We start from the raw sequence: 57,521 nt of genomic DNA, 5'->3' as shown, positions 1-57,521 counted from the left end.
CGCCGGAATAGCCGACGCGGCTGAAATAGGTTTCCGGCTTGATGCCGTCCTTGAGCATGAAATAACGCGGCATCAAGCTGCCGGACGTGGACGACACCGAACCGAAGGCAAACGTCTTGCCCTTGAGGTCGGCGAGGGATTTGACGGCCGGGTCGGCGGTGATGAATTTACTGGTGAACTGGGCATCCTGTTCACGCTGGACCAAAGGGATGGCATTGCCGGTTTTCAGGCGAGCCTGCACGAAGGTGAAGCCGCCGAGCCAGGCCAGGTCGATACGGTCAGTGGCCAGCGCCTCGACCACCGCCGGGTAGTCGCTCACGGGCACGAACTCGACTTTCATGCCCAACTGTTGTTCCAGATAGGCGCCCAGGGGTTTGAATTTGCGCAGCAATTCGGTGGGGGCTTCGTCGGGAATCGCGCTGACTTTCAGGGTATCGGCGGCTTGCGCCAGCAAAGTGCTGATGGACAGGGTCAAGCCGACGGCCAATGCGAGGGTACGCGTGAGCATGAAAGTTCTCCGTTTCATTCACTACAAAATAAGGCGATGCGACTCGCATGGACGATGAGAGGCATGGCGCAGTGAGAGGGTAGCCGAAACGGAGGGTCAGCATGAACTCCTGCTTTGCAGGCGAGGTGTTTATTCAGGCGCTCTGGCGGGCTGAAGAGCTCGCCAGACGCCGGTCATCAAACGGTCAGTAAACATCCCGCAGGTAGCGTTTTTGCTCGCTCATCTGCCGCCAGTAATCGGCAGCGGATTGCGCGCCAAGCCCGCCATGGCATTGCGCGACCTGCCGCAAGGCCTGGTCGACGTCTTTGGCCATGTGGCTGGCATCACCGCAGATGTACAGCTGCGCGCCTTCCTGCAGCCAGCGCCACAGTTCGGCGCCTTGTTCGCGGATGCGATCCTGCACGTAGATTTTCTGCGCCTGATCGCGAGAAAACGCCAGGCTCAACCGGGTCAGCAGGCCATCGCGTTGCATGTCCTGCCATTCATCGCGGTAGTAGAAGTCGCTCGCGGCATGTTGCTCGCCAAAGAACAGCCAGTTACGGCCCTGATCACCCTGTGCCCGACGCTCCTGCAAGAACGCGCGAAAAGGCGCCACGCCGGTGCCGGGGCCGATCATGATCATCGGCACATCACCATCGGCCGGGGCGCGGAAGTGCTTCGACGGCTGCACGAAAACCGGCACATGAGCGTTCTGCGCTCGGTCGGCAAGAAAGGTCGAAGACACGCCTTTGCGTTTGCCATAGCGAACGGCGGCGACGGTGAGATGCACTTCCTTCGGGTGCACCTTGGGGCTGGACGCGATGGAATACAGGCGCGGTTGCAGGCGTTTGAAGGTGCCCAGCAATTCGCTGGCCGAGCACTCAAGCGGAAACGCTTGCAGCACGTCCGCCAGTTGCCGGCCCCACAGCCAGTCTTTGAGTTCCGCTTTGCGCTCGCTGCCCAGCAGTTGTTTCAGTGCCGGGTTGGCGCTGCGTTCGGCAATGAATGCCAGGGTGTCGTGGCTGGGGCGGGCGATTTCCAAATGCTCGGTCAGGGCTTGGCGCAAGGGCACTTCACCGAGCTTGTCGAGATGGACGGTGGCGTCGGCGTTCATCCGCGTCAGTGAGAGCAATTCGTCGACCAGTTCAGGGCAGTTGCGCGGATAAACCCCCAGCGCGTCCCCTGCCTCGTAACGGATGCCCGAGTCCGCCAGGTCCAGGGCAAACATCCGGGTTTCCTTGTTGCTGCTCTGGCGGTTGAGGTGAAGGTTGGTCAGCAGGCGAGAGGCATGCGGTCGGGTTTTGCCGGGGGCTTCGACCGGGGCGGGCGAAGTTTTGCTGGCCGGCGCGTCTACCACCGACGGCGCTGGCTTCAGGGCCTGGTGCAATTGAGTGAGCCAGTTGTCGGCTTGCTCTTCGAACTCGGTGTCGCAATCGACCCGCTCAAGCAGGCGTGTGGCGCCCAGTTCATGCAGGCGCTGATCGAGTTGCTTGCCGTGCTGGCAGAACTGGTCGTAGTTCGGGTCACCCAAGCCCAACACTGCAAAACGCAGGGATTCCAGGCGCATGTCGGCCGTGCTCAGGGTGTGCCAGAAACCTTCGCCATTGTCCGGTGGATCGCCGTCGCCAAAGGTGCTGCTGATCAGCGCCAGGTTTTGGGTGCCCGCCAGTTTGCTGGCTGCAAAGTCAGCCATCGGACTCAGCTCCACGGCAATCCCGTCGTCACGCAAGCGCGCGGCAAAACGCTCGGCCAGCGCTTCGGCATTGCCGGTTTGCGAAGCCCACAGCAGGGTCAGCGCGGGCGTGCAGTCTGTCGCTACCGCGTTCGACGACAGGGGGCTGTCGGCCAGTTCGACGCGGCTGAACAACCCGCCCAGCACACCGTCCAGCCACAACCGGGTTTCAGCTGCCAGGGGTGCGTTGGGCGGCATCACCGGCACGCCACCGGCCTGACGGCCCGCGGTGGATTGCAGGCCCGTGATAAAACCGGCGAGGTACGTGCGTTCGTTATCGTTGAGTGGCGGGGAGGGCAGGCTGCGAATGCCCGCGAGATCGGCAAAGGTCTCGATGCTCGACATGGCGAGTTCCTCTGAGTGTGTGCAAGCGGGGAGTGGGGCGGTGGCAGGCGCGGGTGTTTCGAGAAACTGATGGTTGATCAGTTCGACTCGTTGCAGGGCGACGGCACAGCACTTGAATTCAGGCTGCTGCGAAATCGGATCCACGGCGTCGTTGGTGACGGCGTTGATGGCCAGGTTCTCGCCAAATACATCGTTCCAGTGAAAAGGCGCAAAACAGTTGCCCTCGCGCACTCGCTCGGTCACAACCGCCGGCAATACCGCACGCCCCCGCAGTGAACGTACTTCGACCGGGTCCTTGTCCTTGATGCCCAGGCGGCTGGCGTCGTCGGGGTGAATCTCGATGAACGGCCCGGGGTTGAGTTTGTTCAGGGTTTCGACCTTGCCGGTCTTGGTCAGGGTGTGCCACTGATGTTGCAAGCGACCGGTGTTGAGCACGAAGGGAAAGTGTTCATCGGGCATTTCCGCTGGCGACATGTGCGGGCGAGGGAAGAACTGGCCTTTGCCGTCCGCGCTCGGGAATACGATGGCGGGGCGGCTGCCGTCGGCTTCGACCTTGAGTGCCTGGCTCACGCCGTCATTGAGGTAGCGCACCGGGTTACGCACGTTTGCGCTGGCGGACGCGCAAGGCCATTGCAGCGGTTGTTCACGCAGGCGGGCATGACTGGCGCCGCGAATGTCGTAACCGGTTTGCGGGTTCCAGGCGCGTTTGATCTCTTCGAACACCTGGTTGGCGTCGGCGTAACTGAAGGCCTCGGCGAAGCCCATTTCGCACGCCACTCTGGCGATGATCTGCCAGTCGGGCAGGGTTTCACCGGGAGCGTCCACGGCCTTCTGCATCAGCGTCAGGTTGCGCTCGGAGTTGATCATCACTCCCTCGGCCTCGGCCCACAGTGCCCCTGGTAGGAGGATATCGGCGTAGCGATTGGTCTCGGTATCGAGAAAGGCGTCCTGGGTGATCACCAGTTCGGCGGCCTGCAAGCCTTCGATCACGGTCTGGCGATTGGGCGCGGACGCGACCGGGTTGGTGCAGATGATCCAGCAGGCCTTGATCTGGCCAGCGCGCATTTGTTCGAACATCGCCACCGTGCCGGCACCGGCTGTGCGCGGCAGGCTGTCGTGGGGGATGTTCCACAAATCCTCGACGAAAGCGCGATCCGCCTCGACGAGTACTGAGCGCTGGCCGGGCAGGCCTGGCCCCATGTAGCCCATCTCGCGGCCGCCCATGGCATTCGGTTGGCCGGTCAGGGAAAACGGCCCGCTGCCCGGACGGCAGATCGCGCCGGTGGCCAGGTGCAGGTTGCACAGGGCGTTGGTGTTCCAGGTGCCGTGGGTGCTTTGGTTGAGGCCCATGGTCCAGCAGCTCATCCACTCGGCGGATTCGCCGATCCATTGCGCGGCCTGGCGGATGTCCGCTTCAGGCAGGCCGGTGATTTCGGCGACGGCGGCTGGCTGATAATCCTCGAGGAAACCGGGCATGGCCTCCCAGCCTTCGGTGAAGGCGGCGATGAAGGCCGGGTCGGTGTGGCCGTTTTTCACCAGCAGGTGCAGCAGGCCATTGAGCAATGCCAGATCGGTGCCGGGTTTGATCGGCAGAAACAGATCGGCCTTGTCCGCCGTGGCGCTGCGCCGAGGATCGACCACGATCAGTTTCGCCCCGGCCTTGACCCGATCCATCATCCGCAGGAACAGGATTGGATGACAGTCGGCCATGTTGGCGCCGATCACGAAAAACAGGTTGGAACGATCGAAGTCCTGATAGGAGCCCGGAGGCCCGTCGGCACCGAGCGACAGCTTGTAGCCGCTGCTGGCGCTGGCCATGCACAAGCGCGAATTGGACTCGAGGTTGGCGGTGCGGACAAAGCCTTTGGCCAGTTTGTTGATCAGGTACTGGGCCTCGAGCGACATCTGCCCCGACACGTAGAACGACAGCGCATCGGGGCCGTGGTGATCAAGAATGTTGCGCAGGCGAGCCGCCGTTTCGCTGATGGCCGAATCCATCGCCATGCGCACCGGGTCGCGACTGCGTTCCTGGCGCAGGTAGGCATTTTCCATGCGGCCGGATTCGGCGATGGCCTTGCCGCACGTCGTGCCCTTGGTGCACAACCGGCCGAAGTTGGCCGGGTGAGTTTTATCACCCGTGACCTTGACCACCCGGTTGTCTTCGACCTGCATGACGATCCCGCAGCCCACGCCACAATAGGGACATACACTGCGCACGGTTTTGTTTGCCATCCTCGCCCCTCGAATCTCTGCCGGCACCTGAGCGGTGCGCAAACGCAAAAGGCGCCATGCGGCCCTCCGTAATGAAACGGGGGCTACACGGCGCCTTTGTCGTATAAATGCAATCAGCGTTGACTGCGATGCAGGTACATAGCAAACAGCGCGCCAGAATCTCTGGGGCCGCGCCGGATCAGGGGTTCAAGGGAAGAAGGGGCGGTTCAGCACGCAGGCTGCATGCACTTTTATATGGCGATGCACGCAACGGTGCACCAGCCCAAGGCGAACCTTGCGGTCAGCCCTCACTGCGGAAAGACAGGCGCAAACGCTCGATGATCTGTTCGACGCCGGGGCCCTGGATGCTCGGTGGTTCCGGGCTCTCGCCAAACTCGCGCCAGATGAACAGCGTCAGCTCGGCGCCATCGGTCAATGTGTGAGCGCTGGCACCGACACCGAAGTTCTTCAGCAGTCGGTAGCGGTCATCCTGCCAGAACAGTTCTTCGACCCAGTGGTAGACCGGGATGCAATGGAAATGAATGGGGAACGCCGGATCATGGCCGAAACGGCTGATGTAGAGCCACTTGGGCTGTAACTGCGTTTGCAGGACTCTCTGCACTTTGCCGAGCAGGCCACCGAGTTCGATCAGCGCCGCTTCGGGAAGCTCGGCCAGCGAGCTGGTGTTGTGGCGCGTCCCCAGCACCAGATAGCCAGGGAGCTTCGACGACATGTGATGGTTGAGTATCCAATGTGCCGTTTCATGGATGATGAAATGTGGAGCGATGTCCATGGATGAATGTCCGTTGTGGAAGCAGGTAAAGGCAAGGTCGTGGAGCGCATTGAGCAGCAGCAACAGGTGGCAATGCAATCCCTTGGCCGTTGTCGTGTACCTTCCTCTTCAGCAAGACTCTGCGTCACATGAACTTGCATCCGCTACTTTCGATTTTAGATCCGGCTGTACAAAGTGCGACACGTTTTTTTGGCAAGCCACGGGTCGTGGTTCTTGCCGGTGACGGTGCAGGTTTCGGGCGGCAGCAATCTAGGGATAAAACCGGGCGCTGACCACCAGACAAGGGTGTGGTCATTTAACGCCAAGGTATAAAGATCCGCGCAACCTGCCGATATAGAATGAGGCCGTCCGCCGTGCCCTCACTTGAGCCACACCACCAGGGAAGAACCATGAACGTCACTTCGTCCTCGTCGTCATCCAGCGCCTTGATCGCTGCCTACACCTCTGCCGCCAACAGCAAGACGTCAGAGGCCCAGGACAAAGTGGTGGATAGCAACACGGCCGCGGATCAAACGCAAAATGATGACGCGGTGAGCTTCTCCAGCACGGCCACCGACTACAGCGATTCGATTGCCAGCAACGCGCCGTACTTTCCGGTGCGCGCGGGGATGAACGCCGATGCGCTGATTCTCGGTGTGGCCAAGCCCGGTGCGATTTCCAGTTCCAAGGACAAAACCTTCGCTGACGTCGCCCTCGACGCCCGCAAGCGCATGGATGAGAAGTACGCGCTGATGAAGGACAGCGGCAAGCCGTATGACAACAGCATGGCCGATCGCAATGCGTTGATGGGTGACCTGGACCGGCGTTCGCTGTATGCCGTCGCCACCAACGAAGGCGGGCACTTCACCAAGGACGAGCAAGCTGCCGCGCAGGAGGTGATGCGTCAGCAGGCTCAGCTTGCCACCGGTTACTACGTCGGACCGGAAGACCAGAAGAAGAACTGGAGAGACCCGTTCGCCAACGATCCGGTCGGCCGGGCCAAGGCTGCCCTGAGCTTCATGGACAACATGAGTCCCGAGGAAAAGGCCACGCCGCAATGGCTGTCCCAGCGCAACACACTGCAAACCGCTCTGGATCAGGCAACGGCGGCCGATCCGGTGGAGCTGGCGAAGAAAAAACAGCTGTATTTCCCGATCCTTGCCGAGATTCTGCAGAACGGCACCAGTTGGTTCGACAAGAAAGAGTCGGACCAACAAAACGCCAGTGACGCGCTGGATAAGCTGAAGGCTATCGTCCAGTCGACCAAGTGAACCGCCTGGGGCCTCATTTGACCTTTTCGCGAGGCAACGCTCGGTTTGTCCTTTAGGCGACATGTACTGGCTTATTAGCGTTAGTCGGTAATTCGCCGCGGAGGTACAGTCGAGATCACGTTCCTGGCCAACCCGGATGATCCCGATGACACGCCCGCGCTTCTTACCCGATAACTTCACCCTGACGCTGATAGGTGTGGTCATTCTCGCCAGTTTGCTGCCGGCCAGCGGTCAGGTCGCCGTCGGCTTCGGCTGGTTGACCAACATCGCTATAGCCCTGCTGTTTTTCCTGCACGGGGCCAAGCTCTCGCGGGAGTCGATCATCGCCGGCGCCGGCCACTGGCGCCTGCATTTGCTGGTGTTCGGCCTGACGTTTGTGCTGTTTCCGTTGCTCGGTTTAGCGCTCAAGCCCTTGCTGTCGCCCCTGATCGGCGACAATCTTTACATGGGCATGCTTTACCTCTGTGCGCTGCCCGCCACGGTGCAGTCGGCGATTGCCTTCACCTCGTTGGCGCGCGGCAACATTCCGGCAGCGATTTGCAGCGCGGCAGCGTCGAGCCTGTTCGGGATCTTCCTCACGCCGTTGTTGGTGACGTTGCTGCTGGACGTGCACGGCGACGGCGGTTCGACACTCGATGCCATCCTGAAAATCAGCGTGCAACTGTTGCTGCCGTTCATTGCCGGGCAAATCGCCCGCCGCTGGATCGGCGCCTGGGTGGCGCGCAACAAGGGCTGGCTGAAGTTCGTCGATCAGGGGTCAATTCTGCTGGTGGTCTACGGTGCGTTCAGCCAGGCGGTGATCGAAGGCATCTGGCATCAGATCCCGTTGCGCGATCTGGCCGGGCTGGTGGTTGCCTGCTGCGTGCTGTTGGGCCTGGTGCTGGTGGCCTCCACGGTGCTCGGCAAGGCCTTCGGCTTCAGCCAGGAGGATCGCATCACCATCCTGTTCTGTGGCTCGAAGAAAAGCCTGGCCACCGGCGTGCCGATGGCTCAGGTGCTGTTCGCCGGCAGCACCATCGGCGTGCTGATTCTGCCGTTGATGCTGTTCCATCAGATCCAGTTGATGGTCTGCGCGGTACTCGCGCAGCGCTACGCCAATCGCCCGGAATCGGTGCCCGATTTGATGGGGCAAGTCGATCCTTGATGGCGTCCAGCCAAGCCATTGATTCGCTGGACGCTCACGGGCCGGTCAGTGCGAATGCCGAGGCTCGCCACCACTGCGGGCGATCACCCGCAAATGCAGGGTGGCCGGTTCCAGGCAACCGCCGGTGGAGAGCTGGCCGACCAGTTGCCGGTAGAGTTCTTGCCATGGGGTTTGCGAAGCCGGGATGTTCGGCGTCCATTCGGCGCGGCGGCGGGCCATTTCGTCTTCATCGACCAGCAGGTTGACCGACCTGGCGTTCAGATCCACACGCAGCCGGTCGTTGGTTTTGAGCAGCGCCAGGCCACCGCCCACCGCGGCTTCCGGAGACATGTTGAGAATCGACGGGCTGGCCGACGTGCCGCTTTGGCGACCGTCGCCCAGGCAGGGTAGAGAGTCGATGCCTTGCTTGATCAGCGCGGCTGGCGGGGCCATGTTCACCACTTCGGCACTGCCGGGATAGCCCACGGTGCCCGCACCACGAATCACCAGGATGCAGCGCTCGTCGATATCCAGCGCCGGGTCGTCGATCCGTGCGTGATAATCCTCGGGTCCTTCAAACACGATGGCTCGCGCTTCGAAGCTGTTTTCTGCGCCCGGTTCGGAGAGATACGTCTTGCGAAACGCCTCGCCCACCACCGACATTTTCATGATCGCGCTATCGAAGAAGTTGCCACTGAGCACGATGAAGCCGGCGCGGTGCTTGAGTGGCGTTTCGAACGGGTAGATCACTTCGGCGTTGCTGGTCAGGGTGCTGCTGACGATCTCGCCGATGGTCTTGCCGCTGACCGTGGCGCAGTTTTCGTGCAGGCGCCCGGCCTTTTGCAATTCATGCATCACCGCCGGCACACCGCCCGCACGGTGGAAGCCTTCGCCCAGATACTTGCCCGCCGGCATGCAGTTGACCAGCAGCGGCACGTCTTCGCCTATGCGTTGCCAGTCGTCGAGGCTCAGCTCGACGCCCATGTGCCGGGCGATGGCGATCAGGTGTGGCGGGCAGTTGCTCGACGCGCCCAGCGCCGAAGCCACGGCAATGGCGTTCTCGAACGCTTCGCGGGTCATGATCTGCGACGGACGCACGTCCTGCATCACCAGTTCGCAGATGCGCTTTCCGGTGGCATAGGCCATTTGTCCACGTTCACGGTATGGCGCCGGAATGCTCGCGCAACCTGGCAGCGACATGCCCAGGGCTTCGGCCAGGGCGTTCATCGACAAGGCGGTGCCCATGGTGTTGCAGTGCCCGACTGACGGCGATGCCGCCGTGGTCATTTCCATGAACCCTTCATAGTCGATCTCGCCGGCAGCCATCAGGTTGCGCGCATGCCAGAGCACTGTCCCGGAACCGATCAACTCACCCTTGTGGTGGCCGTCGAGCATCGGCCCGCCGGACAGGACGATGGCGGGCAGGTCGGTGGTGGCGGCGGCCATCAGGCAGGCCGGGGTGGTTTTGTCACAACCGGTGGTGAGCACCACGCCGTCCAGCGGGTAGCCGTGCAGGATCTCCACCAGCCCCAGATAAGCCAGGTTGCGGTCGAGCGCGGCGGTCGGGCGCCGCGATTGTTCGGCAATCGGGTGCACCGGGAATTCCATGGGAATGCCGCCGGCATCGCGGATGCCGGCCTTGACCCGTTGCGCCAGCTCCAGGTGATGACGGTTGCACGGGGTCAGGTCGCTGCCGGTCTGGGCGATGCCGATGATCGGGCGGCCCGATTGCAGTTCTTCGCGGGTCATCCCGTAGTTCATGTAGCGTTCGACGTACAGGGCAGTCATGTCCGCGTGGGCAGGGTCGTTGAACCACTGCTCACTGCGCAGGCGGCGCTTGGGGGTGTCACTCATGATTCAGGTCTCTCTTATCATTGGATGGATCGACAATCCGTTGCGGTTTCAGCGGGCGAGCAGTCCTCGGGCGGCGAGGTTGCGTAGCAGGGCGCTGACACCAAAGGTCCACGGCGCGGCCTCGCAACTGTGGGTGACCTGGTTGTGCAGGCTGCCCAGCAACGGACTGCTGATGCTGACCCGGTCACCCAGCTTGTGGGTGAATCCGCTGCCGACATGATCGCGATCTTCGGTGGGGGCGAACAGGGTACCGAGAAACAGCAGGAAACCATCGGGGTATTGGTGATTGGCATTCAACGTCTGGCCGGCCAGGTCCTGCGGGTCGCGGCTGATCTGGCTCATGGAGCTGGAACCGCGCATGCGGTAACCGTCCTCGCCCTGCACCTGAAGGTCGACCACGCAGGCACGCACGTCATCGAGGCTGAAGTGTTCATCGAACAGGCGAATGAACGGCCCGATCGAGCAGGACGCATTGTTGTCCTTGGCCTTGCTCAGCAGCAGGGCACTGCGGCCTTCGAAATCCCGCAGGTTGACGTCGTTGCCCAGGGTCGCACCCTGGATCTGCCCCCGGCTGTTCACCGCCAGCACCACTTCCGGTTCCGGGTTGTTCCACTGCGAACCTGGGTGAATGCCGATTCGGTTGCCGCTGCCGACGGCAGCCAGCACCGGGGCTTTGGTGAATATTTCTGCGTCTGGCCCGATGCCGACTTCGAGGTATTGCGACCACATGCCTTGTTCAATCAACAGGGCTTTCAAGCGCATGGCCTGCTCGGAGCCTGGAACGATCGAGCGCAGGTTGTCGCCGATCACCGCGTGTACGGTGGCCCGCACGGCTTCGGCTTTTGCGGCATCACCGCCGGCCTGCTCTTCGATCACGCGCTCGATCATGCTGGCGGCAAAGGTCACCCCGGCAGCCTTGATCACCTGCAAGTCCAGCGGTGGCAATAAGTAGGGTTTCGACGGATCGGCCTCAGGCCCGGTGTTGGCCAGTAACGCTTCGATGCTGGTGATGAAAGTCCCCGGTGTCTGCCGCACCGCTGACAATGGCGCGTCCGATTCCAGCAAGTCGCTGAGTGTCGCGAAACGTTCCGACAGGTCAAACACGCCGTCGGCGCGCAGGGCGATCGGCGACGGCCCGGCGACCTTGCCGGGGACCCAGGCGCGACCGATCAGAGTGCCGGCCACACCGTCGGCCGGCAGGGTGTTTTCGGGGGTAAGCATTAGCGACATGGCGAATCTTCCTGGTTCGTAAAGCCTTCACGCTAGGGCGGGCAGTCGATAAACTCCAATGAGATATATTCAGTATTCGATAACTTGCGGTTATTACTTCGTCGAGGCGCGCGTATGTCAGAACTGTCCTTTTCCAGCGTTTGCGGCTGGCTCAAATTCAGGCATTTGCTGCTGATCGACACCTTGGGCCGCACGCGCAACATGCATTTGGCAGCCCAGCAGATGAACCTGAGCCAGCCGGCCATCAGCAAGATGCTCAAGGAAATCGAAAGCCTGTTGGGTTTTGCCCTGTTCGAACGCCAGCCACGGAGCATGCCGCCCACGGCATTGGGCGAACATGTGCTGCGCTATGCGCAAATCGCCTTGAACGATGCGCGCTCGTTCGTCGAGCAAATCAGCAGCCTGCGTGAGGGCGGGCATGGTCACCTGAAGGTGGGCGGGATTTTCGCGGCGACGGCGGTCGCCTTGCCCGAAGCCATTTTGCAGATCAAGCAGCGCTCGCCGCTGCTGTCGATCGAAGTGGTGGAGCAAACCAGTAACCACCTGATGGAAATGCTCGAAGAAAAGAAGCTCGATCTGGCGGTCGCCCGCTTCACCGATCAAAGCCAGCAACAGCGCTACGACTTTCAGCCGCTGGCGCCCGAACCGTTCTGCATCGTGGTCAACAATCGCCATCCATTGGCCGACGCCGGCCCGACGTCGTTGCAGCAGCTGGTGGACCTGCCGTGGATTCTGTACCCGGTCGGTACGCCGATTCGCGCACGCATGGAACTGGCCTTTGCCGAAGCCGGGGTCGGGATGCCGCGCAACACCGTCGACACCATTTCCATGCAAACCTTCCTCCAGGTTTTGCAGCGCGGCCCCATGATCGGCATGTTGCCCAATGCGATGGTTAACCCGCTGCTCGACAGCGGTCAGCTCAAAACCCTCGACACGCCGCTGCACCTGGTCCCGCAGGATTACGGCATCCTCACCCGCAAGGGAGAGAAGTTGGTAGGGGCAGCCCTGGAGTTTGCCGAAATCCTCAAGGAAAACGCACGCTTGGCCGGCGAAACAGCCAGTTGAAATGCACCGTAACCTGTAGGAGCCGGCTTGCTGGCGATAGCGGACTTTCAGGCGCCTTCTGTGTTGAATGACCGGGCGCCATCGCCAGCAAGCCGGCTCCTACAAAGTGTGTTGTTGGCAGAACATAGATGATTTTTTCGATATCGCTCCGTCATCCAGCTTCTCAACTCGAGCGTTGGAAACGCGCGCAATCTGTAGGAGCCGGCTTGCTGGCGATAGCGGTCCTTCAAGCGCCTTCTGTATTGAATGACCGGGCGCCATCGCCAGCAAGCCGGCTCCTACGAAGCGTGTTGTTGGCAAAAAATAGATGATTTTTTCGATAACGCTCCGTCATCCAGCTTCTCAACTCGACCGTTGGAAACACGCGCAATCTGTAGGAGCCGGCTTGCTGGCGATAGCGGTCCTTCAGGCGCCTTCTGTATTGAATGACCGGCGCCATCGCCAGCAAGCCGGCTCCTACAAAGTGTGTTGTTGGCAGAAAATAGATGATTTTTTCGACAACGCTCCGTCATCCCGCGTCTCAACTCGAGCGTTGGAAACGCGCAATCTGTAGGAGCCGGCTTGCTGGCGATAGCGGTCCTTCAGGCGCCTTCTGTAATGAATGACCGGCGCCATCGCCAGCAAGCCGGCTCCTACGAAGCGTGTTGTTGGCAGAAAATAGATGATTTTTTCGATAACGCTCCGTCATCCCGCGTCTCAACTCGAGCGTTGGAAACGCGCGCAATCTGTAGGAGCCGGCTTGCTGGCGATAGCGGTCCTTCAGACGCCTTCTGTATTGAATGACCGGGCGCCATCGCCAGCAAGCCGGCTCCTACACAGCGTGTTGTTGGCAGAAAATAGATGATTTGTTCGATAACGCTCCGTCATCCAGCTTCTCAACTCGACCGTTGGAAACGCGCGCAATCTGTAGGAGCCGGCTTGCTGGCGATAGCGGTCCTTCAGGCGCCTTCTGTGTTGAATGACCGGGCGCCATCGCCAGCAAGCCGGCTCCTACGAAGCGTGTTGTTGGCAGAAAATAGATGATTTGTTCGATAACGCTCCGTCATCCAGCGTCTCAACTCGACCGTTGGAAACACGCGCAATCTGTAGGAGCCGGCTTGCTGGCGATAGCGGTCCTTCAGGCGCCTTCTGTAATGAATGACCGGGCGCCATCGCCAGCAAGCCGGCTCCTACGAAGCGTGTTGTTGGCAGAAAATAGATGATTTTTTCGATAACGATCCGTTATCGGTTAATCCAAAAATGCCATTGGGAAAGAATCGGTTCGCGACAGTAGAGTATCGACCAGCTTCCAATCAGGGTCAGGAGACTGTCATGCCCGAACTGTCCGGACACAATTTCATCGCCGGTGGCCGCAGCGCCACCGGGTCGGTGATGCTGCACAGCGTTGATGCGACTACCGGTCAAGCACTGCCCACCGCATTCATACAAGCCACGGCCGAAGAAGTGGACGCGGCCGCCCAGGCGGCCCATCAGGCCTACCCGATCTACCGCCATTTGCCTGCTGAGCGACGGGCGCAATTCCTTGAGGCCGTCGCGGCCGAACTGGACGCACTGGGCGAAGACTTCATCAGCCTGGTATGCCAGGAAACCGCTTTGCCAGCGGCACGTATCCAGGGTGAACGAGCGCGCACCAGCGGCCAGATGCGTCTGTTTGCCCAGGCCCTGCGTCGCGGTGATTGCCACGGCGCGCGAATCGACTTGCCGATGCCGGACCGCAAGCCATTGCCCCGTGGCGATCTGCGCCAGTGTCAAATGGGTGTCGGTCCGGTGGCGGTATTCGGCGCCAGCAATTTTCCCCTGGCATTCTCCACCGCCGGCGGTGACACCGCTGCTGCGCTGGCGGCCGGTTGCCCGGTGGTGTTCAAGGCCCACAGCGGCCACATGGCGACAGCGGAGCGGGTGGCCGAGGCAATCATCCGTGCCGCTGAAAAAACCGCCATGCCCGCGGGTGTGTTCAACATGATCTTCGGTGCTGGCGTCGGTGAAGCATTGGTCAAGCATCCGCTGATTCAAGCGGTCGGCTTCACCGGTTCGCTCAAAGGGGGCAGGGCGCTGTGCGACATGGCAGCAGCCCGCCCGCAACCGATCCCGGTGTTCGCCGAAATGAGCAGCATCAATCCGGTATTGGTGTTGCCTGAGGCCTTGCAGGTTCGCGGGGCACGTATTGCCGGTGAACTGGCTGCCTCGGTGGTCATGGGGGCGGGGCAGTTCTGCACCAACCCCGGTCTGGTCATTGGCATCCGCTCGCCGGCGTTCACGGATTTTGTGCAGGTGCTCGGCGCCTTGATGGCCGATCAACCGGCGCAGACCATGCTCAATGCCGGCGGCTTGCGCAGCTACGTACAGGGTTGTGAAACGTTGCTGGCGCATCCGCAGATCACCCATCTGGCAGGGCAGACGCAGCAAGGAAACCAGGCGCGGGCGCAATTGTTCCAGGCCGATGTCGGCCTGTTGTTGACCGGCAACGAGCTGCTACAGGAAGAAATCTTCGGCCCGGCCACGGTGGTAGTTGAGGTGGCTGATCGAGCTGAACTGCTGGCGGCACTGCAGGGTTTGCGCGGGCAACTGACCGCGACCTTGCTCGGTGAAGCGGCAGAGCTGGAACAGGCTCACGACCTGGTGGCGACACTGGAGCAGAAGGTCGGCCGCGTACTGATCAATGGCTACCCCACCGGGGTGGAAGTGTGTGACGCAATGGTCCACGGCGGCCCTTGGCCGGCAACGTCCGATGCCCGTGGCACCTCGGTGGGCACCCTGGCCATCGAGCGCTTCCTGCGTCCGGTGTGTTATCAGAATTTCCCCGACGCCTTGCTTCCCGAGGCCCTGAAGAACAGCAACCCACTGGGGCTGACGCGCCTGGTCAACGGAGAAAAAACCGCCCAGGCACTGTAGCCATCGTTCCACCGCCGAGCGAACCGCTCGCTCGGCGTGACCCATTCGATAAAAACAATCAGGCATGTCCACATGCCCAGGGGTTACCTCCATGCAAACGATATCCGAGCATTTGCCCGCGCAGGCGCAAGCCAGCCAACTCGATTTTGAAGACCGCACCTACCGCAAAGTCATCTGGCGCATCCTGCCTGTCCTGCTTCTTTGTTACATGGCGGCGTACCTGGATCGCGTCAACATCGGCTTTGCCAAGCTCGACATGCTCAACGAACTGCAATTCAGCAACACCATCTATGCCTTGGGTGCGAGCATGTTTTTCTGGGGCTACTTCCTGTTCGAAGTGCCGAGCAACCTGTTACTGCATCGCTTCGGCGCGCGATTCTGGATTGCCCGGATCATGTTGAGCTGGGCAGTGATCTCCATGGCCGTGGCCTACACCGTACCGTTGGCGGGCTTCTTCCACATTGAATCGAGCACGATGTTCTACGTGTTGCGCTTTTTGCTGGGTATCTGCGAAGCCGGCTTCTTTCCGGGCGTGATCCTTTACCTCAACTACTGGTTTCCAACCCACCGCCAAAGCCGGGTGATGTCCGGGTTCTTGATGGCCATGCCAATCAGCCTGACCCTGGGCGGCATCTTGTCCGGCTGGCTGATGAACAGCATGCAAGGCGTGCACGGCATGTCCGGCTGGCAGTGGATGCTGATCATCGAAGGCATCCCTTCGATCATCATGGCGTTCGTGGTGATCGTCTGCCTGGCCGACAACATCGATAAGGCCAAGTGGCTGTCGGCGGCGGAAAAAGCCATGCTCAAGGCCAATCTGCAAACCGACAACCAAGGCAAGGCTTCACGCCTGAGCGAGGTGTTTTTCAACCCCCGCGTGTGGCTGTTGGTGCTGATCCTGCTGACCTTCAACACCGGTTTTTACGGCCTGGCGTTCTGGATGCCTTCGATCATCAAGAGCACTGGCATTACTAACAGTCTGCACATTGGCTTTCTGACGGCCATTCCCTACGCGGTGGCCGTGGTGGCGATGCTGCTCAATGCCCGTCATTCCAACCGCACCGGCGAGCGCCGGATGCATGCGGCGATTCCGGCTTTCATCGGTGGCGTGGGGCTGATCCTCAGTGCGTATTTCGCTGACAACCTGGTGCTGTCGGTGCTGTTCCTCAGCGTCTCCGCCTCGGGGATTCTCAGCCTGATGCCGATTTTCTGGACCCTGCCGGGCACCGTGCTTTCGGGGGTCGCGGCGGCTGCCGGGATCGGCATGATCAACGCCATCGGCAACCTGTCGGGCTTCACCGGTTCGATGATCACCGCCGTGGCGGAAAACCTCACCGGTAATATCAATAACGGGACTTACGTACTGGCGGCCTGCCTGTTCATCAGCGGTGGCCTGATCCTGATGATCCCCGCCGCGATGCTCGGCAGAACCCCGAAAACCGCCGCCACCAGCGCCAAACTGGAGACCGCATGAACCTGCAGAACAAACGGGTACTGGTCACGGCGGCCGGCCAGGGCATCGGCCTGGCCAGTGCCATGGCCTTTGCCGAGGCGGGCGCCGAGGTGTACGCCAGTGATATCGACATTCACGCACTGGCGGGCATCGAAGGCATCAACGCAATGACCCTGGACGTGACGTCGACCAGCGCCATCAGCGACACCTGTGAACGCATCGGTGCGCTGGACGTGTTGTTCAACTGCGCCGGCTACGTGCACAGCGGCAATATTCTCGAGTGTGACGAAGCGGCCTGGGCGCGTTCGATGGACATCAATGCCACCGCCATGTACCGCATGATCCGCGCCTTTTTGCCGGGCATGCTGGCGCGTGGCGGCGGTTCGATCATCAACATGTCGTCGGTCGTGTCCAGCGTCAAGGGCGTGCCCAACCGGTTCGCCTATGCGGCCAGCAAGGCGGCAGTGGTTGGGCTGACCAAAGCGGTCGCGGCCGATTTCATCGGCCAAGGCATTCGCTGCAACGCGATTTGCCCCGGCACCGTGGAATCACCGTCCCTGCGCGAGCGCATCGCCGCTCAAGCCGCACAGCAGGGGGTTGATGAAGCGCAGGTCTACCAGCAATTCCTCGACCGCCAACCCATGGGCCGAATCGGTACCGCACAGGAAATCGCCCGGTTGGCCTTGTACCTGGGCAGCGATGCTTCGGCGTATACCACGGGCGGTGTGCACGTCATCGATGGCGGCATGAGTATCTGAACCCGGATGTGTTTTTTTGGTTTGAGCAGGAGAACCCCATGAAACTGTTGCGTTATGGCGAAAAAGGCTCGGAAAAACCTGGCTTGCTGGATGCCGACAATCAGCTGCGAGACCTTTCGGGTCACGTTACGGATATCGCCGGGCAGGTCTTGAGCCCGGCCGGTCTGGCGGCGCTTGCCGCCATTGACCCCGCCAGCCTGCCGATCGTACCGGGCCATCCGCGCATCGGTGCGTGTGTCGGGCAGGTGGGCAAATTCATCTGCATTGGTTTGAACTACGCCGACCACGCAGCCGAGTCGGGCATGGAGGTGCCGAAAGAGCCAATCATCTTCAACAAATGGACCAGCGCCATTTGCGGCCCGAACGACAACATCGAGATCCCGCGCGGCTCGCGCAAGACCGATTGGGAGGTGGAACTCGGCGTGGTCATCGGCAAGGGCGGGCGTTACATCGACGAAGCCAATGCCATGGAGCATGTTGCCGGCTACTGCGTTATCAATGATGTGTCAGAACGCGAATGGCAACTGGAGCGCGGCGGCACGTGGGACAAGGGCAAGGGCTTCGACACTTTCGGTCCCCTCGGCCCATGGCTGGTGACCCGCGATGAAGTGGCCGACCCGCATGCACTGGATCTGTGGCTCGATGTCGACGGCCATCGCTACCAGCAGGGCAATACAAGGACCCTGATCTTCACTGTGCCGCAGTTGATTGCCTACCTGAGCCGCTGCATGAGCCTGCAACCGGGCGATGTGATTTCCACCGGCACGCCACCCGGCGTCGGGCTTGGGATCAAGCCCGATCCGGTCTTCTTGCGCCCTGGGCAAACCATGCGTTTGGGTATCACCGGGCTGGGTGAGCAGCTGCAAACCACTGTGCAAGCGGACTGATGAAGGCACCATTGCCCCGGCAACATCCGGGGCAATGCTCGAGCGGTTTAGCCAGGAGGATCAGGCTTGCGCTGCACCGACGGTGCCGCTGACCGTGGATTTACGGCGCACGGTTTGATACAGCACGCTGGACACCAGAAACCCGAGGATGGCCAGCACGCTCATCAGGCTGAAGACGTAGTTGTAACCTTGCTGGCCGGGGAAGTGATCGAGGATTGAGCCGTAGATCACATAGGCGAACATGCCCGGCGCATATCCGATCAGGCAACCAATGCCGAATGCCGAGCCGGTGATGTGCTGCGGGATACCGACTTCACCCATGGGCGCCCAGAACACACCGCGCATGGAAAACACGATCAGCGCAAAGGACAGGGTGGCGGCCATGCCCGCATAAATGAAACCCGGGCTCTTGGGGATCAGCATGATCACGCCCATCAGTGGCAGCAGGGCCAGAAACGCCCATTTCAGGTAGCGGCTGGTGCTCTTGAACTGCTTGTCGGCAATGAAGCCACCGGCGGGGCCACCCAGAATCTTGAGAAAGTACTGGTTGATGATGCCGTAGGCACCTACAAGCGCCACGGGCAACCCGTACATTTCCTTGAGGTAGGGAATGAAATAGGTCAGGCCGCAATACACGATGTAGACCATGAACACGTTCAGGCTGACCAGCCAGATGCCCGGTACCTTGACGGCCTCCAGAAGGTTCGACAAACCGTTTTTCGCTTTGACCGTCGATTGCGTGGTGCCGCTCTTGAGCAGGATCCAGGTCAGGGTGCCAGCCAGAATATCGATGACCGAGTAGAAGAGAATCGCCGATTTCAGGCCCGCTTCACCGGAGCCCATGGCGATGAACACGCCCAGTGCGGAAAAGGCCACCAGCGTATCGATCACCCCACGTCCACCTTCCAGTAGGCCAAACAACCGACCCTGTTCCTGATCGTCACCCAGATTGCGGATGGCTTTGAGCAACGAAGGCCAAAAGATGCAATCGGCGCACACGGCCAGCAGGCTGAACACAATCAACAGATTGCTGAACGGCGGGAATGTCGAGAGATAGAGACCCAGGCAACCGGTACCGAGCAGACCGACGGGGATCAGCTTTCGCGTGTCAAAACGGTCTGCGAGCATACCGCCGACGACAAACAGCGCGGTGGCGATGATAGCGTTGGCGCTCAGCAGCACGCCAATTTCAGTGTGGCTCAAGCCCATGAATTCCTGCATGGGCACATAGAAGGCGTCCTTGAGGTTCGCCAGTTTGTAGATGGTGCCGCCGCCGAGAATGAGGATCAGGAATCTGAGCCATTTGGCCTTGTTTTGGATTGTCATTGTTGTTCTCCACGTCAGGTTCAGGCGTTGCTGTGGTTATCCAGGGTCAGTTCGGCCAGGGTGCGGAACTCGGCCAGCAAGCCGCGGACATAGGCGACCTGGTTGTTGGCCCAGCGGTGCTCGTCGGCCAACATGCGTTCCAGCGAGTAACCAGCCGGCAGCGGCGTGTCACTCATTTCCCGGTAGGCAATGAACGGGTCGGCCGCCTCGTCGGTTTGGCGGAATGCCGGTGCCACGTAGTGGTTTTCCTGCTCGAGAATGAAAGCGATCACTTGTGGCGAGGACGCGCCCAGCATCAACAGTTCAAACAGCATGCGGGCGTTGGGCAGGTCATCTTCGGGGCTGCCTTGCAGTACGCCGTAGTGACCGAAACCGCTTTGCTCGGGAACCACACGCACACCCTTGAGGTGGGTCTGGCGGATGTGCGGCGCGAGTGTTTGCAGGGCCTGCAGCGGTTGTTCGCAGGCATTGATCATGTTGCCGAAATCGAACAGGGCGTGCAGGCGAGGGTGGTTGAGCCGGGTCAACAGCGCTGCGATCTCGGCGCTCTTGAGTTCTTCATGCTGCTCGAAGTCGAAGTACAAATCGTGCTCGTCGGCCTGCTGCGCGAGGTAGTGCAGATCAGTCTCGATGATGTCCATGACCCGCGACAGCGTGCCTTCGTAGCGTGAGTAGACGCGGATGTTGCGCACGCCCAGTGCCTTGGCAATGCTGACGACCTGATCGACGTCCTGTTTGCGAGTGCTGCTGATTTCCAGATGCACGTCCAGTTCAAGGGCGTTGGCCTTGGCGGAAAATGCCTGAAGCTGCGCGGCTGTCATTTGGCTGAGGCTGTTTTCCTCGCCGTCGAGCAAGTGCAAGCTCAGTCCCTGAAGCTCGTGACGATAAGCAAAGTCGAGTAAATCGGCAGGGGTGACGCGGCCATGGGTGAGGTTGGTCAGCAGCGGATAGGCATGGGCAAACAAGCGCAATTGCTTGAGACGCGCGAGCAACTGCCTGGCCAGTGCCGGTGTCAGCAGGGGTGGCGCTGCGGCCTCGCTTGCCTTGTGGCTGAGCAAGGCATTGAATCGTTCCTGGATCTTATTGTTCATTCGAGTGATTCCTGGTTCAGACGCCGGGTCTCCCGGCGCAGCCTTTATCGCGCCAGTCAGGAACTCTCGATAGATCCATTACTATTTAATTGATAAGGCCACTTTGCTCATTTCACGGGGGGTGTATAGACCCCCATTTTGATCAGCGCTTGAGCCAGCGCTTCAACCCGCTCCCTTGCCTTGTCCTCGGGGGTGCCGGCGAAACCGATCAACAGCGCCGGGGGCAGATAGTTTTGCAGGCAATAGTCGCTCAGGGCATAGGTGTGAATGTTGTATCGGGTCAGGTCCTTGGCCAGGGCGTCGGCGTCCAGATCCTCTGGCAACCAGGCAATCAGGTGCATGCCGGCTTCAACCGGGGTGATGCTGAAAAAATCCCCCAGCTGCTCCTGCAATTGCTCCACCAGCGCTTGCTGGCGCGCCTGATACAACGCACGCATGCGACGGATATGCCCGAGGAAATGGCCCTCACTCATGAAGTCGGCGGTCACCGCTTGCAAGAGGGTCGGTGGACTGCGATCCATCACCGCGCGCAGGGTACAGAAAGGTTCGATCAGGGCGTGGGGCAGTATCACGTAACCCAGTCGCAGTGACGGGAACAGGACTTTGCTGAAGGTCCCCACGTAAATCACCCGCGCCCGTTGGTCCATGGCGTAAAGCGCCGGCAAGGGACGACCGCTGTAGCGAAACTCGCTGTCGCAGTCGTCCTCGATGATCCAGCTTTGGCATTGCGCGGCCCAATCGATGAGCGCCTGGCGCCGCGCGTAACTCAGGGTCACGCCCAAGGGATGCTGACGAGACGGCGTGGTAAACACCAGGCGCGCATCAGGGCATTCGGCCAGGCCTTGCGCGATGTCGATCCCTTGTTCGTCGATTCGTAACGCCGTCACTTGGGCACCCTGGGCCTGGAGCGCGATGCGGGCGGCGATGTGCCCGGGGTCTTCCATCCAGACGCTGTCCTGCGGATTGAGCAGTAACATGCCCAGCAGATTGAAGGCCTGCTGCGCGCCGGAAACGATCACGACCTGCTCAGCCGTGCAATCGATGCCGCGGGCATCGAAAACGTATTCGGCAATCGCCGTGCGCAGGGCCAGCAACCCTTGCAGCTCGCCATAACCGAGCATGGCCTTGGTCGGCTTGTGCAGGTGACGGTTCATCAGGCGCTTCCAGATATGTTGCGGGAAAGCGTCGTAGGTGCTGTGGCTGGGCAGGAACGAGGTCGGGCTCGCCGGGTCCCAATCGGCATAGGACACCCCGCGAAAATGCTTGCTGCGCAGCGACACCATCGCCTGGCTCAGGTCCGACAGGCGTGGGGGTGGACGTTGTTGCTCGTCGTCAACGATGCCGCGGCTTTCCCACTCATTGCCAACGTAAGTCCCCGCGCCGGTGCGCGACGCCAGAAAGCCTTCGGCGATCAACTGGTCGAACGCATTCAGGATGGTGATCCGCGACAGCGCAAGCTCGGTGCTCAGTGTTCGGGTCGACGGCAGGCGTACACCCCCTTGCAGGCGTCCGGACAGTATCTGTTTGCGGATCTGCAGGTAGAGCTGACGGTAAAGGGGAATCGAGCTGGCGCGGTCCAGTTCTATGCCCGACAACAGCAGGCCGGCAGGGGATTTCATGACAGGCTCGTCTGGAGGGAGTGAGGTGATGAGCGCAAGGGTATCCAGCGGCAATGGATAAGTCACTCTGCCAACATGGCGGATGGGCGAACAAAAAACATGCGGTAGACTGCCCGTGCAAAAGGCGTCGCTGCGATGTACCGCGGCGGCGCCTGTTTACTTCCTCAAGCAAGAGAGTCCCATGGCCAACCAAGACATCACGTTCACGCCCGATCCCGACGCAGACTCCATTTCCTCCGACGTGGCCGGTTTCGGCGGCATGCTGGTCTCCACGCAGATTCCCACCCGCGCCGACGGTAGCCTGGAGCTGGGCGATATCACCCTGCAAAGCGAATGCACGCTGCAAGCGCTCAAGGTTGCATTGGAGCGCGCCGGCAGTTCCATGGATCGCGTGTTGCACCTGACCATTTACCTCACCGACATGGCCGACCGCGCGGCTTTCAACGAGGTGTACAAGCGCTTCTTCGCCAAGCCATGGCCGGTTCGAGCCGCTGTTGGCGTGGCTGCACTGGCGGTGGAAGGCATGCGCGTGGAAGTCACCGCGATGGCGGCCAAGGCCTGACCGCAGCAACACACAAAACCTGTGGGAGCGGGCAAGCCCGCTCCCAAAGGGATTGGGGCCAGTCAGGCCCAAGCGAACGCCACCCGGCAGCCTACGGGTGCCGGTCAGGCGTTTCACCGGTACAATGCGCGCCTCGACCGTGACAGCCTGACTAAAAAAATATTATGTCCCTGCCCAAACATCATCTGGAATTGCTCAGCCCCGCCCGCGACGTAGCCATCGCCCGCGAGGCCATCCTGCATGGCGCCGATGCGATCTACATCGGTGGCCCGAGCTTCGGCGCCCGCCACAACGCCTGCAACGAAGTGAGCGAAATCGCCGAACTGGTGGAATTTGCCCGTCGTTACCACGCCCGGGTGTTCACCACCATCAACACGATCCTGCACGACAACGAGCTGGAGCCGGCCCGCAAGCTGATCCACCAACTGTACGATGCCGGTGTCGATGCGCTGATCGTCCAGGACCTGGGCGTGATGGAACTGGACATCCCGCCGATCGAGCTGCACGCCAGCACCCAGACCGACATCCGCACCCTGGCGCGGGCGAAGTTCCTCGACCAGGCCGGCTTCTCGCAACTGGTTCTGGCCCGTGAACTGAACCTGCAGGAAATCCGCGCCATCGCCGACGAGACCGAAGCGGCGATCGAGTTTTTCATCCACGGCGCCCTGTGCGTGGCGTTCTCCGGGCAGTGCAACATCTCCCATGCGCAGACCGGCCGCAGTGCCAACCGTGGCGACTGCTCCCAGGCTTGCCGTTTGCCGTACACCCTCAAAGATGAAAAGGGTGGCGTGATCGCTTACGAAAAGCACCTGCTGTCGATGAAGGACAACAACCAGAGCGCCAACATCCGCGCCCTGGTCGAAGCGGGCGTACGTTCGTTCAAGATCGAAGGTCGCTACAAGGACATGGGCTATGTGAAGAACATCACCGCCTATTACCGCCAGCGCCTCGACGCCGTGCTCGAAGAGCGTCCGGATCTGGCCCGCGCCTCCAGCGGTCGCACCGCGCACTTTTTCCTGCCCGACCCGGAAAAAACCTTCCACCGTGGCAGCACCGATTACTTCGTCACTGACCGCAAGATCGACATTGGCGCCTTTGACTCGCCGACCTTCACCGGTTTGCCCGTGGGCGTCGTCGAAAAAGTCGCCAAGCGCGACATGCAAGTCGTGACGCACGAGCCGCTGTCCAACGGTGACGGTCTCAACGTGCTGGTCAAGCGTGAAGTCGTGGGTTTTCGCGCGAACATCGCCGAACCCAAGGGCGAGTTCGAGGAGGACGGCGAGAAGCGTTATCGCTATCGCGTCGAGCCCAACGAGATGCCGGAAGGGATGTACAAGCTGCGCCCCAACCATCCGCTCAATCGCAACCTCGATCACAATTGGCAGCAGGCGTTGCAAAAGACCTCTGCCGAGCGCCGTGTGGCCCTGCGTTGGGTTGCTCGCCTGCGCGAAGAGCAGCTTGAATTGACGGCGACCAGTGAAGAAGGCGTCAGCGCCAGCGTCACGTTGAATGGCCCGTTCGGCGCCGCCAACAAACCGGAACAGGCGCTGGAGCAATTGCAGGATCTGCTTGGCCAGCTGGGTACTACGCAGTACCACGCCATCGACATCAAGCTCGATGCGCCGCAGGCGTACTTCATCCCGAACTCGCAGCTCAAGGCCTTGCGCCGTGAGGTGATTGAAGCCTTGACCGAAGCACGGGTCGCCGCCCATCCGCGTGGTGGCCGTAAGGCCGAAACTTCACCGCCACCGGTGTACCCGGAGTCGCACCTGTCGTTCCTGGCCAACGTCTACAACCAGAAGGCCCGCGATTTCTATCACCGTCACGGGGTCAAGCTGATCGACGCGGCGTATGAGGCGCATGAAGAGGCCGGTGAGGTGCCGGTGATGATCACCAAGCACTGCCTGCGTTTCTCATTCAACCTTTGCCCCAAGCAGGCGAAGGGCGTGACTGGCGTGCGCACCAAGGTCGCGCCGATGCAGCTGATCCACGGTGATGAAGTGCTGACGTTGAAGTTCGACTGCAAGCCTTGTGAAATGCACATCATCGGCAAGATGAAAGGTCACATCCTTGGCCTGCCACAACCGGGCAGCGTTCAGCCGGTGGTCGGCCACATCAGCCCTGAAGACCTGCTCAAAACCATCCCGCGCGCGCCGCACTAAGCGCTGAAGGGCCTTGTGGGGTGAGCCTGCTGGCGATGGCGTTGACTGAACCAACGCAATCGCGAGCAAGCTTGCTCCTGCACAGGCTATCAGCGGCTTGGCTTGCAGAGGTTTACGCCAGCTTGGCGATGACCTTGATCTCGAACTCAAACCCATAGAGCCAGGTGACGCCGACGGCGGTCAACGTCGGATGCGGTGCCTGGCCCCAGAATTCCGGCACCACCTTCCAGATCCGCTCGAACGTCGATTGGGGATCGACCATGAAGACGGTAACGTCCACCACATCGTCGAAGCTGCAACCGGCCGCGTTCAGAATCCCGTTCAGGTTGTTGAACGCTTGGCGGACCTGTTCCTCCAGATCTGCCACGGGCGAGCCATCCTCGGCACTGCCCACTTGCCCCGACACAAACAAAAAACCATTGGAACGGATCGCCGGCGAGTAGCGATTGCGCTCGTAAAGCGCCTGGCGTCCGGGTGGGAAAACAACATCACGCTGACTCATGACAACCTCCTTCGATTAACGATGAAGGGACTCTACGGGCAGGCACTTGCCCGATAAACGAGCAACTGCAACTATCACTGTTTGTATATCCCAAACAATTCGACAGCTATACGGGGCAGGTATGGACCGTTTCGATGCAATGCAGGCGTTTGCCCGGGTGGTGGAGGCGGGCAGCTTCACCAAGGCCGCCGAAACGCTGCACATGAGCAAGACCACCGTGACGCAACTGGTGCAACAACTGGAGGCGCGCCTGCGGGTCAAATTACTCAACCGTACGACACGCAAGGTCAACGTCACCGCCGATGGCGCCGTTTACTACGAGCGCGTGGTACGGCTGCTGGCCGATCTGGACGATGCCGAAACCAGCCTGTCAAGCGCTTCAACGCTGCCCAGGGGCCGACTGCGGGTGGATGTGCCCAGCCCGTTGGCCAGCATGATTTTGGTCCCGGCATTGCCGGCCTTTCATGCCCGCTACCCGGATATCCAGATCGACATGGGCGTCAGTGATCGCATCGTCGACTTGATCGATGAAAACGTCGATTGCGTGGTGCGCGGCGGCGAGTTGACCGATCAATCGCTGATGGCCCGGCGGGTGGGCGACCTGCAACTGGGGGTGTTTGCGGCGCCCAGTTATCTGGAGCGGGTCGGCACCCCTTTGCATCCCAAGGATCTGGAAGATTCCGAGCATCGCATCGTCGGCTTCCTGTGGGCCCGTACCGGCCGGGCCGTGCCTTATGCGATGCGCAATCACAACGAAAGTCTGGAGATCAAGGGGCGTTACGTGTTGGCTGTCGACGATGGCAACGCCTACGTCGCAGCGGGCCTGGCCGGCATGGGCGTTCTCTGGTTACCCGACTACCTGTCCAAACCGTGGCTGGCGCGTGGCGAACTGGTGCCGCTGTTCGAGGGCTGGAGCCTTGAGCCGATGCCGCTTTACGTGGCGTTCCCGCCGAATCGGCATATCAGCCGCAAGGTGCGGGTATTCATTGATTGGGTCGCCGAGCTGATGGCGCAGCACGCGCCGGTTCAAAGCGCAACGTAGCCGACGTGAGTCCGCTCCCCCAGTGAATCAAAGACAGCCGACGCGTTATTACCCGCGTTTCGGCAGCGTCCAGTTCGGCCGGATGAAGTGGCAGGTATACCCCTCGGGCAGCCGTTCCAGATAATCCTGATGTTCAGGTTCCGCTTCCCAGAACGCTCCGGCGGGTTCGATTTCGGTGACCACCTTGCCCGGCCAGAGCCCCGATGCGTCCACGTCCTCCACGGTGTCCAGCGCGACGCGCTGCTGCTCTTCGCTGAGGTAATAAATGGCTGAACGATAGCTGGTGCCCACGTCGTTGCCCTGGCGATTCTGAGTGCTCGGGTCGTGGATCTGGAAGAAAAACTCGAGAATCTGCCGATAGCTGATCTGCGCCGGGTCGAAGACGATTTCGATCGCTTCGGCGTGGGTGCCGTGGTTGCGGTAAGTCGCATTGGGCACATCGCCGCCCGAGTAGCCAACGCGCGTGGAGATCACGCCCGGGTAGCGCCTTAGTAGATCCTGCATGCCCCAGAAGCAGCCGCCGGCGAGGATGGCGGTTTCGGTGTTCGTCGTCATGGTACGCACCTCTATTCAAACAACGGCCTCGTGGGGGAGGCCGTCAGACCCTCATTACATCTTGCTGTGGTCCATCTTGCTGTGATCCATGTTGCCGTGATCCATCGTGTCGAGCGCACGCGCCGGGGCCTCGACCTTGAGCGTTTCTTTCTCGCCCTTGGCGTTTTCCACGGTCAGGGTCAGGGGCACAGTGTCGCCTGCCTTGATCTGCGCTGTCAGGTTCATGAGCATGATGTGATAACCATGGGGGTCAAAGCTCACGGCTTTGCCGGCGGGCAGGGCAACGGACTCGACCTGCTGCATGCTCATGACATCGTCCTTCATGCTGGACTGGTGAATCTGCACCAGTTTCGCCACCGGCGACTCTACGCTCAGCAGCTTGCTGTCGGTATCCGCCTTGAGGGTCATGAAGGCGCCGCTCGAAGGCTGGCCGGCCACGGTTGCGCGGACCCAGGCGTCGTTGACCTGGGTTTGCGCCGACACCTGCCAGGCCATGCCGAGCAGGGAGAGGCCCAGGGCCAGTTGTTTGATACGCGGCGCGCAGAACGAAATCATCAGCAAACCTCCATGACGGTGAGCAGGTCTTCTGCGCACTCTTGAGCGGTAAGGGACGCGGACAGGCCAAGGCGCAGGTTGCCTCGGGAGTCGAACACGAAACTGGTAGCCGTGTGGGACAAGGTGTAGGTGTCGCCGCTTGGAACCTTCTCGAAGAATACGCCGAACTCCTTGGCGGTGGCGGCGGTTTCTTCCAGCGTGCCGTGCAGCGCTTCGAAACTCGGGTCGAAGGCCTTGACGTACTTGTCGAGCAATTCGGGGGTGTCGCGCTCGGGGTCCAGTGTGATGAAAACCACTTGCAGGCGCTCGCCATCGCGGCCCATCAGTTTTTTCGCCTGGGCGGCGCGGGCCAGCGTGGTCGGGCAGACGGCCGGGCACTGGGTGAAACCGAAGAAGATCATCGGCATCAGGCCCCGATAGCTGCCGAGCATCCGGGTTTCGCCCTCGGTGTCCTTGAGCTTGAAGGAACGGCCCATGATCTTGTCGCTCAGGTCCTTGCCGTACCTGAACGACAGCTTGCTGCTGTCATCGCAGCCGGCGAGCAGGCCAAGGCTCAGCAGGCTCATGCCTTGCAGGACCGTGCGACGGGAATACAACGTACTCATGGAAAAAAACATCCTGTGTAGCGACAGATGGAACACAGTGCCTGACGGATCAGACGAAAAAAAGCGCAGGGATGTTAACAAACTGTTGCCCATTGGCGCTCAATCGATGGCCGGCCGGTCATGCGCCAAAAGGTCGCGGTTGTTCAATGACAGAAAAATACAAAGCCTTTGGACATGGACACATTGCAGATACAAACATGGGTTTTGATAGGGTCGTCCAATATCTTGAAGAGAGCATTGCCATGTTCCGTAAACTGCAGCAAGCCGCGCGTTTCTTAAGCCAGAGCGGACGTTCGATGGTGGGCATGCCCGATTACGACAACTACGTTGCGCAAATGGCGATCAAGCAACCGGGCGAGCCGGTGATGAGTTATGAGGCGTTCTTCCGGGAGCGCCAGGAAGCGCGTTTTGGCCGTGGGAAATGTAATACGCGGTGTTGCTGAACTGATTATTGCAACTGACATCAAAAACCTGTGGCGAGGGAGCTTGCTCTCGCTGGACTGCGCAGCAGCCCCAATAAAGAAGGCCTGCTGCGCAGTCCAGCGAGAGCAAGCTCCCTCGCCACACTGGATTGTGTCTACCCAGCTGTATCAACCTGATCCAGTACCCGGTCCGCCGTAATATCCGCCATCGCCAGCAGGCTGGCTCCCCACGGTTTTTTGCGCACTTTTAAAGCGCGATGTCCGGCAACGTGCACCAGTGGGAAGCGGTTTTCGAAACCATTGCCGCCTGCGACATCAACCGCTGACGACCCCACTTACTTCGCCAAAAGCCTTACCTGCAAGGCCCGGCGCGCATGTTTCCGGTGCTTGCGCTCGCCTGGCACAAACACTGCATTAACCCCCTCAGCGCTATCTGGAAAAGATCAGCCGCCCACTCGGTCAACGACGATCGATCAACCGCACAGGTCGTGGGCAATATCGGTGGATCAGGCATGGCCGTCTGGTTTCAACACCGCAAAAGAACAGGCAAAGACGCCTGGAACCGCAAGGTTTCAGGCGTTTTTTTTTGCTTTTTGAACCGTGATGGGCTTTGGGCAGGGTCGTTTATGAATTCCAATGTAGCCGCGTTGAACAAGCATCAAACGCTGATCGTGATCGGCAATGGCATGGTCGGACATCATTGTGTCGAGCAGTTGATCGAGCGTGGGGCTCTTGAGCGCTATCGCGTACACGTTTTCAGCGAAGAACCGATGCGAGCCTACGACCGCGTGCATCTGTCCGAGTATTTTTCCGGTCGCGATGCCGAGTCGCTGGCCCTGAGTGACGCGGCGTTGTACCAGACGCCGGGCGTAACGCTGCACCTGGGTGTGCCGGTGCTGGAAATTGATCGCGCCCGTCGTCAGGTGATCACGGCGCAAGGCTGCGTGGCCTACGACAAACTGGTCCTGGCCACTGGTTCCTACCCGTTTGTGCCGCCGATCGAAGGCGCCGAAGGGGATTCGCGTCTGGTGTACCGCACCCTGGAAGACCTCGACGCCATCCGTGCCGCAGCGGCCAATGCCAAGCGCGGTGTGGTGGTCGGCGGTGGCTTGCTCGGCCTGGAAGCGGCCAATGCCCTGAAAAGCCTGGGCCTTGAAGCCCACGTGGTGGAATTCGCGCCGCGCCTGATGCCGGTGCAACTGGATGATCTGGGTGGCCTGGCGCTCAAGGCGCAGATTGAACGGTTGGGCGTCGGTGTGCACCTGTCCCGCGCCACGCAATCGATCAGCGCCGGCGAGCAGTATCGCTATCGGATGAATTTCGCCAACGACGAATTCCTCGAAACCGACTTGATCGTGTTCTCTGCCGGGATCCGCGCGCAAGACGCTTTGGCGCGCCAATGTTCACTGGAGATCGGCCCGCGCGGTGGCGTGGTCATCGACGATACCTGCCTGAGCTGCGACCCGAACATCTACGCCATCGGCGAGTGCGCCTCGTGGAATGGCAGTTTGTTCGGCCTGGTTGCGCCGGGCTACCAGATGGCCCGCAGTGTCGCCGCCCGTTTGTGCGATGACGCCGCGGAGCCGTTCCAGGGCGCCGACATGTCGACCAAGCTCAAACTGCTGGGTGTCGACGTCGGCTCCATCGGCGATGCCCATGCCAACACGCCGGGCGCGCGCAGCTATCAGTTCATCGATGAAACCACCGCCAGCTACCGGCGCCTGGTGGTAGATGCCAGTGGCAAGCACGTGCTTGGCGCCGTGCTGATCGGCGACAACAGCTATTACGACACGCTGCTGCAATACATGCAGAACGCGATTGCCTTGCCGTCCGAACCGGCCGCACTGATTCTGCCGTCGTCTGAAGGCGCACCGACGCTCGGCCCGGGCGCCTTGCCGGAAGCGGCGACCATCTGCTCCTGCCACAACGTGACCAAGGGCGCCATCTGCTCGGCCATCGACGGCGGCTGCACCGACCTCGGCCTGCTCAAGTCGCAGACCAAGGCCTGCACGGGTTGCGGTGGTTGCGCCGGGTTGCTCAAGCAAGTTTTCGAGCATGAACTGATCGCCCGTGGCGTCAGTGTCGACAAAAGCCTGTGCGAACACTTCGCCTACACCCGTCAGGAACTGTATGCGCTGGTGCGGGTAGAAGGGGTAATCACCTTCGAAGAACTGCTGGCCAAACATGGCAAGGGACACACCGGTTGCGACGTGTGCAAACCGGCGGTGGGTTCGATCCTGGCATCGTGCTGGAACCAGCCGATCATGGATCCGTCGCTGGTGCCGTTGCAGGACACCAACGACACCTTCATGGCCAACATGCAGAAAAACGGCACGTACTCCGTGGTCCCGCGCATTCCGGGTGGCGAAATCACCGCCGACAAACTGATCGCCATCGGCGTTGTAGCGAAGAAATACGACCTCTACACCAAGATCACTGGCGGCCAGCGCATCGACCTGTTCGGCGCGCAGTTGCATGAACTGCCAGACATCTGGGCCGAGCTGATCGAAGCCGGTTTCGAAACCGGTCACGCCTACGGCAAATCGACCCGTACGGTGAAGTCCTGCGTCGGCAGCACCTGGTGCCGTTACGGCGTGCAGGACAGCGTGCAAATGGCGTTGACCATCGAAGACCGCTACAAGGGCCTGCGTTCGCCGCACAAGCTCAAGTTCGCGGTGTCCGGTTGCACCCGCGAATGCGCCGAAGCGCAGAGCAAAGACGTCGGCGTGATCGCCACCGAGAAAGGCTGGAACCTCTACATCGCCGGCAACGGCGGCATGCGCCCGCGCCACGCCGAGTTGTTCGCCACCGATCTGGACGATGCGACCCTGATCCGTTACATCGACCGCTTCCTGATGTTCTACATCCGCACCGCCGACAAATTGCAGCGCACCTCGGTATGGCGCGAAAGCCTCGAGGGCGGGCTGGATTACCTCAAGGACGTGATCATCCACGACAGCCTCGGCCTGGGTGCCGAACTCGAGTCGCAGATGCAATTGGTGGTCAACCGCTACGAGTGCGAATGGGCCAACGCCCTCAAAGACCCGGAAAAACTCAAGCGCTTCCGCACCTTCGTCAACGACAAACGCCCGGACCCGGACATCCACTTTGTCCAGGAACGCGGTCAGCGGCGCCCGATCATGGCCGCCGAACTCAACCTTATCCCTGTCACCGAGGAGACTGTCTGATGAGCCTGTCCAATACTCAACGCGCTGTACCTCTGGAGAATGTCGATGCCTGGCAGGCCGTGTGCAGCCAGCAGGACCTGGTGAGCGATTCCGGTGTCGTGGTGTGGCTCGACGGCGCGCAAGTGGCGCTGTTTTACCTGCCGGGCGCGGAGGGCAAAAACCTCTACGCCATCGACAACCATGACCCGCAATCCGGAGCCAATGTCATCGGGCGCGGGCTGGTCGGCAGTATCAAGGGGGATCTGGTCGTCGCGTCGCCAATCTACAAACAGCATTTCCGCCTGGAAGACGGCAGTTGCCTGGAGTATCCGCAACAGCGCTTGCGGGTTTGGCCGGTGCGGTTGAATGAGGGCAGGGTAGAGGTAGGCGTGGCCTGAAATCTGACCTTGTGGCGAGGGAGCAAGCTCCCTCGCCACAGGTTCGGTGCAGTTAGAAGTCGTTCATTTCTCACTTAAACCATCGTCAGAATTTGAAGGCCTGTCGTCCTACGAGTAACCATTTCCCACCTTGTTTCTGCCAGATCTGAAAGTTTTCGATCTCGGTGGGAACCACTTCCGTACCCTTCAAGGCCTGTGCCGAGAAGTGATGGCGGACCAGCGCGACATCGCCGGAAATGGTGATGGTCTGGTTCTGCATCTCAAGGGTCTTGAACGCGCTTTTGCCGGTTTCGATGTCGGCGATGAATTCCTTCTTGTTCTGGATCTTGCCGCTGGAATGCCCGTAGGTCAGGTTCTCGGCGGTCAATGTCTGAAGCTGCATGATGTTCTTGTGCAGCATGGCGTCGGTCAGATGATCGACAGCTTGCGCCACATCTTTGTCAGGGGAGGAAGTTGAGGCGGCGACGTAGCCACTGAACAGGCATAGAAAACCGATCAACACTTTGGCTTTTTTCATGGGCGTTTCCTTATTGTTGTAGGGGGGGATTGACGATAGATCAGAGATTCGTCAGTCGTCGTACAACCTAGCATGAGGCTGAGGAAAAAAGCGACGTTCGCTAAAGGTTTTTCTGTGGAACGGCCAAGATTTCTTCTTGTGCCCTCAGGTTTGACGTGCAGCGCTGCGGGTGCCGGCGAACGCGCTCGTGCCAAGCCAGCGCCAGAGGTTTTGCGCATCCTTCACTGCGCCGTCGACACGCAGCTCCCGCGACTGAAGGACCTCGTGCGGTGTGCGGTCGCCAGCCCACACCTCGGTCAATGCGCGCACGCTGGAGTCCACGACCAGCGTCAGCTCGCGTCCAGGATCATCGCGGCACAGGTCTGCCACACCCTGTTCGACCACAAGCCACCACGCTTGCTCGCCGGGCCGTGCGTCGTGGAGCTTGAAGTGGATGACGACGGGTCGGGACGGGAATTCTTCGACGCACACGAAGCGTCGCACGTCCCACATAAGCAGGCCTGCATCGAGTTCGTCATCGCGAAGGCGACTGCCGATCCAGCGCGCGCCCCAATGGCCGAGCGCCATGATGATGGGGCGCAATTCCTCTCCCGCCTCGGTCAGGCTGTACTCCCAGACTTTGCCGACAGCCGAGCGGCGCACGACGCCGATTTCTTCCAGATGGCGAAGCCGCTGTGCGAGCAGTCCGGTGGACATCCGTGGTACGCCGCGGTGCAGCTCATTGAAGCGTTTGCTGCCGCACAGCAGCTCGCGAACGACCAAAGGTGTCCAGCGCTCGCACAGTGCTTCGGCACCGCGCGCAACCGTGCAGAATTGACCGTAGCTTTCTTCCATCACCTCGACTCCACGCTACAACGCTTCAGATTCTGAACTAGCCCCGCCCATTCGTTACGCGCACGCTCAAACCTGCGAAAGCCAATAACAAACGGAGAACATCATGACGAAGATAGCCATCATTCAACGCCCACCAGTGCTGCTCGATCGTAGCGCGACCATCGCCCGGGCCGTGCAATCGGTCGCAGAGGCAGCAGCGGCGGGCGCCATGCTGATCGTATTGCCCGAATCGTTCGTTCCCGGTTATCCCTCATGGATCTGGCGACTGGCGGCGGGCAAGAACGGTGCTCTCATTAGCCAGTTGCATACGCGGCTACAGGCCAATGCCGTCGATATCGCCAACGGTGACCTCAGTGCATTGTGCGAAGCCGCCAGCCTTCACCGCGTGACGATTGTGTGCGGCATCAATGAATGCGAGCGGCGCCATGGCGGCGGCACGCTCTATAACAGTGTGGTCGTTATCGGCGCGAACGGCGAATTACTCAACCGACATCGCAAGCTGATGCCAACCAATCCCGAGCGCATGGTGCATGGCTTCGGTGATGCAACCGGGTTGCGCACGGTCGATACGCCGGTCGGCCGCATCGGCACACTGATCTGCTGGGAAAACTACATGCCGCTGGCGCGCTATTCACTGTACGCCCAAGGGGTGGAGATCTACATCGCGCCCACATACGACACGGGCGAGGGCTGGATCAGCACGATGCGTCACATTGCACTTGAAGGCCGCTGTTGGGTGCTCGGCAGCGGCACCGTGCTTCGCGGCAGTGACATCCCGGACGACTTCCCGGCGCGTGAGCAGTTGTTTCCCGATCGGGACGAGTGGGTCAACGACGGTGACTCGGTGGTGGTCGATCCCCAAGGCCGGCTCCTGGCCGGTCCATTACACCGCGAGGCCGGCATATTGTTCGCGGACATCGACGTCACGCTTGTGGCGCCGGCAAGACGCACGCTCGACGTGACCGGGCATTACGCGCGCCCGGACATTTTCGAACTGCAAGTACGACGCACATCCGCGACAGCGGTGCGCTACATCGACGAGTGAAGGCAGGTAGCGACGGTAGCGCCTGACATTTATCAAGGAGTCATTCCATGACTATTCAACAGTCGTACAAGGGCAGCTGTTTTTGCGGTGCAGTCGAGTTCACCGTCACCGGCGAGCCGGCTGCAATGGGCTATTGCCATTGTGAGTCGTGTCGGCATTGGTCGGCAGGACCGTTCAATGCTTTTACGCTGTGGAAACCCGAAGCGCTGCAAGTGACACGCGGGGCCGACAACATCGGTGCCTACAGCAAGACACCGCAGAGTGACCGAAAATGGTGCAAAACCTGCGGCGGGCACCTCTTCACCGAGCACCCGGGAATGGCGCTGATCGATGTGTACGCCGCCGTCATCCCCGGACTCGCGTTCTCGCCAGCGGTGCACGTCCATTATCAGGAGCGCGTGCTGCGCATCCAGGATGGATTGCCCAAACTGAAGGATGTCCCCGGTGAAATGGGCGGATCGGGTATCAGCATGGATGAATAGAGCCGGCAAGGTTCGCGTGCGCGCACGACCGCATGTCGTCAAAAAGACAAACAGCAGGGAAGTGGCCTCAATTCGCCCTGCCATCAGTCGATAACCTGTTCAGCAATCAGACTTTAGTCGACCGACGAGCGTGCGAAGAGAGGAACCACAGAGTGTCCATAAAACTGCGTTTACTGTTGTTGATCGGCACCGGCGTCCTCACTGCCTTGATCATGGGGCTGGTCAGTTACCTGGGTAATGGCCAGATGGCGCAAGCGGTGCAGGACAATGACGTCGGCATGAGCGCACTGCGCAATCACCTTGAAGCGGACATGATGCACGACGCCCTGCGCGCCGATGTGTTGTCGGCGATGCTGGTGGGGTTGGGCAAAAGCACCAGCAGCCAGGCCGAGGTGCGCAGTTCCCTGGAGGAGCACACCGGGCATTTTCGCGAGATGCTCAGGGACAACCTCAAACTGCCGGTCAATGACACCCTGAAAACCGCGCTGAACCAGATCAAGCCCAGCCTCGACACGTACATCAGTGCCGCCGAGCGCATTGTCAGCCTGGCTCTGGAAAACCCCGACGCTGCGCAAAAGGAACTGGGCGCCTTCAACAATGCCTTCAGCCAACTGGAAGACCAGATGGCCGCCCTCAGCGAGCTGATCGAAAGCAACACGCAACAGACCAGCCAAGGCACCTCGCACGCCATCAGCAACGCCAACCTCACCGTCGGCGGTGTGCTGATTGCCAGCCTGTTGTTGCTGCTGGCACTGGGGCGCTCGGCAATCGTGAGCATCATGGGGCCATTGCAGACTGCCAGCCGCATCGCCGACAGCATCGCCCATGGCAACCTGAGCGAGCCGATTGTCGAGACCCAGCGCAACGACGAAGCCAGCCAGCTGATCCGCAGCCTCGCCACCATGCAGCGGGATTTGCGCGGCATGATCGAAGTGGTCCGCAGTAACGCCCAAGGCGTGAGCGGCATGAGCGAGCAATTGAGCAGCGGTTGCCATGAAGTCGCCGGCAGCAGTCAGCAGCAAAGCGCCGCCGCCAGCACCATGGCTGCAGCGGCCAGTGAAATGACCGCGAGCATCGAGGAAATCACTCGGCACGCCGAGCGCGCGCTGGACATGGCCAATCAGGCCGAAGCCTTGGCCAAGGATGGCGGGCGGGTGATTCATCAGGTGGTCAACGACATGGACGGCATCGCTCGTTCGGCGCAGCAATCGGCGCAGGTGATCCGTACGCTGGACAAGGAATCCGAAGGGATTTTCAGCATCATCCAGGTGATCAAGGGCATTGCCGATCAGACCAACCTGCTGGCGCTCAACGCCGCCATCGAGGCCGCCCGCGCCGGCGAACAAGGCCGTGGTTTTGCCGTGGTCGCCGATGAGGTCCGCAGCCTCGCCGGGCGCACCAGCGCCTCGACCCAGGAAATCGCCGCCATGGTCTCGCGCATCCAGCAAAGCACCCGCGAAGCGGTGATCAGCATGGAGGAGGGCGTGGCCCAGGTCGACAAAGGCATGGCCGTGACCGCCGACGTCGAACGCGCCATCCGCGAGATCCTCGAAGCCACCCTCAACACCACGCAACTGGTCAACGACATCAGCCGCACCATCGGCGAACAAAGCCTGGCCAGCAACGAAATCGCCCATCAGGTGGAGATGATTGCCGGGATGTCGGAAGGCAATAGCAAGGTGATCGGGCAGACGGCGACGACGACAGATGAGTTGTCGAGCCTGGCGGGGCAGTTGTCGCAGTCAGTGGATCGGTTCCGCCTGTAAGGCATTACTTCGTCTGATCTATCGCCATCGCGAGCAGGCTCGCTCCCATATTGGAATGCATTTCAACTGTGGGAGCGAGCCTGCTCGCGATGGCGTCCCCAGTAACCCCAGAAATCTCGAAGCCTGCCACCCGCGCGATGATTTGCTGCGCCCTAAAAACGACTGCCAGTGTTTTTATATGCTTAAAAAAACATTGCAATGCAGCCTTCATGCTGTGAATATGTTCGTGCGAATTTAAAAAAACAAAATCGCATGCGGCGCTGATCAAGGTCAGGCCATAACAAAAACGACATAAACACAGGCTTGAAGTCGGCTCTGCCCCTGGCCGGACTTTTCAGCGAAGGAGAACCTCTCCCGTGAATCGCTTATTGAACAGATCTCTTTGCGTCACCCTGCAAGCGCTCGGCGTTGTCGCGCTCGGTGCCGCCATTGCACAGGCCCAGGCCGATACCACATTGCGCGTTGGCCTGAATGCCGACATCCGCAGCACCGAGCCTGGTGTCAACCGCGACGAAAACACCGACACCGTCATCCTGCACATTGTTGAAGGCCTGGTGGCCCATCGTGAGGACGCCACGGTCGGTCCGCTGCTGGCCAAGGAAGTTCAGGTTTCCGACGATGGTCTGACCTACACTTTCAAACTGCGCGAAGGGGTGCGCTTTCACAACGGCGCGACGCTGACCGCCGCCGACGTCCAATGGACGTGGTCGCACTACCTCAACCCGCAAACGCAGTGGCGTTGCCTGGCGGAGTTCGATGGTCGCGGTGGGGCGAAGATTATTGGCATCACCACACCTGATCCGCTGACCGTGGTGTTCCAGCTCGATCAGCCTAGCGGTTTGTTCCTGGCGTCCATGGCCCGCCCCGATTGCGGCGGGGGCGGTATCTTGCACCCGGATTCGGTGGCGGCGGACGGACGCTGGAAGGCGCCGATTGGCACCGGTCCGTTCACCCTTGCCGACTGGAAGCCAGGCCAATTTGTACAGTTGGCTCGCTTCAAGGATTACAGCGCCCGTGACGATGCCGGGTTGGATGGCTTTACCGGCAAGAAGCAGGCACTGGTCGATAACGTGCGCTTCATGATCATCCCCGATGCGGCTTCGGCCAAGGCAGCCTTGCTGTCGAACAACATCGACCTGCTACCGGACGTCACCGCCAGCGATGCCCAGGAACTCAAGGCGTTGCCGGGGATTCAAGTGTCGGTCAGCCCAATCATGGCGATCTGCGGCTTGTTGTTCCAGACCAACGACCCGCTGCTCAAGGACGTGCGCATCCGCCAGGCCATCGCCCATTCGCTGGATTACGGGCAAATGGTCACGGCCCTGTCAAATGGCTTGTCCGAACCGAACAACTCGGCGATCCCGCAAACCAGCGCGTTCTACGATGCCACGGCGAAACAGGGCTACAGGTACGACCCGCAGGAGGCGCAACGCCTGCTGAAAGAGGCGGGTTATCACGGCCAGCCGATCAAGATGATCGTCAACAAACGTTACCAGCAGATGTTCGACATGGGCGTGTTGAGCCAGGCCATGGCCCAGGCCACCGGGCTGAACATCGAGATGGAAACCCTGGAGTGGGGCACGCAACTGGAGCGTTACCAGAGCGGCAACTACCAGATGATGTCGTTCTCCTATTCATCACGGCTGGACCCTGCGCTGGGCTTCGATTCGCTGATGGGCGATAAAACCAAGGAACCGCGTAAAGTCTGGGATAACCCCCAAGCCCAGGCATTGCTGCGTGAGGCGGTGCGCGAGCGTGACACGGGTAAACGACAAGCGTTGTTCGACCAATTGCACCGGATGATGATCCAGGACACGCCCATGGTGATCATCTACAACGGCACCATTATCGGTGGGCTGCGTGACAGCGTGCGTGGCTACCACTCCTGGCCGGTGGCCAAGCCGCGACTGTGGGGCGTCAGCCTCGCTGCCAAGTAACGCGGAGTCTGATCATGTTGCGTTTTATCCTGCAAAAACTAGGGATGGCGATACCGACCCTGTTGCTGATTTCGGTGATGGTGTTCGCGATGATTCGCCTGATTCCCGGTGACCCGGCGCTGCTGATGCTCGGCGACATGGCCGACCCGCAGAGCCTGGCCGACATGCGGCGCAATCTGGGGCTGGATCACTCGTTGGTGGCGCAGTTCCTGATTTGGTTCAAGGCTGTTCTGAGCGGTGACTTGGGCTTTTCCATCAGCACCAAACAGGCGGTGTTGCCACTGATCCTGGAGCGTTTCAGCGTCAGTGCAATCATCGTCCTGGTGGCGGTGTTCCTCGCCACGCTGATTGCAGTGCCGGTCGGTCTGGTCGCCGCCTGGAAGCAGAACAGCGCCTTGGATCTGGGGCTGGTGACGACCGCCACTTTGCTGCTGTCGATTCCCAGCTTCTGGCTCGGCCTGCTGTTGCTTCACGCCTTTGGCATCAAGCTCGGCTGGTTGCCGGTGGTGGGTTACGTCAGCTTCGCCCAGGCGCCGTGGCAGGCCATGAGTTTTCTGGTGTTGCCGGTGATCACCCTGACCCTGGTGGAACTGGGGGCGATCACGCGAATGGCCCGTGCCAGCACCATTGAGGTGTTGCGCCTGGAATACATCGCCCATGCCCGCGCCAAAGGTTTATCGGAGCGCTCGGTGTTGTGGCGGCATGCCTTGCCCAACGCGTTTGCGCCGACCTGGACCCTGGTTGGGCTGATCCTCGGCAACCTGCTGGGCGGCATCGCGGTACTGGAAACCGTGTTCACTTTGCCGGGCATCGGCCGGCTGATGGTGGACGCGATTTTCGCCCGCGATTATCCGGTACTGCAGGGCTGCTTGCTGCTGATCACCTTCATCTATGTGCTGGTCAACCTTTGTGTGGATCTGCTCTACCCACTGTTCGATCCAAGGGTGAAGTTATGAGTTCGAATATCCCTGTGGCGCCTTTCGTCGGTGCTGCGAGCCCACCCGCCAAGCGTCCTCGTGCCTGGCCAGCGGCCAATGCGCTGATCGGCGGCGGGCTGTTGCTGATCCTGATTTTTCTGGCGTTGCTGGGGCTGGTCTGGACACCGTTCGACCCGCTGCGAATCGATCTGCTGTCGCGCTTGCAAGGCCCTTCAGCCCTGCATTGGCTGGGCACCGACGAATTCGGTCGCGATGTGTTCAGCCGGCTGTTGATCGGTGCCCGCACCAGCCTGTGGATCAGTTTGTTGACGGTCAGTGTCGCGGTGGTCGCCGGTACGCTGATCGGCATGCTCGCCGGTTACCTGCGTGGCTGGACCGATCGTGTGCTGATGATGTTCAACGATGCGTTGCTGGCGTTTCCGGGCATCCTGATGGCGTTGGGCATCATGGCGATCATTGGCGCCAGCAAGTACGGCATCGTCCTGGCGCTGGGCATTGCCTACACGCCATCGGTGGTGCGGGTGGTGCGTGGCACGGTGCTGTCGCTACGCGAACTGGAATACATCGAGGCGTCGCGGGTGATCGGCAACTCGGAGCTGTACACCATGCTGCGGCATATCGCGCCCAACTGCCTGGCACCGCTGTGTGTGCTGGCGACCAGCATGTTTGGTTGGGCATTGCTGTCGGAAAGTGCCTTGAGCTTTCTCGGCCTGGGCGTACCGCCTCCTGCAGCAACCTGGGGCAACATGCTTGCCAGCAGCCGTCCGTACATTGCATCGGCGCCCTGGCTGGGGATTTTCCCGGGGCTGTTCATCTGCCTGGCGCTGTTGGCTATCAATCTGTTTGGCGATGCGCTGCGTGATCGTCTCGACCCGCGGATGAGGAAATGAGCATGTCATCCACCAATGTTTTGTTGAACGTGGAAAACTTGAAGATCCGCGTGGGTGAGCATGGGCCGCTGGCCGTCGATGACCTGAGCTTCAGTGTCGCACCGGGCGAAATCGTGGCGCTGGTCGGCGAATCCGGCAGCGGCAAGACCATGGCCGCGCGAGCGGCGATCGGTTTGCTGCCGCTACCGATGCGGGTCTGCGGCGGGCGCCTGGATTTCCAGGGCCGCGATCTGGTGACCCTCGACACCGCCGGGCTGCGGGCGATTCGTGGCGCGAGCATCGGCATGGTGTTTCAGGAACCGATGGTTTCGCTCAATCCGGCGTTGAAAATCGGCCAGCAAATGAGCGAAGCGCTCCAGCTGCACACCGATCTGAATGCCGGGCAGATCCGCGAACGCTGCCTGACCATGTTGCGGCGCATCGGCATCAAGGATGCCGAGGGTTGCCTGGAAGCCTACCCGCACCAGTTCTCTGGCGGCATGCGTCAACGGATCATGCTGGCCTCGGTGATGTTGCTGCGCCCGGCCCTGTTGATTGCCGACGAGCCGACCACTGCACTCGATTGCCTGGCTCAACTGGATGTGATCGAGCTGATGCTGGAGCTGACCCGCGAGCAGGGCACGGCGATTCTGTTCATCAGCCATGACCTGTCTCTGGTGGCGCGCTATGCCCACAAAGTGGTGGTGATGCGCCACGGCCAATCGGTGGAGCAGGGCACGATCAACGACATTCTGCTGGCCCCCAAGGCCGAGTACACCCGCCAGTTGCTGGAGGCGTTGCCACGGCGTGGTGAACTGGCAGCGCTGCCGGCGAGCAATGGCCCGTTGGTGGAGGTCGACCAGGTCTGCATCGAGCACCCAGGCCCGCCATCGTTCTGGGGCAAGCGCCAGTACAAACGGGTGGTGCATTCGGCCAGCCTGGCCATTGCACCGGGAGAAACCCTGGCGTTGGTGGGTGGCAGTGGTTCGGGCAAGACCACCCTTGGCCGTTCGCTGGTAGGTTTGATCAAACCCTGTGCCGGGGCGATTCGTTTCAAGGGCGTGGACATTCTCAAGGCTGCCAACCGCACCCATCGTCTGCAATGCCAGATGATTTTCCAGGACCCGTATTCGTCGCTCAATCCGCGGATGAAAATCGGCGAGATTCTAGCCGAACCGTTGCGTCATGAGCCCGGTATGAATGCCGCCCAGCGCAGCGAACGGGTCTCGCAGACGTTGCGAGATGTGGGCCTTGGCGAGCAGTTTGTCGAGCGCTTTCCTCATCAATTGTCCGGTGGCCAGCGCCAGCGAGTCGCCATTGGCCGAGCGTTGGTGCGACACCCGCAACTGGTGATCGCCGACGAGCCGATATCCGCTTTGGACATGACCATCCAGAAGCAGATTCTGGAGTTGTTCGAGCGCTTGCAAGCGCAATACGGCTTTGCCTGCCTGTTCATTTCCCATGACCTGGCAGCTGTGGAACGCATCGCCCACCGGGTAGCGGTCATGCACCAGGGCGAGGTGGTGGAAGTCGGCGCTCGTGAGCAGGTCTTCGACCATCCGCAGCATCCCTACACGCGCCAGTTGCTGGCGGCGGCCAGCCCACTGGAAAAACTCGCCGATGGTGGTTATCGAATACGACCGGCCAGCGTTTGATTTAACACCCTGATTGCACCCCGCGCGCCAGTCCCGAAACCGGCGCGAAGGGGGAAGTCATGTCCGAAAAACAATAAGACCAACTCACTCACGACGACTGCCAGGAGCCAAGCAATGAGCAACAACAGCAATCTGAACCTGATCATGACCGGTGTCAGCCTGATGGGCGGGGGCCTGCTGAGCGTGCCGGCCCAGGCCGATTTCATCAAGGACAGCAAGGCCGATCTGGAGCTGAAGAACTACTACTTCAACCGCGATTACCGTGAGGATGCCGGGCAATCCAAGCGCGAAGAATGGGCGCAGGGTTTCATCCTCAACCTGAAGTCGGGTTTCACCGAAGGCACGGTCGGTTTTGGCGTGGATGCGGTGGGCATGCTCGGCTTGAAACTCGACTCCAGCCCCGACCGCTCCGGCTCTGGCTTGCTGTCGCGGGACAACGAGGCCGAGCCAGGTAAACCGAGCTACGCGAAACGCGCGCACGACGAATATTCCAAGCTGGGCGTGACCGGGAAAATGCGTATCGCCAAAAGCGAGTTGCGCACGGGTTATCTGCTGCCCGACCTACCCACCCTGCAACCGAACACCAGCCGACTGTTCCCGCAGAGCTTCCGTGGCACTCAAGTGACATCGGCGGACATCAAGGACCTGACCTTGATCGGCGGCCAGATCGACCGGACCAAGCAGCGCGAGTCGACCGACTACGAAGAGATGGGCCTGACCAGTCAGAGCGGCGCTTACAAAAGCTCGGCCAAAAGTGACGAGTTCAACTTTGTCGGCGGCGATTACAAACTCAATCCGAACCTGACCCTGACCTACCACTTTGCACAGCTGGAAGACATCTATCAGCAGCACTACGTCGGCCTGAAAAACAGCTTTGCCCTCGGTGGCGGCACGCTGAAAACCGACATCCGCTACTTCGATGCGGACAAGGCAGGCGCGGGCCTGGCGGGCAAGGTCGATAACCGCGCGTTGAGTACGCGGATTGCCTACAGCTACAAGGGCCACAGCCTGGGCGGCGGTTATCAGGAACAGTATGGCGATACGCCTTTTACCTATGTGGACGGGACTAACACTTACCTGTTTTCCGAGTACCAACTGAGCAACTTCTCCCAGACCAACGAGCGAGTCTGGCACGCGCGCTACGACTTTGACTTTGCCGTCCTGGGGGTTCCGGGGCTGACGCTTTCCACGCGCTGGGCCAAGGGCGATCAGGCTGAAGTCCTGGGTTTTGCTGGCGAGGGGCGTGAGTGGGAGCGGGATATCGACCTGGGCTATGTGTTTCAGTCCGGCGCGCTCAAGGGTGTTTCGTTGCGCTGGCGTAATGGCTTTAGCAAGGCCAACTACCTGCGGGACATGAGCGAAAACCGTGTGATTGTCGGTTATACCGTGGCGCTTTGGTGATGAGCAGGGTGTGTACGCTAAACAACTGTGGGAGCCAGCCTGTTGGCGACGGCGGTGTGTCAGCCAATCTGATTTCACGGATGTCTTTCGTCAAATGCAGGAGCTGCCGAAGGCTGCGATCTTTTGATCTTGCTTTCAAGATCGCAGCCTCGTTGCACTCGACGGCTCCTACAGGGGCATGTCCAGCCTTGGCTGGCCATGATCAAGAGGTATCAGGCCTTATTGCGCGCAACACCCATCTTGCTGGCCACTTCCAAATGCCGGTGGAGCAAGGTCGAAGCCCATTCGTTATCGCCTTGCTCCAGCGCATCAAGAATTGCCAGATGCTCACGGCAGGACACTTTCACCCGCTCGACATTGCTCGCCGAATGAAACTCGGTCAGCCGACGCAAGCGGTTCTGCTGCTGGATCGCTTGAAGGATGTAGGTATTGCCGGACGCTGCGGCGAGCAGTTCATGGAACTCGGCGTTGCATTCAAAAAAGCGCTGGCCGTCGACCTGACCTTCGAGCAATTCGAGTTGCCGTTCCCGGCAGCGCCGGAACTGTTCGGCATTGATTTTGAACGTGGGCTCCAGCAGCCCGGCGGGCTCGACCAGCATGCGAAAACGGTAGCTCTCGAAGCGCGTCTGCGGGCTGCTCAGGGTGGGCAGGAACATCCAGCCATGCCCGTGTTTGCGCTGCATGACGCCTTCATCGGAAAGCCGCAGCAGGCAGCGGCGCAGCACGCTTTTACCCGCACCGTACCGCCGCAACAGATCGCTTTCGGAGATCTGGTCGGGCAAGACCTGGTTCAGCCGGTCGTCGATCAGCCGGGTGTAAAGCTCGTCCTCTTCGTTATGCAGCTCATCGAACTGTTCCGCCAGGCCCGCAGAGGTTTGCAGCGGTACGCGAAAGCCTTGCTGGGGCAACGGTTCGATCAGTTGCTGTTCGGCCAGGTACGAGAGGGCGCTGCGGATCGGCGAGCGCGACACGCCTAGTCGTTGGCTCAGTTCCACCTCCTTGAGGTGGGTACCGGGTTGCAGGTCGCCGGACTGAATGGCGGAAAGGATCTGGCCGGCGACTTTGGTCTGCAGCGAGGTGAGTTGGGCCATGGCGCGTTGTCGTTCCTGTGACAGGGGAGGCAAGGATACCCGAAAAGGCCGGAAAGCTTTGGAACGGCCTGAAGCTGAATTATAGGGGCTGCAAATACATTTATGCAGCGGCCAATAAAACCAAGTATGTATTATTTGAAATATAAAAACATTGCCAAGCAGAGAAATGGCAATTTTGAGGACGTGAGCCATGACCTATGTACCCCTGCCCAGAGCCTTGCCCCATGAACGAGGCGTCGACCCTCAAGGCATCGTCGACTTCCTCTCGGCGGTGGACAGCGCCGGACTTGAACTGCACAGCGTCATGCTTTATCGCCAGGGCGCGGTGGTGGCAGAAGCATTCTGGCGGCCGTACTCGGCGCGGCGCCGGCACGTGCAGCACTCGGCGACGAAGAGTTGGACCGCCACGGCCGTGGGGCTGCTGGTCGATGACGGACGCCTGAATCTCGATGACAAAGTGGTCAGTTTTTTCCCCGAATTGTGCCCGGTCGAGATCAGCGAAAACCTTGCCGCCATGACCGTGGAAGACTTGCTGACCATGCGCACCGGCCACCCGCGGGGCATTTCCGGCGGCGACTGGCGCAACCTTAAAACCAGCTGGGTCGAAGCTTTTTTACACGAGCCGGTGACGGTGCCGCCGGGTAAAGACTTCATCTACAGCAGCGCTTCGAGCTTCATGCTGTCGGCGATTGTCACCCGGGTCAGCGGGCAAACCTTGCACGCCTTGCTGCAAGAGCGGGTGCTGGATTACCTCGGCATGGACGGCCTGGAATGGGACCTGGCACCCGGTGGTTTCAACTCCGGCGGTAATGGCTTGAGTTGCACTACGGAAGACTCCCTGAAGTTCGGCGTGTTGCACCTGAACCGGGGTCAGTGGCAGGGGCGACAGTTGCTGAGCCCGCAGTGGATTGCCGATGCCACGCGCAATCAGGTGGACGATGTGTGGATGGGGGAGTTCGACGGCAAGCAGTACCTGCCGCGCAGCAAAGACAGCCACACCGAATCGCGTCAGGAAGGCTACGGCTATCAATGGTGGATGACCGAACACGGCGGTTACTATGCGTCCGGTGTCTTCGGTCAGTACTGCATGGTGCTGCCGGACCAGGACACGGTGATCGCCTTCACCTGCGGTCTGCGCCTGGGCGAGAAGCGCCTGAAAGCAGCGATCTGGGAGCACCTGTTCCCGGCACTGGGACGTGAGGCCTCGGATCCGCACACCAGCCAAACGCAACTCGACGGCCTGATCGACGCCCTGCGCCTGCCGACCCTGCAAGGCCTGAGCGAGTCGCCGCACGCCGTTGCCCTGCAAGGCCGTTTCGCCGTGGCGCCAAACGAGGACGGCGTGCGGGAACTGGGCTTCGACTTTCACGATGACTACTGCGATTTCACCCTGGTCGACCACCGTGGGCGACACAGTTTGCGTGTTGGCCTGCATCAGCCCATTGAGTCGCAGACCAGCCTCACCGGCAATTATCTGCATCACCAATACCAACCGGAGCAGACCCCGGTCATCGCCCAGGGTCGCTGGACCGCGCCAGGCGAGTTGCGGATGGACTGGCGCTTTGTCGAAACCGCTTTCGGCGACCACGTCTGCTGTCGTCTGGTGGACGGCCACTTGCTGTTCGACCGTGGCGTCAACACCAACGCCGGATCGATGCAGCGCCCGACCCTGACCGGCACCCGGACCTGATCCCTGATTAACTGGATGGAGCACAGTAGATGAACCCGATTTCAACTTCCGCGCTGTGGGCGCCCTTTACCCCGATGCGTCAGTTCAATCGTCAGCCGACGCTGTTCGAGAGCGCCGAGGGCATGCATTACACCACCACCGAGGGTCACCGGGTGCTGGATGCCATGGCCGGACTCTGGTGCGTCAACGCCGGCCACGGTCAGGCACGGATTGTCGAGGCGATTCGTGAAGCAGCAGGGCGCCTGGACTTCGTGTCGTCGTTCAAGATGAGCCATCCGGCGGCGCTGAGCATGGCCGACCAATTGGCAGCGATTGCCCCGGCGGGGCTGAACAAGGTGTTCTTCACCAACTCGGGTTCCGAGGCGGTCGACACCGCGCTGAAGATTGCCCGCGCCTACCATCAGGCCCGTGGCGACAGTCGCCGGACCAAGCTGATCGGCCGTGCCAAGGGCTATCACGGTATGGGCTTCGGTGGGTTGTCGGTGTCAGGTATCGGTCGGCAGAAACGCGACTTCGGGCCGTTGCTCGGCGACGTTGCACACCTGCCGCTGCCCTATGACGCCAGCCTGCGTTTCAGCCATGGCCAGCCGCAACAGGGCGCCCATTACGCCGATGCGTTGTTGCAATTGCTGGAGGTGCACGACCCGGCGACAGTGGCGGCGGTCATCGTTGAGCCGGTGACCGGCTCCGGTGGCGTCTATGCGCCGCCCGTGGGTTACTTGCAGAGGCTGCGCGAGATTTGCGACCACCATGGCGTGTTGCTGATTTTCGATGAAGTGATTACCGGTTTCGGACGCCTTGGCCACTCGTTCGCCGCGCAGGCATTCGGGGTGACGCCGGACCTGATGACCCTCGCCAAGGGCTTGACCAATGGCGCCGTGCCCATGGGCGCCGTACTGATCAGCGGTTCGGTGTATGAAGCATTCATGGCGGGCCCCGAACAAGCCATCGAGCTGATGCACGGCTACACCTATTCGGCGCATCCACTGGCGTGCGCGGCCGGGTTGGCGACCCTCGCGGTGCATGAGGAATTGGGCATCAACGTTCACGTGCGCCAGGTTGCCCCTGTCTGGCAGAACGCAGCGCTGGCGTTACGCGAGCACGCTTCGGTGCAGGACATCCGTGCCATCGGTCTGCTGTGCGCCATCGAGCTCAAGTTCCGTGAACAGGCTCCCGGTGCTCGCGCTGCCGACGTCGCGCAGCGCTGTTTCGACGCCGGGCTGCTGGTGCGAGCCTCGGGCGAGAACATCGTGCTGTCGCCACCGCTGATCATCAGCGAAGAACAGATCGCTCTGATTTTCGACACCTTGCAACGTGTGCTCGATCAAGTTGCCTGAGGAGGCCCGATGAATTACCTCGACTTCTACATCGATGGCGAGTGGGTCAAGCCCGTGGCGGGCGATTCCCTGGAGGTGATCGACCCGAACACCGAGCGCGCCATCGGCGCGATCACACTGGGCACTCGCGCGGACCTTGACCTGGCCGTGGCGGCGGCCGGTCGAGCCTTCTCGTCGTACGCGCAGTGGACGCGCGAGGAGCGTCTGGACCTGCTGGGCGCGATCATCGAAGGTTATCGTCAACACAGCGAAGCGCTGGTCGAACTGGTTCACCGGGAGATGGGCGCGCCACTGTCACTGGCACGCAGTGCCCATGTGCCGGCGGGTCTTGGACACCTGCAACGGGCCTTCGAGGTGCTGCGCAGTTATGAGTTCGACCGTCAGCACGGCACAACGTTGATCAGCCGCGAGCCAATTGGCGTTTGTGGGTTGATCACACCCTGGAACTGGCCGCTTAATCAACTGACATGCAAGCTTGCCCCAGCGTTGGCTGCCGGTTGCACCATGGTGCTCAAGCCCAGCGAAAAGGCACCGCTATCTGCCATGTTGCTGGCCGAGATTCTTCACCAGGCCGGCGTCCCCAAAGGCGTGTTCAACCTGGTCAACGGCGATGGCCCGACCATCGGCGATGGCATCGCCCGGCATCCTGACATCGATATGGTTTCGTTCACCGGTTCTACCGGTGCGGGCATCGCCGTGGCCAAGTCCGCTGCCGATACGGTCAAGCGTGTATCCCAGGAGTTGGGAGGCAAATCCGCCAACCTGATCCTCGCCGATGCCGATATCGAGACAGCGGTTCGCCACGGCGTGAGCGGCTGTTTTCGCAACAGCGGTCAGTCCTGCAATGCGCCAACGCGCCTGCTGGTTCCGCGGGTGATGCAAGGGCAGGCCATCGAGATCGCCCGGACCGTCGCCGCGCAGATCTGTTTCGATGACAGCCAGCCCGCCAGCGCCATGGGGCCACTGGCGAATGTCGCGCAATTCGACCGGGTCCAGGCATTGATCGGCGCCGCCATCGATCAAGGCGCGCGCATGGTGTGCGGTGGCGCAGGACGTCCCGACGGAGTGAAACAAGGGTATTACGTTCGGCCGACGGTGTTCGCCGACGTCCATCCGGACATGCCGATCGCCCGGGAGGAAGTGTTCGGGCCGGTGCTGGTGATTATCCCGTATGACACGGAAGACCACGCCGTGGCGATCGCCAATGACAGTCTCTACGGCCTCTCGGGCTATGTCACGGCGGGCACGCTTGAGCGCGCTCGGGCGGTAGCGCGACGGTTGCGCACCGGCATGGTCCACATCAACGGCAGCAAGGTGGACAACGGCGCCCCGTTCGGCGGCTACAAACAGTCGGGCAACGGCCGGGAATGGGGCGTTTATGGATTGGAGGATTATCTGGAAGTGAAGTCGATGTTCGGGTATCAGCCGAATGTTTAGGTGACTGTGCAGCCCTCATCGCGAGCAGGCTCGCTCCCACAGTTGATCTTCAGCGAACACAAAATCTTTGGTCGCCGGAGATTCCTTGTGGGAGCGAGCCTGCTCGCGATAGCGTCAGAGCGGACAACATAGAACTACCGGTCAAAGATACTTATCGGTAACTGCCCCCTCCGAAGCACTCGAAACCGTCTTCGCATACTTGGCCAACACCCCGCGCTTGTACTTCGATTCCGGCCTCACCCAACGCGACTTGCGTTCGGCCAGTTCGGCATCGGACACGTCTACCGTGATCTGCCGGGTTTCGGCGTCGATGGTGATCTTGTCGCCATTCTCGACCAACGCAATCGGTCCGCCCTCAAAGGCCTCGGGCGTAATGTGCCCGACCACGAAACCGTGGGATCCACCGGAAAAACGCCCATCGGTGATCAGCGCCACATCCTTGCCCAATCCCTTGCCCATCACCGCCGACGTCGGTGAAAGCATCTCGCGCATGCCCGGCCCGCCCCTGGGGCCTTCATAGCGGATCACGATCACTTCGCCGGGCTGCACTTCACCGTTGAGAATGCCGGCCAGCGCGCCTTCCTCACCGTGGTAGACCCGCGCCGTGCCTTCAAAGCGCAAGCCTTCCTTGCCGGTGATCTTGGCGACCGCGCCGGTGGGCGAGAGGTTGCCGTGCAGCACCACCAGGTGCGAGTCCTTTTTGATCGGTCGGTCGAAGGGCAGGATCACGTCCTGGCCGTCGGGGTAGTCGGGTACGCTTTCCAGGTTTTCGGCGAGGGTCTTGCCGGTGACGGTCATCACGTCGCCGTGCAACATACCGGCCGCCAGCATGCGTTTCATCAAGGGCTGTATGCCGCCGATGGCCACCAGCTCGCTCATCATGTATTTGCCGCTGGGGCGCAGGTCGGCCACCACCGGGGAAATCTTGCCCAGCTCGATAAAGTCATCAAGGGTCAACTCGACATCCACCGCATTGGCCATGGCCAGCAAATGCAGCACGGCATTGGTTGAGCCGGCGAGGGCGATCACCACGCGGATGGCGTTCTCGAAAGCCTTTCGGGTCATGATGTCCCGGGGTTTCAAATCGAGCTTGAGCAGTTCCATGACCTGTTGGCCAGCGCGATAACTGTCTGAGGCTTTGTCGCCGCCGACGGCGTCCTGGGAACTGGAACCCGGCAGGCTCATGCCCAGCGCTTCGATGGCCGAGGCCATGGTGTTGGCGGTGTACATACCGCCGCAAGAACCCGGGCCGGGGATGGCCACTTCTTCGATCTGCTTGACCTGAATTTCACTGATGTCGCCGCGGGCATGCTGGCCGACGGCCTCAAACACGGAAATGATGTCGGTGTGGCCGGCGCCCGGGCGGATGGTGCCGCCATAGACGAAGATCGACGGCCGATTGAGCCGCGCCATGCCGATCAGGCAGCCCGGCATGTTCTTGTCGCATCCGCCCACGGTCACCAATCCGTCGAAGCCCTCGCAACCGACCACGACCTCGATGGAATCGGCAATGACCTCGCGGGACACCAGCGAATACTTCATGCCTTCCGTGCCGTTGGCGATGCCGTCGGAGATGGTGATGGTGTTGAAAATCACGCCTTTGGCACCCGCTGCGTTCGCGCCTTTTTCCACTTCCAGCGCGAGCTTGTCGATGTGCATGTTGCAAGGCGTCACCATCGCCCAGGTCGAGGCAATGCCGATCTGCGGCTTCTTGAAGTCGTCATCGGTGAAACCCACGGCGCGCAGCATGGCTCGCGCGGGCGCGGCTTCGACGCCGTCGATTACTTGGGAGGAGTATTTGCGCAGATAGTCTGTATCGCTCATGACAATGCACCCATTGAGGCAAACAGGAACAGTATAGAGCTCCCGCCGCGTCTATCCGGACTAACGAGTCGGGAACAGACGCGCGGGTTAGCCATGTCGTGATATTCTTGGCGCAACTTGGTTTGACCTATTCAGTTTTCCTGTCCACGAGACAGGCGAACAGAATCACTGTCGCTCAAGTAGCTGAAGCCAAAAAAGATAAGAAGTCAGTTCAGTAGGGACATATAACTGGGGTCGATGCAGTCATGTCGGCCTTGTGTGCCCACCCTGTAATCCTGCTGTGCCGCACCCATGATCTGCCGTGAAACATGGGCCGTGTGCGCGAGGATGGAAGGGCGGATGGCGTTTTATCATAGGTGCTACAGATGTTTAAAAAAGTAAACACAGCCCTGCTGGGGTTGGCTTTGTCGTTGGGGATGACGACGGCTCAGGCCGAAGAAGCCAAGAAAGTCGATGTGCTGCTGATTGGCGGCGGCATCATGAGCGCGACCCTGGGTGTGTGGCTCAATGAGCTGGAACCCGGCACCTCGATGGAAATGATCGAGCGTCTCGACGGCGTCGCCCTGGAAAGCTCCAACGGCTGGAACAACGCCGGTACCGGTCACTCCGCCCTGGCCGAGTTGAACTACACCCCGGAAGACGACAAAGGCAACGTCTCGATCCCGAAAGCCGTTGAAATCAACGAAGCTTTCCAGATCTCCCGTCAGTTCTGGGCCTGGCAGGTTCAGCAAGGCGTGCTGAAGAACCCGCGCTCGTTCATCAACTCCACACCGCACATGAGCTTCGTGTGGGGCGATGACAACATCAAGTTCCTGAAAAAGCGCTACGAAGCCCTGCAGGCGAGCCCGCTGTTCGCCGGCATGCAGTATTCCGAAGACCCGGCTGTGATCAAGAAGTGGGTCCCGCTGATGATGGAAGGGCGTGACCCGAACCAGAAAATCGCAGCCACCTGGTCCCCGATCGGTACCGACGTGAACTTCGGCGAGATCACCCGCCAGTTCGTCGCGCACCTGCAAACCACGCCGAAATTCGACTTGAAGCTGTCCAGCGAAGTGCAGGACATCACCAGGAACGAAGACGGCACCTGGCGCGTCAGCTACAAAAACCTGAAAGACGGCAGCAAATCCGAAACCGACGCCAAGTTCGTGTTCATCGGCGCTGGTGGCGGTGCCCTGCACTTGCTGCAGAAGTCCGGCATTCCTGAAGCCAAGGAATACGCAGGCTTCCCGGTAGGCGGCTCGTTCCTCGTGACCGAAAACCCGACCATCGCCGAGCAACACCTGGCCAAGGCCTACGGTAAAGCTTCGGTGGGTGCACCGCCGATGTCGGTTCCGCACCTGGACACCCGCGTGCTGGACGGCAAGCGCGTGATCCTGTTTGGCCCATTCGCGACCTTCAGTACCAAGTTCCTGAAAGAAGGTTCGTACCTGGACCTGCTGACCACCACGACCACGCACAACGTGTGGCCGATGACCAAGGTTGGCATCAAGGAATACCCGCTGGTCGAGTACCTCGCGGGTCAACTGATGCTGTCTGACGAAGACCGCCTCAACGCCCTGAAAGAATACTTCCCGAACGCCAAGGCTGAAGACTGGCGTCTGTGGCAAGCGGGCCAGCGCGTGCAGATCATCAAGCGTGATGAAGCTGCCGGTGGCGTGCTGAAGCTGGGCACTGAAATCGTCGCTTCGCAAGACGGCTCCATCGCCGGCCTGCTGGGCGCGTCCCCAGGTGCTTCGACCGCTGCGCCGATCATGCTGACCGTGCTGCAGAAAGTCTTCAAGGACAAGGTCGCCACCCCGGCCTGGCAGGAAAAACTGCACCAGATCGTGCCGAGCTATGGCACCCAGCTGAACGGCAATCCTGAAAAGGTTGCGCAGGAATGGGCCTACACCGCCAAGGTGCTGGAACTGACCCCGCCACCGGCGATTGGTCAGGCAACTGCACCGGTGACTGCGCCAGCTGAAGCGCCGAAAGCACCGAAGGAAAATGCTGCGACTGATATGGCTTTGTAAAAGGATGCCGCGCCGGTGACGGTGCGGCGTTTAGATACTTGCCTTATAGTAAAAAACCCGCTGGACTAGTAATGGTTCGCGGGTTTTTTTTATGGTTTTTTTAAAGTGGAAACACCGCGCAGTTTGAGCGGCTTCTCTACACGACGTGTCTACGGTAAACATTGAGTGCAATCAGGGCAAAAAAGAAAAACGAGTTCGAGACCCATGACCAAATCAGGATTAGCTTCAACTTTTTTTGGGAAGTTATGGACTTCAGTGACATCGACCGAACCTTTTTTGCGATCAGCTTCGGCATTAGAAGGATATAGCTAATTACCCCATTTCTAGGCATTAAGACCTTTCCGAATAACAGAATCAGATGCGTCTGATTCTGTGTTGGCCGTCGGATGTAGGACCCTTCCTCACGAGCAGCCCCGCTCCTACAGTGATACGCATCTGATCCGTATTTTTTTAGGTTTTCTGCCCCTGTAATGCACTCAGTTTGCCCCCCACAATAGTGACCAGTTCTGCGGTTTGGCCGCGGTGCACCGCAACCTCAATATGCAGGAGGCCCTATGGGCAAAATGGCGATTTTCCTCGGTGGTTTTTTGCTGGTGACGATTCTGATTGGCGTGCTCGCGACGATCTCGCCGGTTTGAGATGGCGAGCGCACGCCATCATCGGTCTTATTTCGCTGTGGCCGACGGCTTGATATCCCCGCAAAAAATATCGACGCTGCCATCGGTCGCTGCCGTTCGCACGACAATGTGGTGCTCGCTGGACAGCAGTTCGGGCAATGCCACCGGTGCACTTCGTGAAAAGGACCAGCCGCGTACGGGTTGCCGCTCGGTGTTGACCTTGTCGTTCATGGCGTAGGCGACGGGGCCGGGTTGCTGGCAACTGCCTTTGTTGATGAAGCTGTAGAGGCGCAAGGGCAGAACGGCTCCGGTTGGCGCACCACTGATGTAGAAGCTCAATCCGGTTTGCTTGCCCCAGTCGGACAACGTAACGCTGCCGATCTGACCGGCATTCTGCCGTGTGGCATCAAGGTTGACGAAGACCCCATGGTTTGAGGATGAGGTGCAGCCGAAGAGGCTGGTGGTCACCATGACGGCCGCCAGTGAATGTCTGAGTTTCATTGCCAGACTCCTGCGTTATTCAACTGCTATGGGAGATTAGCGGGTATAGCTCATTAATCACTCGCCGGCTGGCAGATGAGCACGTAGCGATAACATCCGCGTGATGAGTCGACAGGCGTTACAGATATTTTTTCAGTCGGCGCCTCGCCCAGCAAACACGGGTGCTACGCTTCACTCCATCTTCGGCTCGATCCATTTCGTTGAGCAAAGGAGTCACATGCCTGCGCGCAAAAGCAAGCCTGCCAAGGTTACAGCCGGTAACCCGTTCGTTTCGATGGACGAGCCGGTCTTTCGCTCGCGCAAGGAACGCCTGAGCGCCGGTGAACGATTGAGCCAGAGCCTGCCGCACGCGCTGCACGCCCAATGGAAACCTCCGCGCAAGCACCGCGACCCGATTGAGTTGCTGGAAAAATCCAACCGCTATCGGCTGGCCAATCTGGTGCCGGTACGTTACGGGCGCATGATGCGCAGCCCGTTTACGTTTTTGCGCGGCTCTGCAGGGTTGATGGCCCATGACCTGGCGACCACGCCGATCACAGGCATCAACGTGCAGGCCTGTGGTGATTGCCACCTGTTGAACTTCGGCCTGTTCGCGACACCCGAGCGCAACCTGATTTTTGACATCAACGATTTTGACGAAACGCTCCCAGGCCCCTGGGAGTGGGACGTGAAGCGCCTGGCGATCAGTTTTGTCGTGGCGGCAGGGGATAACCGGCTCGGCAAAAAGGCCTCGATAGCGGCTGCAATGGAGTGCGTGCGTGCCTACCGTGAGCGCCTGCGCAAGCTGTCGAAACTGAGCCCGCTGGAAGTCTGGTATGACCGTCTCGATGCCCAGGCGATCATCGACATGGCGCCCACGGCCGAGATCAAGAAGTTTCGCGAGCAGGTGGTGGCGAAGGCCAAGGAACGGGTCGGCGATTATCTGTACCCCAAGATCAGCAGCGAAGTGGCGGGGCGCCGACGGTTGATCGATCAGCCGCCGATTCTGTTTCATGTCGATGAAAAAAACTTCCTGGAACGGGCACGGGCGGCACTGCAGGATTATCGACTGTCGCTGCCCCACGAACGTCGCGTGCTGTTTGATCGTTATCGCCTTGAAGACATTGCGGTCAAAGCGGTGGGGATTGGAAGCGTCGGTACGTATTGTTTTGTCGGATTGTTTTTCTCCGCCGAAAACCATCCGCTGCTCCTGCAATTCAAGGAAGCCTGCCCCTCGGTGCTGGCACCGTATGCAGGCAAGAGCGATTACGACAATCAAGGCGAGCGGGTGGTCACCGGGCAGCGGTTGATGCAGTCCTCAAGTGACATTTTCCTGGGATGGACACGGGGCCAGAACGGTCGGGACTTTTTTGTCCGGCAGTTGCGCGACATGAAAATGTCGGCGCCCATCGAAGGCATCACCGCGTCGCGCCTGAAGCGGTACGCGCAATGGTGCGGCCAGACACTGGCCCGCGCCCACGCGAAATCCGGGGACGCCGCGCTCATCAGCGGCTATCTGGGCAAATCCGACAGCTTCGACCAGGCCATTGGCAAGTTTGCCATGGCCTATGCCGACCAGAATGCCAAGGACTATGCCGCGCTGCTCGCCGCGGAAAGGTCGGGGCGGATCACAGCGCTCATAGAAGAAGAGTGAGGCGCGGCGGCTATCGGCCGTGCGCTGCATCTGCGAGTTGCCCGGTATCGACCCGGACGAAAACCGAGTCGCCCACCGCCGTCAGCACGTCGCCGGCGAATACCTCGCAGATCACGCGGGTTTTGCGTCCGACGTCGCCTTCGACTGTTGCCCGCAGCGTCAGCGCAACACCCATGGGCGTCGGCTTGATGAATTTGATGCCCAGGTTGCCGGTGACGCAGTTGATGCGCGGCAGGCTCGCGACTGCACGGTTTTCCTGGCGGTAGTGATAGGCCATCGCCGTCCAGTTGGAATGGCAGTCCACCAGCATCGCGATAAGCCCGCCGTAGACAAGGTCCGGCCAGCCGCAATATTTGGCCTCGGGCTCATATTCGGCGACGACATGCTCGCCGTCTTCATGCCAGTAACTCTTGATGTGCAACCCGTGAGGGTTGCTGCCACCGCAGCCGTAACAAACGCCGTCGGGTGCAGCGGTGTCTTGCAGGGAAGTGTCTGGGTTGGACATGTCTTGAGTATCCGAAAAAAATTTCATCGCAGTTTACTGCGGCGCAGCAGTCGCCATCTATGTTGCAGATGGCGGCATCTCGCTCGGTTCGCGCTAAATACGTGCCAAAGCCTGTGCAAGGTCAGCGCGCAGGTCTTCGATGTCTTCTACCCCCACCGACAGCCGCACCAGCGCATCGCCGATGCCCAGTTGCGCGCGGGTTTCCACGGGAATGGTGGCGTGGGTCATGATCGCCGGGTGTTCGATCAGGCTTTCGACGCCGCCCAGGCTTTCGGCGAGGGCGAAGATCTGTACATTTTCGAGGAAGCGTCTTGACCCGGCCAGGTCCGTGTTGAGGTCGACCGAAATCATCCCGCCGAAACCGCGCATTTGCCGGCGCGCCAGTTCGTGCTGTGGGTGTGAAGCCAGGCCCGGGTAGTAGACGCGCGCCACTTGCGGTTGCCGCTCCAGCCATTGCGCCAGCTCCAGCGCATTGCTGCAGTGACGCTCCATGCGCAGCGCCAGGGTCTTGACCCCGCGCAAGGTGAGGAAGGCGTCGAACGGCCCGGCGATGGCGCCCACGGCGTTTTGCAGGAAGCCCAGGCGTTCAGCCAGTTCGGCGTCCTGCCCGACCACGGCGATGCCGCCGATCACATCCGAGTGACCGTTCAAGTACTTGGTGGTCGAGTGCAGCACGATGTCGAAACCCGACTCCAGCGGGCGTTGAATCCACGGGCTGGCAAAGGTGTTGTCGGCCACACAGATAATGCCGCGGGCGCGGCAGATTCGAGCGATAGCGGCGAGATCCGAGAGGCGCAGCAGTGGATTGCTCGGCGTCTCGACCATGACCATGCGGGTGTCGTCCTGCAATGCCGCTTCGAACGCGGACAGGTCGGTCAGGTCGACAAAGCTGAATCGATGCCCGGCGCTGCGTTGGCGCACCTTGTCGAACAGGCGGAACGTCCCGCCGTACAAGTCATTGCCCGAAACAACGTGCGAGCCCGCATCGAGCAGCTCCAGCACCGTGGAAATGGTCGCCAGGCCGGAGGCGAAGGCAAACGCCCTGGTGCCACCTTCGAGATCCGCCACGCAACGCTCCAGTGCCCAGCGAGTCGGGTTGTGCGAGCGCCCGTAATCGAGGCCTTTGTGTACGCCTGGGCTCTGCTGCAAGTAAGTGGAGTTGGCATAGATCGGCGGCATCAACGCCCCGGTGGACGGGTCCGGCTCTTGACCGGCGTGAATCACGCGGGTGGCAAAGCCGTGGGCGGTGCCGGTTTTATCGTGCGGACTCATGCAAGGGATCTCCGTAGATGATTGAGCAAGTCGAACCGGGTGATCAGGCCGTGGAAGCCTGAGGCGTCGGCG

At 60.7% G+C, this 57,521-nt stretch carries 48 protein-coding genes (2 of these 48 cut by a window edge); 26 read left to right on the top strand and 22 right to left on the bottom strand.

The window, feature by feature from the left end; all coding sequences use genetic code 11:
• From KHO07_RS16045 to KHO07_RS16035, 3 genes are all read right to left on the bottom strand, one after another.
• Positions 1–508: the 5' portion of a putative selenate ABC transporter substrate-binding protein gene (locus tag KHO07_RS16045; RefSeq protein WP_212624856.1), read on the bottom strand. It extends 344 nt beyond the left edge of the window; only the first 508 of its 852 coding nucleotides appear in the window; the start codon lies at positions 506–508; the stop codon falls past the left edge of the window.
• A gap of 184 nt (positions 509–692) precedes the next feature.
• Positions 693–4,796, bottom strand: coding sequence for a bifunctional nitrate reductase/sulfite reductase flavoprotein subunit alpha (locus tag KHO07_RS16040; RefSeq protein WP_212624855.1), 4,104 nt, complete (start codon positions 4,794–4,796; stop codon positions 693–695).
• Positions 4,797–5,076: 280 nt separating this feature from the next.
• Positions 5,077–5,568, bottom strand: coding sequence for an HIT family protein (locus KHO07_RS16035; protein WP_150732594.1), 492 nt, complete (start codon positions 5,566–5,568; stop codon positions 5,077–5,079).
• A gap of 389 nt (positions 5,569–5,957) precedes the next feature.
• On the opposite strand from KHO07_RS16035, the gene KHO07_RS16030 reads away from it, so the two are divergent.
• The gene (locus KHO07_RS16030) at positions 5,958–6,818 is read left to right on the top strand and encodes a hypothetical protein (protein WP_212624854.1); all 861 of its coding nucleotides are present in this window, start codon (positions 5,958–5,960) and stop codon (positions 6,816–6,818) included.
• 145 nt (positions 6,819–6,963) lie between these two features.
• Positions 6,964–7,962, top strand: a complete 999-nt coding sequence (locus KHO07_RS16025) for a bile acid:sodium symporter family protein (RefSeq protein ID WP_212624853.1) — start codon at positions 6,964–6,966, stop codon at positions 7,960–7,962.
• Between the two features lie 45 nt (positions 7,963–8,007).
• Here KHO07_RS16025 and KHO07_RS16020 read toward each other — a convergent pair whose 3' ends face one another.
• Both KHO07_RS16020 and KHO07_RS16015 read right to left on the bottom strand, forming a co-directional pair.
• Positions 8,008–9,795, bottom strand: a complete 1,788-nt coding sequence (locus KHO07_RS16020) for an IlvD/Edd family dehydratase (RefSeq protein WP_212624852.1) — start codon at positions 9,793–9,795, stop codon at positions 8,008–8,010.
• A 48-nt stretch (positions 9,796–9,843) separates the two neighbouring features.
• Positions 9,844–11,025 carry a fumarylacetoacetate hydrolase family protein gene (locus KHO07_RS16015; protein WP_150732598.1) on the bottom strand — a complete coding sequence of 394 codons (1,182 nt, stop codon included), beginning with the start codon at positions 11,023–11,025 and terminating at the stop codon, positions 9,844–9,846.
• Between the two features lie 114 nt (positions 11,026–11,139).
• On the opposite strand from KHO07_RS16015, the gene KHO07_RS16010 reads away from it, so the two are divergent.
• Positions 11,140–12,090, top strand: coding sequence for a LysR family transcriptional regulator (locus KHO07_RS16010; RefSeq protein ID WP_150732599.1), 951 nt, complete (start codon positions 11,140–11,142; stop codon positions 12,088–12,090).
• Positions 12,091–12,316: 226 nt separating this feature from the next.
• Here KHO07_RS16010 and KHO07_RS16005 read toward each other — a convergent pair whose 3' ends face one another.
• A complete protein-coding gene (locus KHO07_RS16005; RefSeq protein ID WP_212624851.1) occupies positions 12,317–12,538 on the bottom strand; it encodes a hypothetical protein in 222 nt (73 codons plus the stop codon).
• Between the two features lie 863 nt (positions 12,539–13,401).
• Between KHO07_RS16005 and KHO07_RS16000 the strand changes: the two genes are divergently transcribed.
• From KHO07_RS16000 to KHO07_RS15985, 4 genes are all read left to right on the top strand, one after another.
• Complete coding sequence (locus KHO07_RS16000; protein WP_212624850.1) at positions 13,402–14,982, top strand: aldehyde dehydrogenase (NADP(+)); 1,581 nt, start codon at positions 13,402–13,404, stop codon at positions 14,980–14,982.
• Between the two features lie 91 nt (positions 14,983–15,073).
• Positions 15,074–16,456, top strand: a complete 1,383-nt coding sequence (locus KHO07_RS15995; RefSeq protein WP_075944906.1) for an MFS transporter — start codon at positions 15,074–15,076, stop codon at positions 16,454–16,456.
• Positions 16,453–17,193, top strand: coding sequence for an SDR family oxidoreductase (locus tag KHO07_RS15990; protein WP_212624849.1), 741 nt, complete (start codon positions 16,453–16,455; stop codon positions 17,191–17,193). The genes KHO07_RS15995 and KHO07_RS15990 overlap by 4 nt, the downstream gene beginning before the upstream one ends.
• A gap of 38 nt (positions 17,194–17,231) precedes the next feature.
• Positions 17,232–18,080: an ureidoglycolate lyase gene (locus KHO07_RS15985; RefSeq protein WP_075944904.1), complete on the top strand. Its 849-nt coding sequence runs from the start codon at positions 17,232–17,234 to the stop codon at positions 18,078–18,080.
• A 60-nt stretch (positions 18,081–18,140) separates the two neighbouring features.
• Here the strand turns inward: KHO07_RS15985 and KHO07_RS15980 are convergent, their stop codons facing one another.
• The 3 genes from KHO07_RS15980 to KHO07_RS15970 form a co-directional block, all read right to left on the bottom strand.
• Positions 18,141–19,406, bottom strand: coding sequence for an MFS transporter (locus KHO07_RS15980; RefSeq protein ID WP_150732603.1), 1,266 nt, complete (start codon positions 19,404–19,406; stop codon positions 18,141–18,143).
• Between the two features lie 20 nt (positions 19,407–19,426).
• Complete coding sequence (locus KHO07_RS15975) at positions 19,427–20,497, bottom strand: TIM barrel protein (RefSeq protein WP_212624848.1); 1,071 nt, start codon at positions 20,495–20,497, stop codon at positions 19,427–19,429.
• A gap of 107 nt (positions 20,498–20,604) precedes the next feature.
• Positions 20,605–22,116 carry a PLP-dependent aminotransferase family protein gene (locus KHO07_RS15970; RefSeq protein WP_150732605.1) on the bottom strand — a complete coding sequence of 504 codons (1,512 nt, stop codon included), beginning with the start codon at positions 22,114–22,116 and terminating at the stop codon, positions 20,605–20,607.
• 181 nt (positions 22,117–22,297) lie between these two features.
• Between KHO07_RS15970 and KHO07_RS15965 the strand changes: the two genes are divergently transcribed.
• Positions 22,298–22,678: a RidA family protein gene (locus KHO07_RS15965; protein WP_010459079.1), complete on the top strand. Its 381-nt coding sequence runs from the start codon at positions 22,298–22,300 to the stop codon at positions 22,676–22,678.
• 164 nt (positions 22,679–22,842) lie between these two features.
• Positions 22,843–24,840, top strand: a complete 1,998-nt coding sequence (locus KHO07_RS15960) for a U32 family peptidase (protein WP_212624847.1) — start codon at positions 22,843–22,845, stop codon at positions 24,838–24,840.
• Between the two features lie 112 nt (positions 24,841–24,952).
• Here KHO07_RS15960 and KHO07_RS15955 read toward each other — a convergent pair whose 3' ends face one another.
• Complete coding sequence (locus KHO07_RS15955) at positions 24,953–25,342, bottom strand: RidA family protein (RefSeq protein WP_150732607.1); 390 nt, start codon at positions 25,340–25,342, stop codon at positions 24,953–24,955.
• 121 nt (positions 25,343–25,463) lie between these two features.
• Between KHO07_RS15955 and KHO07_RS15950 the strand changes: the two genes are divergently transcribed.
• Positions 25,464–26,384 (top strand): LysR family transcriptional regulator, encoded by a 921-nt coding sequence (locus KHO07_RS15950; protein WP_212624846.1) that lies wholly within the window; start codon positions 25,464–25,466, stop codon positions 26,382–26,384.
• A 48-nt stretch (positions 26,385–26,432) separates the two neighbouring features.
• On the opposite strand, the gene msrA is transcribed toward KHO07_RS15950, so the two are convergent.
• From msrA to KHO07_RS15935, 3 genes are read right to left on the bottom strand one after another with little or no spacing between them, the layout of a single operon-like run.
• Positions 26,433–26,939, bottom strand: a complete 507-nt coding sequence (gene msrA / locus KHO07_RS15945) for a peptide-methionine (S)-S-oxide reductase MsrA (RefSeq protein ID WP_212624845.1) — start codon at positions 26,937–26,939, stop codon at positions 26,433–26,435.
• 54 nt (positions 26,940–26,993) lie between these two features.
• Positions 26,994–27,494, bottom strand: coding sequence for a copper chaperone PCu(A)C (locus tag KHO07_RS15940; RefSeq protein ID WP_212624844.1), 501 nt, complete (start codon positions 27,492–27,494; stop codon positions 26,994–26,996).
• Entirely contained in the window at positions 27,494–28,099 is a 606-nt protein-coding gene (locus tag KHO07_RS15935; RefSeq protein WP_212624843.1) for an SCO family protein, read from the bottom strand. The genes KHO07_RS15940 and KHO07_RS15935 overlap by 1 nt, the downstream gene beginning before the upstream one ends.
• Positions 28,100–28,341: 242 nt before the next feature.
• Between KHO07_RS15935 and KHO07_RS15930 the strand changes: the two genes are divergently transcribed.
• From KHO07_RS15930 to nirD, 3 genes are all read left to right on the top strand, one after another.
• Positions 28,342–28,542 (top strand): CstA-like transporter-associated (seleno)protein, encoded by a 201-nt coding sequence (locus KHO07_RS15930; protein ID WP_075944897.1) that lies wholly within the window; start codon positions 28,342–28,344, stop codon positions 28,540–28,542.
• A gap of 605 nt (positions 28,543–29,147) precedes the next feature.
• A complete protein-coding gene (gene nirB, locus KHO07_RS15925) occupies positions 29,148–31,709 on the top strand; it encodes a nitrite reductase large subunit NirB (protein ID WP_212624842.1) in 2,562 nt (853 codons plus the stop codon).
• Entirely contained in the window at positions 31,709–32,086 is a 378-nt protein-coding gene (nirD, locus tag KHO07_RS15920; RefSeq protein ID WP_150732613.1) for a nitrite reductase small subunit NirD, read from the top strand. Before nirB ends, nirD begins: the two co-directional genes overlap by 1 nt.
• A gap of 85 nt (positions 32,087–32,171) precedes the next feature.
• On the opposite strand, the gene KHO07_RS15915 is transcribed toward nirD, so the two are convergent.
• On the bottom strand, positions 32,172–32,603 hold the full coding sequence (locus KHO07_RS15915) for a nuclear transport factor 2 family protein (protein ID WP_150732614.1): 432 nt from the start codon (positions 32,601–32,603) through the stop codon (positions 32,172–32,174).
• Positions 32,604–32,747: 144 nt separating this feature from the next.
• Complete coding sequence (locus tag KHO07_RS15910) at positions 32,748–33,437, bottom strand: helix-turn-helix domain-containing protein (RefSeq protein ID WP_212624841.1); 690 nt, start codon at positions 33,435–33,437, stop codon at positions 32,748–32,750.
• A gap of 103 nt (positions 33,438–33,540) precedes the next feature.
• Here KHO07_RS15910 and KHO07_RS15905 point away from each other — a divergent pair, with 103 nt between their 5' ends.
• The 3 genes from KHO07_RS15905 to KHO07_RS15895 all read left to right on the top strand — a co-directional run bounded on the left by KHO07_RS15905 (position 33,541) and on the right by KHO07_RS15895 (position 36,730).
• A complete protein-coding gene (locus tag KHO07_RS15905) occupies positions 33,541–34,482 on the top strand; it encodes a carbon-nitrogen hydrolase family protein (RefSeq protein ID WP_212624840.1) in 942 nt (313 codons plus the stop codon).
• Between the two features lie 47 nt (positions 34,483–34,529).
• A complete protein-coding gene (locus KHO07_RS15900; RefSeq protein ID WP_212624839.1) occupies positions 34,530–34,964 on the top strand; it encodes a GFA family protein in 435 nt (144 codons plus the stop codon).
• A gap of 152 nt (positions 34,965–35,116) precedes the next feature.
• A complete protein-coding gene (locus KHO07_RS15895; RefSeq protein ID WP_212624838.1) occupies positions 35,117–36,730 on the top strand; it encodes a methyl-accepting chemotaxis protein in 1,614 nt (537 codons plus the stop codon).
• Between the two features lie 4 nt (positions 36,731–36,734).
• On the opposite strand, the gene KHO07_RS15890 is transcribed toward KHO07_RS15895, so the two are convergent.
• A complete protein-coding gene (locus tag KHO07_RS15890) occupies positions 36,735–36,998 on the bottom strand; it encodes a hypothetical protein (protein WP_212624837.1) in 264 nt (87 codons plus the stop codon).
• 160 nt (positions 36,999–37,158) lie between these two features.
• On the opposite strand from KHO07_RS15890, the gene KHO07_RS15885 reads away from it, so the two are divergent.
• The 5 genes from KHO07_RS15885 (at position 37,159) to KHO07_RS15865 (ending at position 43,530) form a co-directional block, all read left to right on the top strand.
• Positions 37,159–38,667 (top strand): ABC transporter substrate-binding protein, encoded by a 1,509-nt coding sequence (locus KHO07_RS15885; protein ID WP_224791238.1) that lies wholly within the window; start codon positions 37,159–37,161, stop codon positions 38,665–38,667.
• A gap of 14 nt (positions 38,668–38,681) precedes the next feature.
• On the top strand, positions 38,682–39,623 hold the full coding sequence (locus KHO07_RS15880; protein ID WP_212624836.1) for an ABC transporter permease: 942 nt from the start codon (positions 38,682–38,684) through the stop codon (positions 39,621–39,623).
• Entirely contained in the window at positions 39,620–40,495 is an 876-nt protein-coding gene (locus KHO07_RS15875; RefSeq protein WP_150732622.1) for an ABC transporter permease, read from the top strand. Before KHO07_RS15880 ends, KHO07_RS15875 begins: the two co-directional genes overlap by 4 nt.
• 2 nt (positions 40,496–40,497) lie before the next feature.
• Complete coding sequence (locus KHO07_RS15870) at positions 40,498–42,129, top strand: ABC transporter ATP-binding protein (RefSeq protein ID WP_150732623.1); 1,632 nt, start codon at positions 40,498–40,500, stop codon at positions 42,127–42,129.
• A 114-nt stretch (positions 42,130–42,243) separates the two neighbouring features.
• Positions 42,244–43,530, top strand: a complete 1,287-nt coding sequence (locus tag KHO07_RS15865; RefSeq protein WP_150732624.1) for an OprD family porin — start codon at positions 42,244–42,246, stop codon at positions 43,528–43,530.
• Between the two features lie 212 nt (positions 43,531–43,742).
• Here KHO07_RS15865 and KHO07_RS15860 read toward each other — a convergent pair whose 3' ends face one another.
• The gene (locus tag KHO07_RS15860) at positions 43,743–44,621 is read right to left on the bottom strand and encodes a GntR family transcriptional regulator (RefSeq protein ID WP_150702485.1); all 879 of its coding nucleotides are present in this window, start codon (positions 44,619–44,621) and stop codon (positions 43,743–43,745) included.
• Between the two features lie 190 nt (positions 44,622–44,811).
• Here KHO07_RS15860 and KHO07_RS15855 point away from each other — a divergent pair, with 190 nt between their 5' ends.
• The 3 genes from KHO07_RS15855 to KHO07_RS15845 are packed head-to-tail and all read left to right on the top strand — an operon-like array spanning position 44,812 to position 49,085.
• Entirely contained in the window at positions 44,812–46,311 is a 1,500-nt protein-coding gene (locus KHO07_RS15855) for a serine hydrolase (RefSeq protein WP_212624835.1), read from the top strand.
• 29 nt (positions 46,312–46,340) lie between these two features.
• Positions 46,341–47,648 carry an aminotransferase class III-fold pyridoxal phosphate-dependent enzyme gene (locus tag KHO07_RS15850; protein WP_212624834.1) on the top strand — a complete coding sequence of 436 codons (1,308 nt, stop codon included), beginning with the start codon at positions 46,341–46,343 and terminating at the stop codon, positions 47,646–47,648.
• A gap of 9 nt (positions 47,649–47,657) precedes the next feature.
• On the top strand, positions 47,658–49,085 hold the full coding sequence (locus tag KHO07_RS15845; protein ID WP_212624833.1) for an aldehyde dehydrogenase family protein: 1,428 nt from the start codon (positions 47,658–47,660) through the stop codon (positions 49,083–49,085).
• Between the two features lie 141 nt (positions 49,086–49,226).
• On the opposite strand, the gene ilvD is transcribed toward KHO07_RS15845, so the two are convergent.
• The gene (ilvD, locus tag KHO07_RS15840) at positions 49,227–50,909 is read right to left on the bottom strand and encodes a dihydroxy-acid dehydratase (RefSeq protein WP_212624832.1); all 1,683 of its coding nucleotides are present in this window, start codon (positions 50,907–50,909) and stop codon (positions 49,227–49,229) included.
• 365 nt (positions 50,910–51,274) lie between these two features.
• On the opposite strand from ilvD, the gene mqo reads away from it, so the two are divergent.
• The gene (gene mqo / locus KHO07_RS15835) at positions 51,275–52,921 is read left to right on the top strand and encodes a malate dehydrogenase (quinone) (RefSeq protein WP_212624831.1); all 1,647 of its coding nucleotides are present in this window, start codon (positions 51,275–51,277) and stop codon (positions 52,919–52,921) included.
• A 665-nt stretch (positions 52,922–53,586) separates the two neighbouring features.
• Here the strand turns inward: mqo and KHO07_RS15830 are convergent.
• Entirely contained in the window at positions 53,587–54,039 is a 453-nt protein-coding gene (locus tag KHO07_RS15830) for a hypothetical protein (RefSeq protein ID WP_212624830.1), read from the bottom strand.
• Between the two features lie 217 nt (positions 54,040–54,256).
• On the opposite strand from KHO07_RS15830, the gene KHO07_RS15825 reads away from it, so the two are divergent.
• Positions 54,257–55,672, top strand: coding sequence for a DUF2252 domain-containing protein (locus tag KHO07_RS15825; protein ID WP_212624829.1), 1,416 nt, complete (start codon positions 54,257–54,259; stop codon positions 55,670–55,672).
• Between the two features lie 10 nt (positions 55,673–55,682).
• Here the strand turns inward: KHO07_RS15825 and KHO07_RS15820 are convergent, their stop codons facing one another.
• The 3 genes from KHO07_RS15820 to KHO07_RS15810 form a co-directional block, all read right to left on the bottom strand.
• The gene (locus KHO07_RS15820; RefSeq protein ID WP_212624828.1) at positions 55,683–56,177 is read right to left on the bottom strand and encodes a PaaI family thioesterase; all 495 of its coding nucleotides are present in this window, start codon (positions 56,175–56,177) and stop codon (positions 55,683–55,685) included.
• A gap of 93 nt (positions 56,178–56,270) precedes the next feature.
• Positions 56,271–57,449, bottom strand: coding sequence for a PLP-dependent aspartate aminotransferase family protein (locus KHO07_RS15815; RefSeq protein ID WP_212624827.1), 1,179 nt, complete (start codon positions 57,447–57,449; stop codon positions 56,271–56,273).
• Positions 57,446–57,521, bottom strand: the 3' end of a protein-coding gene (locus KHO07_RS15810; protein ID WP_212624826.1) for a cystathionine beta-synthase. 1,301 nt of this gene lie beyond the right edge of the window; the window shows 76 of its 1,377 coding nt (coding positions 1,302–1,377); its start codon lies beyond the right edge, outside the window; the stop codon is at positions 57,446–57,448. The genes KHO07_RS15815 and KHO07_RS15810 overlap by 4 nt, the downstream gene beginning before the upstream one ends.

Source organism: Pseudomonas sp. PP3, assembly GCF_905336995.1.
GTDB classification, from domain to species: domain Bacteria; phylum Pseudomonadota; class Gammaproteobacteria; order Pseudomonadales; family Pseudomonadaceae; genus Aquipseudomonas; species Aquipseudomonas reinekei.
Note: the sequence above shows the minus strand (reverse complement) of the source record. Positions and strands in the feature narration are given on the sequence as shown.

Excerpts from the sequence above, each read along its gene's own strand:
- KHO07_RS15950 (WP_212624846.1), top strand. The coding sequence starts at position 25,464 with ATGGACCGTTTCGATGCAATGCAGGCGTTTGCCCGGGTGGTGGAGGCG.
- KHO07_RS15955 (WP_150732607.1), bottom strand. The coding sequence starts at position 25,342 with ATGAGTCAGCGTGATGTTGTTTTCCCACCCGGACGCCAGGCGCTTTAC.
- KHO07_RS15830 (WP_212624830.1), bottom strand. The coding sequence starts at position 54,039 with ATGAAACTCAGACATTCACTGGCGGCCGTCATGGTGACCACCAGCCTC.
- KHO07_RS16010 (WP_150732599.1), top strand. The coding sequence starts at position 11,140 with ATGTCAGAACTGTCCTTTTCCAGCGTTTGCGGCTGGCTCAAATTCAGG.
- KHO07_RS15980 (WP_150732603.1), bottom strand. The coding sequence starts at position 19,406 with ATGACAATCCAAAACAAGGCCAAATGGCTCAGATTCCTGATCCTCATT.
- KHO07_RS15815 (WP_212624827.1), bottom strand. The coding sequence starts at position 57,449 with ATGAGTCCGCACGATAAAACCGGCACCGCCCACGGCTTTGCCACCCGC.
- ilvD (WP_212624832.1), bottom strand. The coding sequence starts at position 50,909 with ATGAGCGATACAGACTATCTGCGCAAATACTCCTCCCAAGTAATCGAC.
- KHO07_RS16035 (WP_150732594.1), bottom strand. The coding sequence starts at position 5,568 with ATGGACATCGCTCCACATTTCATCATCCATGAAACGGCACATTGGATA.
- KHO07_RS15940 (WP_212624844.1), bottom strand. The coding sequence starts at position 27,494 with ATGATTTCGTTCTGCGCGCCGCGTATCAAACAACTGGCCCTGGGCCTC.
- KHO07_RS16030 (WP_212624854.1), top strand. The coding sequence starts at position 5,958 with ATGAACGTCACTTCGTCCTCGTCGTCATCCAGCGCCTTGATCGCTGCC.
- KHO07_RS15875 (WP_150732622.1), top strand. The coding sequence starts at position 39,620 with ATGAGTTCGAATATCCCTGTGGCGCCTTTCGTCGGTGCTGCGAGCCCA.
- KHO07_RS16025 (WP_212624853.1), top strand. The coding sequence starts at position 6,964 with ATGACACGCCCGCGCTTCTTACCCGATAACTTCACCCTGACGCTGATA.
- KHO07_RS15910 (WP_212624841.1), bottom strand. The coding sequence starts at position 33,437 with ATGGAAGAAAGCTACGGTCAATTCTGCACGGTTGCGCGCGGTGCCGAA.
- msrA (WP_212624845.1), bottom strand. The coding sequence starts at position 26,939 with ATGACGACGAACACCGAAACCGCCATCCTCGCCGGCGGCTGCTTCTGG.
- KHO07_RS15850 (WP_212624834.1), top strand. The coding sequence starts at position 46,341 with ATGAACCCGATTTCAACTTCCGCGCTGTGGGCGCCCTTTACCCCGATG.
- KHO07_RS15900 (WP_212624839.1), top strand. The coding sequence starts at position 34,530 with ATGACTATTCAACAGTCGTACAAGGGCAGCTGTTTTTGCGGTGCAGTC.
- KHO07_RS15870 (WP_150732623.1), top strand. The coding sequence starts at position 40,498 with ATGTCATCCACCAATGTTTTGTTGAACGTGGAAAACTTGAAGATCCGC.
- KHO07_RS16000 (WP_212624850.1), top strand. The coding sequence starts at position 13,402 with ATGCCCGAACTGTCCGGACACAATTTCATCGCCGGTGGCCGCAGCGCC.
- KHO07_RS15970 (WP_150732605.1), bottom strand. The coding sequence starts at position 22,116 with ATGAAATCCCCTGCCGGCCTGCTGTTGTCGGGCATAGAACTGGACCGC.
- KHO07_RS16040 (WP_212624855.1), bottom strand. The coding sequence starts at position 4,796 with ATGGCAAACAAAACCGTGCGCAGTGTATGTCCCTATTGTGGCGTGGGC.
- KHO07_RS15930 (WP_075944897.1), top strand. The coding sequence starts at position 28,342 with ATGTTCCGTAAACTGCAGCAAGCCGCGCGTTTCTTAAGCCAGAGCGGA.
- nirD (WP_150732613.1), top strand. The coding sequence starts at position 31,709 with ATGAGCCTGTCCAATACTCAACGCGCTGTACCTCTGGAGAATGTCGAT.
- mqo (WP_212624831.1), top strand. The coding sequence starts at position 51,275 with ATGTTTAAAAAAGTAAACACAGCCCTGCTGGGGTTGGCTTTGTCGTTG.
- KHO07_RS15990 (WP_212624849.1), top strand. The coding sequence starts at position 16,453 with ATGAACCTGCAGAACAAACGGGTACTGGTCACGGCGGCCGGCCAGGGC.
- KHO07_RS15995 (WP_075944906.1), top strand. The coding sequence starts at position 15,074 with ATGCAAACGATATCCGAGCATTTGCCCGCGCAGGCGCAAGCCAGCCAA.
- KHO07_RS15845 (WP_212624833.1), top strand. The coding sequence starts at position 47,658 with ATGAATTACCTCGACTTCTACATCGATGGCGAGTGGGTCAAGCCCGTG.
- KHO07_RS16015 (WP_150732598.1), bottom strand. The coding sequence starts at position 11,025 with ATGTCGCTAATGCTTACCCCCGAAAACACCCTGCCGGCCGACGGTGTG.
- KHO07_RS15880 (WP_212624836.1), top strand. The coding sequence starts at position 38,682 with ATGTTGCGTTTTATCCTGCAAAAACTAGGGATGGCGATACCGACCCTG.
- KHO07_RS15825 (WP_212624829.1), top strand. The coding sequence starts at position 54,257 with ATGCCTGCGCGCAAAAGCAAGCCTGCCAAGGTTACAGCCGGTAACCCG.
- KHO07_RS15865 (WP_150732624.1), top strand. The coding sequence starts at position 42,244 with ATGAGCAACAACAGCAATCTGAACCTGATCATGACCGGTGTCAGCCTG.
- KHO07_RS15975 (WP_212624848.1), bottom strand. The coding sequence starts at position 20,497 with ATGAACAATAAGATCCAGGAACGATTCAATGCCTTGCTCAGCCACAAG.
- KHO07_RS15860 (WP_150702485.1), bottom strand. The coding sequence starts at position 44,621 with ATGGCCCAACTCACCTCGCTGCAGACCAAAGTCGCCGGCCAGATCCTT.
- KHO07_RS15820 (WP_212624828.1), bottom strand. The coding sequence starts at position 56,177 with ATGTCCAACCCAGACACTTCCCTGCAAGACACCGCTGCACCCGACGGC.
- KHO07_RS15960 (WP_212624847.1), top strand. The coding sequence starts at position 22,843 with ATGTCCCTGCCCAAACATCATCTGGAATTGCTCAGCCCCGCCCGCGAC.
- KHO07_RS15965 (WP_010459079.1), top strand. The coding sequence starts at position 22,298 with ATGGCCAACCAAGACATCACGTTCACGCCCGATCCCGACGCAGACTCC.
- nirB (WP_212624842.1), top strand. The coding sequence starts at position 29,148 with ATGAATTCCAATGTAGCCGCGTTGAACAAGCATCAAACGCTGATCGTG.
- KHO07_RS15985 (WP_075944904.1), top strand. The coding sequence starts at position 17,232 with ATGAAACTGTTGCGTTATGGCGAAAAAGGCTCGGAAAAACCTGGCTTG.
- KHO07_RS15905 (WP_212624840.1), top strand. The coding sequence starts at position 33,541 with ATGACGAAGATAGCCATCATTCAACGCCCACCAGTGCTGCTCGATCGT.
- KHO07_RS15935 (WP_212624843.1), bottom strand. The coding sequence starts at position 28,099 with ATGAGTACGTTGTATTCCCGTCGCACGGTCCTGCAAGGCATGAGCCTG.
- KHO07_RS16020 (WP_212624852.1), bottom strand. The coding sequence starts at position 9,795 with ATGAGTGACACCCCCAAGCGCCGCCTGCGCAGTGAGCAGTGGTTCAAC.
- KHO07_RS15855 (WP_212624835.1), top strand. The coding sequence starts at position 44,812 with ATGACCTATGTACCCCTGCCCAGAGCCTTGCCCCATGAACGAGGCGTC.
- KHO07_RS15915 (WP_150732614.1), bottom strand. The coding sequence starts at position 32,603 with ATGAAAAAAGCCAAAGTGTTGATCGGTTTTCTATGCCTGTTCAGTGGC.